General features: G+C 42.1%; 38 protein-coding genes. 16 read left to right on the forward strand and 22 right to left on the reverse strand.

All coding sequences use genetic code 11. The features are described 5' to 3' along the window. Together ACYU87_RS26100 and ACYU87_RS26105 are read left to right on the forward strand one after the other, a co-directional pair. Positions 1 to 935: hypothetical protein (locus ACYU87_RS26100; RefSeq protein WP_461136947.1), on the forward strand; the 935-nt coding region annotated here is incomplete at its 5' end. A 923-nt stretch (positions 936 to 1,858) separates the two neighbouring features. Beyond that, the gene (locus tag ACYU87_RS26105; RefSeq protein ID WP_461136948.1) at positions 1,859 to 2,287 is read left to right on the forward strand and encodes a hypothetical protein; all 429 of its coding nucleotides are present in this window, start codon (positions 1,859 to 1,861) and stop codon (positions 2,285 to 2,287) included. A 250-nt stretch (positions 2,288 to 2,537) separates the two neighbouring features. Here the strand turns inward: ACYU87_RS26105 and ACYU87_RS26110 are convergent, their stop codons facing one another. After that, positions 2,538 to 3,239 (reverse strand): hypothetical protein, encoded by a 702-nt coding sequence (locus tag ACYU87_RS26110; RefSeq protein ID WP_461136949.1) that lies wholly within the window; start codon positions 3,237 to 3,239, stop codon positions 2,538 to 2,540. Positions 3,240 to 4,674: 1,435 nt separating this feature from the next. On the opposite strand from ACYU87_RS26110, the gene ACYU87_RS26115 reads away from it, so the two are divergent. From ACYU87_RS26115 to ACYU87_RS26125, 3 genes are read left to right on the forward strand one after another with little or no spacing between them, the layout of a single operon-like run. Next, positions 4,675 to 5,028, forward strand: coding sequence for a BfmA/BtgA family mobilization protein (locus tag ACYU87_RS26115; protein ID WP_461136950.1), 354 nt, complete (start codon positions 4,675 to 4,677; stop codon positions 5,026 to 5,028). 2 nt (positions 5,029 to 5,030) lie between these two features. After that, positions 5,031 to 5,864, forward strand: a complete 834-nt coding sequence (locus tag ACYU87_RS26120) for a DUF5712 family protein (RefSeq protein ID WP_461136951.1) — start codon at positions 5,031 to 5,033, stop codon at positions 5,862 to 5,864. 23 nt (positions 5,865 to 5,887) lie between these two features. Next, positions 5,888 to 7,636, forward strand: coding sequence for a type IV secretory system conjugative DNA transfer family protein (locus ACYU87_RS26125; protein ID WP_461136952.1), 1,749 nt, complete (start codon positions 5,888 to 5,890; stop codon positions 7,634 to 7,636). Positions 7,637 to 7,804: 168 nt separating this feature from the next. On the opposite strand, the gene ACYU87_RS26130 is transcribed toward ACYU87_RS26125, so the two are convergent. Together ACYU87_RS26130 and ACYU87_RS26135 are read right to left on the reverse strand one after the other, a co-directional pair. Next, positions 7,805 to 8,938: a radical SAM protein gene (locus ACYU87_RS26130; RefSeq protein WP_461136953.1), complete on the reverse strand. Its 1,134-nt coding sequence runs from the start codon at positions 8,936 to 8,938 to the stop codon at positions 7,805 to 7,807. Between the two features lie 122 nt (positions 8,939 to 9,060). After that, complete coding sequence (locus ACYU87_RS26135) at positions 9,061 to 10,416, reverse strand: radical SAM protein (protein ID WP_461136954.1); 1,356 nt, start codon at positions 10,414 to 10,416, stop codon at positions 9,061 to 9,063. A gap of 747 nt (positions 10,417 to 11,163) precedes the next feature. On the opposite strand from ACYU87_RS26135, the gene ACYU87_RS26140 reads away from it, so the two are divergent. The 3 genes from ACYU87_RS26140 to ACYU87_RS26150 all read left to right on the forward strand — a co-directional run bounded on the left by ACYU87_RS26140 (position 11,164) and on the right by ACYU87_RS26150 (position 17,890). Further along, a complete protein-coding gene (locus ACYU87_RS26140; RefSeq protein WP_461136955.1) occupies positions 11,164 to 12,609 on the forward strand; it encodes a hypothetical protein in 1,446 nt (481 codons plus the stop codon). Positions 12,610 to 12,852: 243 nt separating this feature from the next. Continuing rightward, a complete protein-coding gene (locus ACYU87_RS26145) occupies positions 12,853 to 16,626 on the forward strand; it encodes a hypothetical protein (protein ID WP_461136956.1) in 3,774 nt (1,257 codons plus the stop codon). Between the two features lie 88 nt (positions 16,627 to 16,714). Beyond that, the gene (locus ACYU87_RS26150; protein WP_461136957.1) at positions 16,715 to 17,890 is read left to right on the forward strand and encodes a DUF3800 domain-containing protein; all 1,176 of its coding nucleotides are present in this window, start codon (positions 16,715 to 16,717) and stop codon (positions 17,888 to 17,890) included. A 68-nt stretch (positions 17,891 to 17,958) separates the two neighbouring features. Here ACYU87_RS26150 and ACYU87_RS26155 read toward each other — a convergent pair whose 3' ends face one another. From ACYU87_RS26155 to ACYU87_RS26220, 14 genes are all read right to left on the reverse strand, one after another. Continuing rightward, positions 17,959 to 19,122 carry a hypothetical protein gene (locus ACYU87_RS26155; protein ID WP_461136958.1) on the reverse strand — a complete coding sequence of 388 codons (1,164 nt, stop codon included), beginning with the start codon at positions 19,120 to 19,122 and terminating at the stop codon, positions 17,959 to 17,961. After that, positions 19,119 to 19,502, reverse strand: coding sequence for a hypothetical protein (locus ACYU87_RS26160; protein WP_461136959.1), 384 nt, complete (start codon positions 19,500 to 19,502; stop codon positions 19,119 to 19,121). Before ACYU87_RS26160 ends, ACYU87_RS26155 begins: the two co-directional genes overlap by 4 nt. Before the next feature lie 32 nt (positions 19,503 to 19,534). Then, a complete protein-coding gene (locus tag ACYU87_RS26165; RefSeq protein ID WP_461136960.1) occupies positions 19,535 to 20,320 on the reverse strand; it encodes a TerC family protein in 786 nt (261 codons plus the stop codon). 37 nt (positions 20,321 to 20,357) lie between these two features. Next, positions 20,358 to 21,854, reverse strand: a complete 1,497-nt coding sequence (locus tag ACYU87_RS26170) for a protein kinase domain-containing protein (RefSeq protein ID WP_461136961.1) — start codon at positions 21,852 to 21,854, stop codon at positions 20,358 to 20,360. After that, a complete protein-coding gene (locus ACYU87_RS26175) occupies positions 21,832 to 23,475 on the reverse strand; it encodes a PP2C family serine/threonine-protein phosphatase (RefSeq protein ID WP_461136962.1) in 1,644 nt (547 codons plus the stop codon). The genes ACYU87_RS26170 and ACYU87_RS26175 overlap by 23 nt, the downstream gene beginning before the upstream one ends. Continuing rightward, complete coding sequence (locus ACYU87_RS26180) at positions 23,472 to 24,530, reverse strand: TerY-C metal binding domain-containing protein (RefSeq protein ID WP_461136963.1); 1,059 nt, start codon at positions 24,528 to 24,530, stop codon at positions 23,472 to 23,474. Before ACYU87_RS26180 ends, ACYU87_RS26175 begins: the two co-directional genes overlap by 4 nt. 25 nt (positions 24,531 to 24,555) lie before the next feature. Continuing rightward, positions 24,556 to 25,194: a vWA domain-containing protein gene (locus tag ACYU87_RS26185; protein ID WP_461136964.1), complete on the reverse strand. Its 639-nt coding sequence runs from the start codon at positions 25,192 to 25,194 to the stop codon at positions 24,556 to 24,558. Next, the gene (locus tag ACYU87_RS26190; protein ID WP_461136965.1) at positions 25,191 to 26,027 is read right to left on the reverse strand and encodes a phosphoribosyltransferase family protein; all 837 of its coding nucleotides are present in this window, start codon (positions 26,025 to 26,027) and stop codon (positions 25,191 to 25,193) included. Before ACYU87_RS26190 ends, ACYU87_RS26185 begins: the two co-directional genes overlap by 4 nt. Continuing rightward, positions 26,024 to 26,722 (reverse strand): HAD family hydrolase, encoded by a 699-nt coding sequence (locus tag ACYU87_RS26195; protein ID WP_461136966.1) that lies wholly within the window; start codon positions 26,720 to 26,722, stop codon positions 26,024 to 26,026. Before ACYU87_RS26195 ends, ACYU87_RS26190 begins: the two co-directional genes overlap by 4 nt. A 280-nt stretch (positions 26,723 to 27,002) precedes the next feature. Beyond that, a complete protein-coding gene (locus ACYU87_RS26200; RefSeq protein ID WP_461136967.1) occupies positions 27,003 to 27,557 on the reverse strand; it encodes a TerD family protein in 555 nt (184 codons plus the stop codon). A 23-nt stretch (positions 27,558 to 27,580) separates the two neighbouring features. Continuing rightward, positions 27,581 to 28,216 carry a vWA domain-containing protein gene (locus tag ACYU87_RS26205; protein ID WP_461136968.1) on the reverse strand — a complete coding sequence of 212 codons (636 nt, stop codon included), beginning with the start codon at positions 28,214 to 28,216 and terminating at the stop codon, positions 27,581 to 27,583. Next, a complete protein-coding gene (locus tag ACYU87_RS26210) occupies positions 28,213 to 28,848 on the reverse strand; it encodes a TerD family protein (protein ID WP_461136969.1) in 636 nt (211 codons plus the stop codon). The genes ACYU87_RS26205 and ACYU87_RS26210 overlap by 4 nt, the downstream gene beginning before the upstream one ends. 51 nt (positions 28,849 to 28,899) lie before the next feature. Next, positions 28,900 to 29,508, reverse strand: a complete 609-nt coding sequence (locus tag ACYU87_RS26215; protein WP_461136970.1) for a TerD family protein — start codon at positions 29,506 to 29,508, stop codon at positions 28,900 to 28,902. 17 nt (positions 29,509 to 29,525) lie between these two features. Further along, complete coding sequence (locus ACYU87_RS26220) at positions 29,526 to 30,080, reverse strand: TerD family protein (RefSeq protein WP_461136971.1); 555 nt, start codon at positions 30,078 to 30,080, stop codon at positions 29,526 to 29,528. A gap of 706 nt (positions 30,081 to 30,786) precedes the next feature. On the opposite strand from ACYU87_RS26220, the gene ACYU87_RS26225 reads away from it, so the two are divergent. Next, the gene (locus tag ACYU87_RS26225; protein ID WP_461136972.1) at positions 30,787 to 31,944 is read left to right on the forward strand and encodes a DUF4236 domain-containing protein; all 1,158 of its coding nucleotides are present in this window, start codon (positions 30,787 to 30,789) and stop codon (positions 31,942 to 31,944) included. A 192-nt stretch (positions 31,945 to 32,136) separates the two neighbouring features. On the opposite strand, the gene ACYU87_RS26230 is transcribed toward ACYU87_RS26225, so the two are convergent. Then, positions 32,137 to 32,502, reverse strand: coding sequence for a hypothetical protein (locus tag ACYU87_RS26230; protein WP_461136973.1), 366 nt, complete (start codon positions 32,500 to 32,502; stop codon positions 32,137 to 32,139). Positions 32,503 to 33,110: 608 nt separating this feature from the next. Here ACYU87_RS26230 and ACYU87_RS26235 point away from each other — a divergent pair. From ACYU87_RS26235 to ACYU87_RS26250, 4 genes are all read left to right on the forward strand, one after another. Then, entirely contained in the window at positions 33,111 to 33,536 is a 426-nt protein-coding gene (locus ACYU87_RS26235) for a hypothetical protein (RefSeq protein ID WP_461136974.1), read from the forward strand. 206 nt (positions 33,537 to 33,742) lie between these two features. Next, a complete protein-coding gene (locus ACYU87_RS26240; protein ID WP_461136975.1) occupies positions 33,743 to 33,889 on the forward strand; it encodes a hypothetical protein in 147 nt (48 codons plus the stop codon). 186 nt (positions 33,890 to 34,075) lie between these two features. Further along, on the forward strand, positions 34,076 to 34,747 hold the full coding sequence (locus tag ACYU87_RS26245) for a recombinase family protein (protein ID WP_461136976.1): 672 nt from the start codon (positions 34,076 to 34,078) through the stop codon (positions 34,745 to 34,747). 59 nt (positions 34,748 to 34,806) lie between these two features. Further along, entirely contained in the window at positions 34,807 to 35,529 is a 723-nt protein-coding gene (locus ACYU87_RS26250) for a hypothetical protein (RefSeq protein ID WP_461136977.1), read from the forward strand. A gap of 56 nt (positions 35,530 to 35,585) precedes the next feature. On the opposite strand, the gene ACYU87_RS26255 is transcribed toward ACYU87_RS26250, so the two are convergent. The 3 genes from ACYU87_RS26255 to ACYU87_RS26265 all read right to left on the reverse strand — a co-directional run bounded on the left by ACYU87_RS26255 (position 35,586) and on the right by ACYU87_RS26265 (position 38,333). Continuing rightward, positions 35,586 to 36,428: a hypothetical protein gene (locus tag ACYU87_RS26255; RefSeq protein WP_461136978.1), complete on the reverse strand. Its 843-nt coding sequence runs from the start codon at positions 36,426 to 36,428 to the stop codon at positions 35,586 to 35,588. Positions 36,429 to 37,113: 685 nt separating this feature from the next. Next, on the reverse strand, positions 37,114 to 37,632 hold the full coding sequence (locus tag ACYU87_RS26260; RefSeq protein ID WP_461136979.1) for a hypothetical protein: 519 nt from the start codon (positions 37,630 to 37,632) through the stop codon (positions 37,114 to 37,116). A 359-nt stretch (positions 37,633 to 37,991) separates the two neighbouring features. After that, positions 37,992 to 38,333 (reverse strand): hypothetical protein, encoded by a 342-nt coding sequence (locus ACYU87_RS26265; protein WP_461136980.1) that lies wholly within the window; start codon positions 38,331 to 38,333, stop codon positions 37,992 to 37,994. Positions 38,334 to 39,137: 804 nt separating this feature from the next. Between ACYU87_RS26265 and ACYU87_RS26270 the strand changes: the two genes are divergently transcribed. From ACYU87_RS26270 to ACYU87_RS26280, 3 genes are read left to right on the forward strand one after another with little or no spacing between them, the layout of a single operon-like run. Next, complete coding sequence (locus ACYU87_RS26270; RefSeq protein ID WP_461136981.1) at positions 39,138 to 39,806, forward strand: AAA family ATPase; 669 nt, start codon at positions 39,138 to 39,140, stop codon at positions 39,804 to 39,806. Continuing rightward, the gene (locus tag ACYU87_RS26275; protein WP_461136982.1) at positions 39,775 to 40,071 is read left to right on the forward strand and encodes a hypothetical protein; all 297 of its coding nucleotides are present in this window, start codon (positions 39,775 to 39,777) and stop codon (positions 40,069 to 40,071) included. Before ACYU87_RS26270 ends, ACYU87_RS26275 begins: the two co-directional genes overlap by 32 nt. Beyond that, positions 40,068 to 41,000, forward strand: a complete 933-nt coding sequence (locus tag ACYU87_RS26280) for a replication protein RepA (protein ID WP_461136983.1) — start codon at positions 40,068 to 40,070, stop codon at positions 40,998 to 41,000. Before ACYU87_RS26275 ends, ACYU87_RS26280 begins: the two co-directional genes overlap by 4 nt. 416 nt (positions 41,001 to 41,416) lie before the next feature. Here the strand turns inward: ACYU87_RS26280 and ACYU87_RS26285 are convergent, their stop codons facing one another. Further along, the gene (locus ACYU87_RS26285; RefSeq protein ID WP_461136984.1) at positions 41,417 to 41,590 is read right to left on the reverse strand and encodes a hypothetical protein; all 174 of its coding nucleotides are present in this window, start codon (positions 41,588 to 41,590) and stop codon (positions 41,417 to 41,419) included. Positions 41,591 to 41,817 lie beyond the last annotated feature (227 nt).

A 41,817-nucleotide genomic window follows, 5' to 3' on the forward strand; every position in this document is an offset into this window, starting at 1 on the left:
AACGCCTTGGTTACGAGGTCGCCAAACAACAGGGCGGCCGGAAGTGGTATCGTTACCGGAATGAGAAAACGGCGTCTTTCGTCCTGTCCAAAGATGGCCTGGCCTGGTTCGACCACGGGACTGGAAAAGGTGGCAATATCATCGACCTGGCTATGATGGAGGCCGGCACCGATAGCGTGCATGATGCTTTGCAATTCATCGAAAAAACGGTAGGCTTTATGTCTTATGCCATCCCGCCGATCCGCCAGAGGTTGCCCGTCGTGACAGAAACCGCTTATACCGTTGAAGCCATCCGTATCATGACCGATCGACGCGGTGAAAACTGGTGCCGCAGCCGTGGACTGGATATTGACGCGTGTCGACCTTATCTGTCTGACATCTATTTCAACCGAGCCACTAAACCACTTTCAAAGCCCCTTTATGCGGTGGGCGTGCCAAACATTTTTGACCAGCCTGACAAGCGCTGTTTAGAGATGCGCACCCAGCTAAATGGTGGTCCGTGGATCAAATCGAGCATCGGCCAAAAGACCATCACTGTGTTTCAATCAGGACGCGAAATCACCCCGTGGTATCTGTTCGAGGGTCTGCCCGATTTTTGCACTTTTCTAACACACCGCCGACCCACTATTAACGAGATGAGTTTCCTGATCCTGAACGGGGTCGGCATGACCAGCCACGCCATTGATTATTTGAAACAGCAGCCGACCGGGTCTCTAACGTTGTGTCCGCAGCATGGCAGTCAGGGCAGTTTAAAGAGTTGCGAAGTGTTACGAGACTTTGTTGCCAATAATGGCTGGAACGGTGGCAATATCGATTATCCAGCAGACAGCTACGATTATAATGCGTGGCACATGAGCAAGAAAGGCTTGAAGCCGATAGCTGCTCCATCTGCGTCAGGACCGAGATTAAAGTCAACACTCAATCTAAAGCTTTAAATCAATGGGGTGCATTTGCCGTTTCGTATAAATGCGGGTGACTCTCCATTATAAATTGACTTAATAAAATCGCTTACAAGCCACGTTTTTGCGTCGTATTAATGGAACATACATGAACTCCGATACGCAAACCCTAATTTCCGAAATGGAACAAGCTATTAGCCGACTTAAACGCCTTTCGGCAGCTCATAGCCAGATCCCCCTTAGTATGGAAAACAGTACGGCTCGAAAACGGCTGTATGACCGGTTTAAACAGGAGAGAGCCCAGTTCTTTATGGTCTTCGGGCAAGACAAATCCTTTCGCTTAGAAGCCTTAAATCCAAACCTGTTTCTCGAATTTAATCAATATCTAATCGACCATGTGTGCGGCATTGATGACATTCATCGATCTCCCACCTTTATAGAATACCTATTCAGAGGTAGCTGACACATTTAGGGTATATCCGCCACGTGGAGCCCATAGTAATCTGGCAGTCAACCAGTTATACGGATTAAACTGTTCAGCACAAGGGCTGTTTCGGCAAGTAGAATATATACCCGGAATACGCGTGAATTTGGGTTGCTAACCGCTGTATTTCGAGCTTGGATAGTCTTAACGTGGTTTAAAGGCATAAAAGCATCAAAAATGACTGTTTTTACACGTACCTTAACCGCATGATTTTTCACTGATATAATCGAACGTTAAAAGCATACATTTTTTGGCAAGCTCCTACTTTATAGCCTGTTAAATGTCTTTGGTGGCGTATATACCCCAACTGTGTCAGCTACCCCTTAGGTGGAGGATATACAACAGCTGTGTCAGCTGCTCCGCGTTTATTAAGAAAGGGAAAGGGCGAATAACTAAAAACATAGTTATTCGCAGTCATTTTACGAATTACTGTTCCTTTGTTATATTAGTAACATATAACAAAGATATCATACATATGAACGAGTTATCCAAGTTCACTAACCCAGCTAATATACATGTAGCTGCACCTGATCCAACTATTGATTTTATCCTGTACTTAACCGGGGTCCTATTCGGCTATTATCTTTTCAAAACTTCTCTAGTGTTTAGCGCGCTATACATTGAGCGCATGGGAATTCCTATCTACCGCCGAATTACTAAAATAGGGGAGTATGGCTGTATGCTTGCTAGTGGTTACTTAATCCTTGGGGCTGTAACTACTTATCAAAGTCTAATCTACTATTGTTTAGATGTTATTTTAGTTATTCTACTGGCGCATACTTTTATCAAGGGAGATCAGGCGTTACGCGGTGAATACTTACATGCTCACCAGTCTAGTAAGCAGAAAACAGTTAATCGGCTAATCGTTAACTTAGGTAACAGTATGTTTGGACAGGACAACTAGTTGTTTGCCATTAGCCACCCATACCCAACGGATAGCTAGAAAGAATAATTTTTTGTGGATTAGTACATCTAGCTAAAAAGTCTTACAAGCTTATTCTAGCCTCTCTAATTTAAGAACTTACCAATAGCCTTATCATATAATATAAATGTACGAAAGTCACTGAGAAGTGATTTCTGAGCGTTCGTCACTCTTCTAAGAATAGTATAATCAAGAATGACAATTAGAGATATAATGTCACACTTGGCTTTCCTTATAAGTCACTAATCATTTGTTTAATCAAGCTATCAAACTCTTTTATCTTTTGTTGACCTTCATTAAGCCAATCAGTTACCAGTTCGATATATTCAGGAAATAAAAGTTCTTTGTATACTAAGCCTCTACCTTTACAGCGATCAAGTGCATCCAATTCAAATTTTTGAAAGCGTTCGTAAAGAATACTGGCACTTGGAATGTCTTTTCTTTCGTGAGTAGGCGCTCTGTATAGAAGCCAGTCACGCACACAACGGACGGCCTCCTGCGGCATATTCTTGTGAATAGAAGGATCCTCTCCTCCTAAATCAGTAATATGCTCCTTGTAGCGGTGGGGTACACTATCGAGTACCAAATATTCTTTATCGTAATCATAGGGCGTGCCAAAATGACGACAGCCGATAAATACGCCTAATTCAAGAGGCATATTATTTCTCGGCATTATACCAGCCTCTAAATTGATTCGAGACAGATCATGGATTCCATACCGACTCTCCCCAATCATGTCAAGAATTCGTGAAAAACGAATATTTTGGGTACTGCTTTCCTGTGCACAGCGTGCAATGAAACCACAAGCTTGTATGGTGAATATGATTGCCTGAAAAAGAGGCTTATAGTCATCATCAAAAGGACAGTTAATGAAGACGTTGAAATCATAATCGGAAGGCTTTATACGTCGAGGCCGAGACGGTCGTTTATGCATTTCCTTGCTACTTTCCGCTTTTGCGATTTGATTTGGCTTTATTGGTATTAGGAGACTTAGCTGTCTTTGTAGACGCAGCTTTTTTGTTGGTCGTAACGGCTTTCTTCGGTAATCCTGTCTTCGGACTAGAAGGCGGACTAGCTTTTCTGACGGGCGGTCCCCCATACATTCGCTCATACTCGCCTCTCAACGTCCCCAATTTCTTATCACTGCGAGCATCGGTTCCATCCGGATTGCGAATGGCTCCTTTCTCCAGACCCAACTTTTTTTCCAAGTTGCCTATCTTAATATCCGACCTAACCTTACGTGCCATTTTAGATTAACTGTAAAAATGAGGGCTGCTAATAGAAACCGCATTCGTTCACGAAAACGACTTGACTAGATATGTATCAACGTAAAAGTAGGTATCTTGACAAGCTGAAATCATATCAATCAGGTGTGAACTGTGATTACGTAAAACAGTAAAGGCGTCATCTCCAAGTACACTACCTGTGATACGAATTATTGCGTTAGGATTAATGGATGGTAGCGTATACTCAAGGCCATCAAATCCACTTGAGGGTACATCGTAGCTCACAGATGAGGCCGTCATTGGACAATGCTCAAAGCGAAAAATATCGTAACCGTTATACAAACCCATAGTAAATAGCCTTAGTTGATAGCAATATCTAACAAATATACTTATTTGCCAATTGAAATATTTATGCTACAGACCAGATAGAAAATCTATTTATTAGTATTTTTATGCATCAAAATGTAAATTTTCGATTTGGATCATAACAAATATGGATTTATTTCTCACCCCAATATCATAATACCTTAAAAAAGAAATCGACAAAAAAAGCTTCTTGTTCTATATAAAAAAATGAAATTTAAACTGCCTTTTATATCAATGAAATAGCTCTTTACAAAAGAGCTTTAGAGTGGCAAATCTACACACCTGCTGAACGAGAAGAGTTTATAAATAAAAGCGTTTTGTTAGTGTTCAAAAGCCATCCAGGATTTAGATAATCTAGTATGTGATTTAGAACTCGATGATCGCTATGAAGCCCACCCCTATATGGAACAATATAAGCAACACAGCAAGCTGGTTTACACTAAACCGAGAATGCCCTATTTTGAACTAAACTACAACTGAGCTATGGACTCTACCCTCAACGAACGAACAGAAATGCATCAGTTGTGTAAGCCATGCCTGACGGGTGATTCCTCGCCTTCGCCCTGTGGGCATCGGCGTAAAGTAATAATCATAGATTATTAGCAAGAGGGAACGGGGCTACGCCACCGTTCACCCCTTGCCCCTTCGGGGTTTTTTCTGATAATCAAGCAGTTGCATATTTTTGTCTGAAAAATGAGTAGCTATTTTATAGCTGTTATTACTGTAAGTATCTGATTATCAATTTGTAAAGTAACAATAAACATAACTACAAGTCTTGTGTCCAGATACAAAACGATTAATGCCAACGAGCATGACTTCGCCGAGTTTGAGCGGCTTGCTACCGCGCACGGTCTAACGAATACGGCCCTGTTTTCGGCGATGGTCAACTATTTCAAGGTGACTAAAGCGGACCCCCGCGACCCAAAAGCCGATAATCCAACCGACGCCATTAAAGCGTTAGATAAACGGCTTGTTTCGTTTATCAAAGAACAGGAAAAAAAGACACTGCATCCGATGAAAGAAGCCTTGTTTGAATTAGCTAGTTCGGAGGGTGCTACGCGAAAACACGAGCTTAGAATTGTGAATAACAATGTGAAAAAAATTATTGCACATCTTAAAATTGATGGCTGATTATGCAGACTAAATTTACTTCTCCGGTGAAAGGGAATAATAAAGGCAGTTGTATTCAGCTAGCGACCTATTTAGAGAAAGAAAACGATAAAAAAATAGAAATAGAGCGTAGCTATTTTTTCTCCGTGGACCGCGATCGCTGCAATAAATGGGAAGTTGTTCAGCAGATCGATAACAATGGAAAAGGACAGGGCCTTGAGCGGAAAGATGATCGCTTTTATTCGCTGGTGATTAGTCCGTCTCAAGCTGAACTAGCGCACATCGGCGATAACTCGCAACTGCTGAAAGATTATACACGCCAGGTTATGGAAAACTACGCGGCTAATTTTGGAAAGGGAATTGAAAGTCGGGATCTAGTGTGGTACGCCAAGATCGAGCACGAACGTAAATACGGTTTTGATAGCCCCGAAGTGAAGGCCGGACTCGCCCAGGCGAACGAGCTGAAAATGGGCGATCAGCGCCATATTCATATCATCGTTTCGCGCTGTGCGGCCCGTGAAAACGGGCACGTATTACAAGCTGAGCGAGTGATGACGAATAATGACCGAACGATGAGTCTATCCCCGATGACTAACCAACGGGGCATGAATGGGGGAGCGGTAAAATCAGGCTTTGACCGGGAGGCCTTCTTTCGGGCCAATGAGCGCAGCTTCGATGAGCAGTTTGGCTATGGGCGGAGCTTGACCGAAGGCTATGACTATTGCAACGCCTTAAAGAATGGTAGCCATTACCAATATGAACATTCACTGAGTCAATCGAAAGGCATCGAGATGAACAATGAACCTACGTTACAACGGTCGATTGACCGGTCCGCTGAACTGTCAGTAGGCTTTTAAATAACACCTAATTAAACATGAACATGCAACAGCCATATGAGGGGCGAGAATTTGGGAAAGTGATTGGCAAACTGGTTGTGTTCACCCTGATTGCGGCCCTAGGCGGCTTTCTAATTCACATGGTATTAGAGGCTATGTTTCACACTATCGGCATGGGTCGGTGGCCTACAGTACAGAAAATTGAGAAATGGGCCGGTTGGGGATTCGGCCTCTATTTCTTTGTTCAACTGGCGGCTCCGGGCACGAAGAAGCCCAGCCTGAGTAAAGCTAGCGTGACGACCCGCACCGGCTTACGGGTAAAGACCGGGGTGTATAGTCTGGCCACCCAGGAGGGGGACATTCGCACCATCAAAATTACTAAGCCCACGCACCATACGCTAATTGCCGGTTCGCCTGGCAGTGGTAAAAGCTTTAGTCTGTTAGAGCCTATTCTGATGCAGGCCATGCAACAGGGTAAAGCCGGTCTAGTCTATGATTACAAGTTCCCCTCCCTAGCTCCGCTGGTGGCGGCTACCGTACCTGAAGGGACCAAAGATTACTACATCAATTTTGATGATTTGCGCTATTCCCACCGGGTCAACCCGATCCATCCCCAGGTGATGACGGAGATGGCCTACGCCAAACAGTTTGCCACCACGATTGTGAAAAACTTGGCGGGCAACGGGGGCGATAGCCACGCTTTTTTCACCAACTCGGCCATTGGCTACCTAAGTCTGATCTTGTGGTATCTGCGTACCGAGCAATCCCAGTTCTGCACCTTGCCTCATGCCATTTTACTAGCTTTCCAAGAGACGGAGAAAGTCGTTGAGCTGTTGGAAATGAGTCGGGATAGTGTGATCCGCACCGCCGTTAAACCCATCCGCACGGCGCTCAAATCCAGCAATCAGCTCGCGGCCATTGAAGGCACTCTACAGCAGGGACTACAAACGCTGATTTCGGCCAAGCTATTTTGGGTGCTGTCAGGCAATGACTTTCAGTTGGATTTGAATAACCCCAAAGACCCCAAAGTACTGGTGCTCGGCAATACTGCCAAGTTGGATGAAGTATACGGACCGATATTAGCGCTGCTGGCCACAGTCGCTTTAAAAGAGATGAATCAGCCGGGCAGAGCCGAGAGTATTTTTATGGTTGATGAATTTCCCACCATTTATATTCCCCGCTTTGAGACGTATCCGGCTACGTGCCGCAGCAACGGGGTCGAAGTCATTATTGGTATCCAGGATTTTGCCCAGATGGAAGACCGCTACGGTAAGACTATGAAGAATGCGATCCTAGGTACGCTTTCCAATCAGTTCTTTGGGATGCAGGCCAATTTAGAATCGGCCAAGTATGTCTCCGAACTATGGGGCAAAGAAGAAGTGCAGACGACTTCGACTAGTCAAGGCGAATCCAGTAACGGGCACCGGCAAGGCAGCAACGTTGGCCAGTCGTTCAGTTTGACCCAGCGGCAGCGTATCCAGGTGCAGGACGTATCGAACTTGAAACAGGGCGAATTCTACGGCAAGCTATTTCAAAGTGATTACAGCACGTTCAAAGCGCAGATACGGCCCGTTGAGCGGCCTGCTTCACCGAGATGGAAGCCGTTTACTGAGGTGACCGAGGCCAAGCTAGAAGCTAATTTCAGCCGAATTGAGCGGGAGATTGCGACGCTAATGCAGGGCTTACCACCCAAGCCCCTAGAACCACTACCACCCGTTCCAGCTCCTAAGCCAACGCCACCACCCACGCCTAAACTGAACCGACCAGAAGCAGACTTAGCCGACGACTTTTAGGCGATTCTATTGCCTTCGGCGACCCCTTGGCGGGGAGCAGGCGTAACAGAGCGGCCAGGCCAGCCGAAGCAGACAGGTAGAACCTGTCTGCTTCGGCTGGCCTGGCCGCTCTGTTACGCTTTTATCAAAACTAATTTCTCAGATAGTGTTTTATATTTCTTATGTCTACTATTTATTTTCGTTTGGATTGCAGTTGCCCATTTGAGGAACACAAGTGCCTCCATTTTGAGGATTGCAAGAGTTACCTGCAACAAACTGTGCAGTGTCTATATAGCTGCTTTGTGTTGGATTACAATTGCCAAATTGAGGTACACAGTGTGGAGCGCATGGGTCGTCAACGCTAACTGATAGGGGTTCAACACTGCCACTGCTGGTTGTCTGGGTCGGGTTGCAGTTGCCATATTGAGGTACGCAATGCGGAGCGCATGGGTCGTCAACGCTGGCCGACTGAACGTTGATCTGATTAAGGTAAGCTAACTGAGCTGTAACGAATGCTTTACGCGGTTCGCCATAAATTATATCTTGTAAGCTTTGCGAACGGACATTTCCGAGCAAATCAGCGCGAGCCATAATACAGGGGAATACATCACCTGAGGACGTAACACAGGCTCGTCCGTTATGGCACGCACCGCAAAGTTCGTGTAGACGATTCTGCAATGTGGTTTCTAAGGGAGATGTACTCTGCTGTTGCGCTCTACCTACTTTCCTAACTCTGTCAAAATTGATATTCTTAACACCCAGCGATCTTAAAAAGTGTTTAGTTTCTTCTATTTCAGCATCAGTTTGATCAATCTGTATAATACCAACTCTCAATTCAAGCCCTGCTTGAACCGCTTTCTTAATAAAACCCAAAGTACGGTAATAGCTGCCTTGCCGTTCTGTTATTGAGTCGTGTACATCAGGATTAGTAGAGTAGAAAGACAAAGCCACATTTATATTCCACTCTTTGTATCGCGCGATACGTTCCGAAGAAATAGCCACACCGTTTGTGAAAACTTCAATCGACTCAAAGCCGAGAGATGATGCTTCCTGTAGCAAAAAATCAAGATACGGGTGTATTGTTGGTTCACCTCCAATAAACTGAACACTTTTGCACCCCATTTCTCTTGAGGTATGAAGTACGTTGAGCCAGTCATCAACTTCCATTCCACGAGATAATGGAAGATGAGGGCTAGACTCTGAATAACAGTGAACGCAGGAAAGATTACATTTCTCCGTTATCTCAAGCCAGACATGTTTTAGAGCAGATGTTTTCTGTTGCCGAGAATTTAAAGAGTTAACAACGTTTGTAGCCGCATTCATATAGTAAGGGGTTAAATAATGAGTTGTTTCGTACAGTAGATTAACAATACATTAGAGAGCCAAACAAGTTTTAGGTTTTATACGCCAAATATTGTTTGGTACTAGTTTTATGGCGTTCCACTTTATACGGCTTCTTTAGGGCCGTAATACATAGTATTTATTTCTTCAAATGTTAGCGATTCGTTGATAAGAGGGCAATAATCCGGCGACTCAAGAAACGTATTATTTTTGAGTTTACGACTCATGTATCCCCCCTTACATACATCCTTAAATTCACACTCATTGCAAGCTTTAGGAGTAGCTGATGACAATGCGTACATTTTATTGAAGAAATTGGTATTCCACAGTTCATGGGCAGACCGTTCTAATAAATTCCCCAACCTATATTCAGACAGACCGAAAAATTCATGATTCGGATACGTGTCCCCATTAGGCATAACGTCTATTCTTGAGTTAAAAGCCTTATCACCATATAGATAAGTTGCCAATGGATTGGAACTGTCAAAATCAAGTAGATTCTCTTTTAATAAAAAATCAAAATGACAGTTTGAATCAACTTTTAGGCCGTAGAATTTACCCCGCTGTTTGGCTTTTTTTAGAGTGGTTACAAAATCTACAAAACTAAAAGCCATACCATTATTGATTGTATATTCAGAATGCTCAGGAAAAAACAGAGTCACATCAGAAGCGTCAACAGATGCACACCAATCAATATACTCCTCTATGTAAGCATAGTTTTTAGAGTTAATGACTATTGAAACTAAAAACGTTTTGCCAGCGTCTTTCAAAAGTTTAATAAATGCGTTCGCTTTAGAAAAGGAGTTGTTGCTTTTGACGACGCTATTATGTATTTCCTCATTATGGCCTTGAACAGAAATGTTAATATCAACATTGCAATCTATTATTTTCTGAATAATAGATTCTTTGCAATTTGTTCCATTTGTGGCTAAACTTAAATGTACTTTACTCTGATACAGCGTACTTATTAGCTGTTCAATGTATTTGTACAGTAAAGGTTCACCACCTAAAATACCGACATGAAAAACCCCTGAACTAGAGATAGAATTTACTATTTTTTCTATGTTATCCTCCGTCAAGATGCTTTTACCTGGATTCTCAACCCAGTTGCCAACGAAGCAAAAACCACAACGGTAATTGCAATGAAAAGCAGGATAAATATCTACAGATGCGGGCGATGATAATCTGTGTTCTGAACCTATAGAACTGTTGACATACTTTTGTACAGGATTCTTACTTGTAGATTCATAAACAAGCCCCGACTTTATAAATCCTTCTACGTACTCTCCAAGGCCAGGTTGTTCGTTGAAGTCTTCTATAAGCAAAGCGTTTGAATCAATCAAATCCAAAATCGCGTAAGCAGATTCGTTTAGATATATATATCCGCCACGTGTACTGAATCTATTATAGGCCATTCCGCCAAAAGATTCTTTTCTAAAAGGAAAACGGACCTGTAACATATACTCCGCTTGTTTAAAAAGTAGGTAGGTTATAGACTTTGCTTTAGTGGAATCGATGGATACCGACTAAAGCAAAGTCTAAGCATCGCTTGCAGGGTGGGTCACGGATGCGCCAACCAATAATATCTAGTTTAGGCATCTGGCTCGAAAACGCTTCCTCTGGCACTACTCAGGTGCGCCAGTCCAGTACTTCGACCCACCCAAACGTCCTGAGTTGGGTATCTCAGACGCGATAGGTAAGCAATCCACGAGTAGCTTGCCTATCGCAGCTATTCGTGACTTAATACCCTTGTTGGGGCTTGCGCTAATTTCTGAGTAGCGCGTTTGGCGTGTTGATGGAGTTGCTTCCATTTGTCTGTAAAGTTTAAGAGAAAAAAGGATAACTAGACTTCGACCGAAATCCACTTAAACCTACAAAATTTGTTTTATTTACGGTACTAATGTTCTATAAATCAGTATACTGGGAAATCACTGAAATTATTGATCTGTTTTAGTGATTCATATAAAAGTTGTATATTCAGCCAGATTTGAAGAATCAACAGCCATATGAATGATGACCTCGAGTATCGGCTATTGAAAGTTGACGAAAACTCCTTTTTTGGTTCTGATTTAGTTTTAGTGATTTAGTGATTTTTAGTAGTTCGTTTAGTTCACGTTGAATAAAGTAACCTAAATAACTTAAATATATAAAAAATTATGAGCGGGGGTAGACCTAGAAACGTCGAGATTAAGGCTAGTGATTCCGAAATGATCGCTTTGCTTGAGCACATTAATCAGAAGTTATTAAAAGGAAAAAATGAAATCAAAGATAAAGCTAGGCACTTAAGACTTTTAGCTGAAGAAAGGGGATTTGATTTCGATGAAATTGAACTTAGGAATAAATTCTTTGGTCCTCTCAAAAGAGGTAAATCTATCTTTCTATCAAAAAAACGTATTAAAGAAATTGATTCTTTTCTGCGAAGTATTAAGGTGGATTATAAGATTGATATTGAAATAGTTTCCAGTTTCAAAGAACGATACGCTCCTGATGAGTTAGAAGAAGTTAAATTGCGGAATACAAGAGAAGATGTTATAACACTATTATTTAAAAATAAGGCCCGATTAAAATATTTGGAAGATACTGAATGGGTTCTTTTTGAGCGTGTAGGTTATGAACCTATTAAAAACTCTGAATGGGGAATTGCCGTAGGTAGAATACATTTTACTGTATTTAGAGATTACTTGCATGTGACAATGAATACAATTTATAAGACGATAAACCGTACTTATAGAGGTATTGCTACCCATGATGCACAGAAGTGTTTATTTCTTGATTTGTTGAAAATTGAAGATAGTACACGCTCTAATTTTATTTTACAATTAGCTGATAGCGACGTACATTCCCAATCTTTATTAATAGGTCACTATAGCTTTTACTCCCCTTCCAATGCTTTTGATCATATTTTGAGTAAAACTGTAGTTTTGCTCAAAGTGATGAAGAACGTAGATGCTAACACGCAAAAAAATTATTTGTCTATAGGAAATTATGATTACAATACTGATGAATACAAAACAATACCTCAAGATATAAGAAGTTTCCTTTATACGCGTGAAATGAATCGAATGAGTATGCCGAAGGGAAAGATTGGTGATTTAACTGACCTTGAAGTTTTTCTTAGAGATCATAGACATAATAAGATAAATCCTATTCTAAAAAAACATTTTCTCGGTGATTATAAAATCTATTACAAACGTACAGATAGTGCCGTCACAGAAGACGACTTGTTAATTTATTTTGATGAAGATGCTATTAAGTTAATGGCAAAGTATACACATAAACCCGATGTAGACAAAAAACATAATAAAATTTGGTTAGGTCAGATATATCTTAACGATTCCAAAAGCGGAATTTCATTAGAGCTTAGTAATGAAAAAAGTAAAGAACGGCAAGATCAAGAAGACCCTATATTATTGACTTTTTGGATTCCAGATAAAACAGTTAATTTCTCTGAAAGTCAATGCTTTCCCGGTGTTATATCAGGATTAGAGGATTCGTCTGATGGCCCCATCAGTTTTGTGTGTTTAGCTGTTAGGAACAATGTTGCGGATTTTAGGGGTGCAGAAGATGATAGGGTGAAGAAGTATTTTGCGAAACAGGGATCATGGGTGCTTCAACCAATAGAGGTCAAACACAAGCTGGATGAATACCATTAATATAGTGCTATTAGAAAAGTACAACGCTCAGCTACTTGCGAGAAATAAGCTGGGCGTTGTACTTTTCCATTATTGTTATGTAAAAAATCTTATGTAATGAGAGTAAACTTAGATGCATATATTATAAAAACGCTTGGTAGATATAATATATCCAACTTATGCAGATTGCAGTTTTTAGGAAAAGTAAATGAGATAACGACAGTTTTTATCTTTTATATGTTGTAATAACTATCCACGTATACTATGAACTGGGTTGATACTACTGATTTACGGGCTTGGGCAAACAGAAGAGATTGCCAAGAAACCTTACCACAACTGATAAGAAAACTGATTCGAGCGACTTCCAACTCAATTAAAAGCATAAAATTTCCATCCGGAGAAAATGTGCTTGTTGGTGGTTGGGATGGTATTCTCGTAGTTAGTGAGGAAACAGATTATCTGCCATTGGGCACCTCCCTATGGGAATTTGGTGCTAACTCAGACCCAAAAGGAAAAGCTGACGACGACTATCAAAAAAGGACCGATAATCCTTTGGGTTTTGATCCGGCTGAAAGCACTTTTGTTTTTGTAACCCCGAGGTTGTGGACGAAAGGTGAAGAGTGGATAAAAGAAAAGAAGAAAGATGGTATCTGGAAAGATATTCGAGTTATCAATGCCGAGAGGCTTGAAGAATGGCTTGAGGCCGCACCTACTGTAGCTGCTTGGTTAGCTATTAAGCATTTAGGCAAATATCCAAATGAGGGTATTCGACCGGCAGATGATTTCTGGGATGAATGGTCAAGCGGCCCAAAGATCAGCCTTCAGCCTCAAATACTGTTAGGTGGAAGAAGGCCGCAAGTTAATGAACTACTCTCAAGTATAGAGAATCCGGCTTTGACTGCTATTCAGGGTACATCCAGAGATGAAGCACTAGCTTTTGTTATTTCGGCGTTCAAAGACAATCCTGATAAGGAAGAAGACTTCTTTGCTAGAAGTTTGATCGTAGACACGCCAGAAGCCTTCAGACAACTTTCCGTTCTGAAGACACCACTAATTTTTATAGTTAGGTTCGAAGATGAAGGGATATTCAACCGAGCAATTAAGAACGGTCATAATGTTATTGTACCACTAGGTGCAGATGCTGCTGAAAACTGGAGTGACAAAATCATCCTACCCAAAATAGATCGAGATTCATTTATTAAATCACTAGTTGAATCAGGTATCTCAGAAGAGTTAGCCGAAAAATATTCTCGAGAATCCCTCAGAAACATTACTGTTTTACGGAGAACGCTGGAGTTTGTTAGAAACACGCCTGATTGGGCTAAGTCAGAAAATGTGTCTGATATAATTCCTGCTTTATTAGTTGGTAAGTGGGATGAAAACTACGAAAGTGATAAAGAAATTGTTGCTCGGCTTGCTAATAGCAGTTATGAAGAATATACCAAAAAACTTACCCGTTGGTTACATACGGCAGATTCACCAATTATAAAAATCGGTAATACATGGCGGCTAGCTTCGCCTTTAGATGTCTGGACTAATGCGTCAAAATATCTAATAAGAGATGACTTTGCGAAACTTCAGGATTGTTTTCTCGAAGTAATGAATGAGGTGAATCCAGCCTTTGAACTAGACCCTCAGCAAAGGCATATGGCGACAATTTATGGCAAAACAAGACAATATTCCGGATGGATTAGAGAAGGGATAACTCAATCATTAATTTTAGTTTCTGTGTTTGGTAATCAGTTACGATTTGATTTGCCTGGATCAGCAGAAAGCCTTGTGAATCATACCGTTGCTCATTTGCTGGCAAATACTGATCCGCTTCTGTGGAAATCATTTGAGCATTATTTGCCACTGATTGCTGAAGCTGCTCCAAGTGAATTTCTAAATCAAGTTGACAATCATTTGAAATCCGATGGTTCATCAATACTAGATCTATTCCAGGAGGAGCCTGGCTTCTTGACAGCAAACAGCTACCATACAGGGTTACTTTGGGCACTTGAAGGTGTTGCTTGGCTTCCTGAATATCTATCCCGCTCGTCTTTGATATTAGCAAAGCTATCAGCTGCTGATCCAGGGGGGAGACTGTCCAATCGACCAATTAATAGCTTATCAGGCGTTTTCAAACCCTGGTATTATCAAACTTTAGCATCGTTCACCGAGCGAGTGGATGTATTGAAATTGATTGCCGCTAAAGAACCAGAAGTAGGTTGGACTTTACTCATAAGGATGCTACCAGAAGGGGGGAGAGAAGTAGGGCACCCTAACCATAAAATGCGCTGGAGAAGGTTTGATGAAATATCGAACAAGCCTGTATCCTACAGAGAAATGTGGGAAATGCACTCAGTCGTCGTAGACATCTTGGTATCTATTTTTGATTATTCAGAATTAAAACTTACGAAGCTGATCAAGCAATCAGTGAGCATGAGTTGGCCTGATCGAGACAAAGTGTTGTCATTTATCAAGTTAAATTTCGACAAAGTCAATCAAACAACATACCAGGCATGGCACGCTGTTCGAGGAGTTCTATCTCATCATCGTTCATTTCCAGATGCGGAATGGGCTCTGCACACAGACGATTTAGCGCGTTACGAGGAATTATTTAACTTATTAGAACCTACAGATGAAGTTATCAAAGTGCAGTGGATGTTTGATGAACAATGGCCAAGCTTTCCAGAGGGCATTGAGCGATTGAAATTGTCACATGAAGAACAACAACAGTTTATTGATGACAAAAGAGTTGCGGGTTTGAAGAGTATATATAATGAATATGGGATTGAGAAAATAAAAGAGTTAAGCGCAATTGTTAAAGAACCTATAATTTTAGGAGATACAGCGGGTCGAATAGTGGACGATGAACAAGATATATTGGCTGCTGCTGAACTGCTAAACAGTGATGATACTTCAGGCTTCTTTCGTGGATTTATATTTAGAAAGTCTGTTGTCAATGGTACAGAATGGGCCATTCAACTATATAGGCAGTTAGAACAGACTGGTTATACTAATGCTAGATTAGCTTTTGTTCTCCTCCCCTTGAATCAATCCGGAAATGTCTGGAATTTTATTGATAGCTTAGATGAAGAAGTTGGGAAAGCATACTGGTTAAAAGTTCAGCCTCATTTCTACCACATTTCCATTGAAGAAAAGATCAGAGGATTAAATTATTTGCTTGATCACAAGAGGTATGTAAGTGCAATTCATGCTTGTACCTCCTTTGTAGAAGAGATACCGACTGAATTGTTGGTAAAAATTCTAGTCAAACTGGCCACTGAAAGAGCAGAAGAAAACGGTCAGCTTCAAGGGTATGAAGTACAGCGTTCTTTCGAAGTATTGAACAACCGAGATGATGTCGAACGCCAGACCCTTATCCAGTTAGAATGGTTTTATCTTTCCATTTTAGAAAATTATGGAAGGGGTAGAAATACAAAACATCTTCATGATGAATTAAGTCAAAATCCTGAATTCTTTATTGAAGTATTTAAATGGGTTCATAAGCCGGGTGAAGGATCTAGTGAAGTAGAATCAGAAAACTTAAACAGTGAACAACTTCAAAATAGAGGATTACACGCATATGAATTATTAGAGTCTTGGAAAAAAATTCCTGGTGTTGATAAGGATGGGCATATTGATAAAGAATTTCTCAATGGTTGGATAAGCAGGGTGCGAGAATTAGCCGATCAGTATGGTCGCCTCGAAGCAGCAGATAGTTATATAGGTCGGTCACTTGCTCAGTATAGGGAAGATGTTGATCACTGGCCACCAGACGAAATATGTAGTGTTATTGAGCAAATTAACACTGATAGTATAAAAGCTGGCTTTTCTTCTGCAACTTATAATAAACGGGGTTTTTCTTCACGAGGTCCTTTTGATGGTGGTGTTAGAGAAAGAGAGTTAGTAGCTTATTTTAATAGATTAGCCGAGTATCACAGAAATAGATTCCCGATTGTTACTACCATTCTAGAGAGATTGGCGAAAGGCTACGAGCAAGAAGCAAAAAGAGAGGATGATGATGCAGAGCGTAGCAGCTTAGACTATTAAAATCACCTACCAAGTTCTTAAACTAAATCTCAATCTGTATAAGGTTAGCGACATTCAGTAACTTGCTGGCTAGCTTACTAATTGCCCAATGAATGACCATATTGCCTTCCTAGACGAATGGGGAAATAATGGCCTTGACTTTACCAAGCAGGGTGTTTCCACCCATTTCATCGTCACCGCTATCACCTTACGCAAAGAACAGCTTAGTGAGGCTGAAACTCAATTAGAAACTGTGCGTAAGCGCTTCTTTCAAACCGGGCCTATCAAATCGGCCAAAGTAGGCAGCGATGATAAGCGCCGGATCTTGATCCTAAAACAACTGCTAACGGTTCCCTTTCAACTATTTGCCCTCGTCGTCGATAAACGAGAATTACGCGGGGAGGGATTTTATTACAAAGGGTCCTTTTACAAGTTTCTGCATGGACTAGCCGACCGAGAACTCTACCGGAGCTTCCCCAATCTGGAATTAGTAGCGGATCGACACGGTGACGAGAGTTTTATGCAGGGATTCACCCAGTACATCTATAATCGACATGTACCCACCCTATTTAACCAAGCTAGTTTTCGCTTTGTGAACAGCCAAGCAAGTCTTCTCATCCAGGCGGCTGATTTCGTAGCGGGCACCCTAGCCCGGTGTTATGATGAAACGGTACTATCATCCGAAAGAGCAAGCTTTGTACAACTCTTGAAACCTAAGCTGCTTACCCTGAAATACTGGCCAGACGTATTTGCGCCCGTGGTAGCCCAGAGCGTTCCCGATCAAGCCAATTACAATGCTGGTTTAGCGGAACTATGTGTAGGCTTGGGTCAAGACTTTTTGCATCGTAAACTGACCAGTCGTTCTCCACAAGAAATTGACCAGGTTACGTGCTTAAATTATTTGTTGTTTCACTTCCGTCATGTTGATCCCACACGCTACATCTCGAGCCGGGAATTGATAGCTCACATTGAGGAACGGCGCGGTAGTTTACCTACTCTGCACTATTTTCAAACGCGTGTGATTGCTCCACTTCGGGATGCGGGTGTCATCATTGCCAGCAGTACCAAAGGCTACAAAATTCCCTCGTGTGAAGGAGACCTCTACGATTTCATTAATCACAGCAATACGATCATTCAGCCGCTGTTATCTCGCATTAGCAAATGCCGGGATCGAATCCGGTTAGCCACAGGGGGAGCTATTGACCTTTTGGAGCGAGAGGAATATGCAAACCTGAAACAGTTGTTAACTGATCCTGTGATGACTGAATCTGATCGCAATGGGTAGGGGGTAACAAACCAGGAACGACCGTTACAGGTTTGTTACCCCGGCAAATACCTATTCACTTTCCAATATCAATATAGTTTTTCTGCAATTATATCCTGTAGTATAAACTGAGATCTTTTAATAGCACGATTGATTAGATCTATCATAAGACCTAAAACAAATAGATATATCGAAAAGAATAGCACAGTCAAATTAGAAGGAACTGTATTGTTGAAAAAGCCTAGAATAAACATACATAATACAGTTGTGTATGGCCAGACTCGACTGTATTGTGGTTTTGTAAAACTTCTCATGTCGACACTTGCTGTGACATACCTTTGTAAGCTTTGTAACCTATTTCTTTTTTGAATAATATCACGTGAATTGGTTGATGTATTTATATCACGTTCCCATTGTAGTATCAAATCTTCACTAACGACCATTAATTCTGTGTCATCCAGTTGGCTATATGAGTAGTGGTCAGCTCTACATTCATTCACCAAATCAAATATTCCTCGCTGAAAATGTAAAAGATCCTTGGATAATATGAGAGATATTAAAACAATTATCCAAATGCTTTTACCGAATAATACTATTACTATAAAGCAAACGATTGTGGAGGATATACCATGTAGCCAAACAGCAGAATCATGTCTTTGATTTATTGGAAGAACGTGAGCAATTTCATGATACAGTTTAAATTTTGTGAGCGGATCTCTTAAATCCTCTTCCGAATATGGTAGTAATATGATAGAAGAACCCGGCTCATAGCCAATGGAGTAAGCTGTAGGAACTATAAAATCTATTTTACTTCTTTTGATTTCATTCTTGTATGGAACAGGAGTATATAAATAAATTTTTATAGGTTTGTATTCTATTCCAAATTGATTGTAAAATCTTATAAGAGATAGTCGAAATTTACTAGGTAAAAAACTATTAATGTCTTCTAAAATTTTTTTGCTTATTATATATTCTTCTATTCTAGGGATTTCTCTTAAAAGAAACTTTTTGTCTTTCAGAAGATCATAAAAATTTGATATTGAGCTTATAGACTTAATTATAACGCATAAGTGCATAAGTAAAATTTCCGATACAAAAGCTACAAAGATGATAAGTATCCAACGGATATTATGATTTGTGACAAATGATGAAATGCAATAAAATGTTACTGGAATTGTTATGGGAAGATTTCGGAGTGTATCTTTTAAAGACAGCGTAAAAGGATTTGCTACCCAGTCTTTAAACAATTTCATTTTTTATTGATCGATTTTATTAGTTCTCTTATAATTAGATTAGTTGTTTTAGAATCTAGCCTATTTTTGTCATATTGCAACATTTTCTCCGAAACAATTCTTTCTATTTCTTCCTCTGTTTTTTTTGTTGCATTTTTGTCTTTGTAAAATTTGTAAACTTCTATTGTAATCTGAAGCACTGATAATATTATACCAAAATCAATTCCGATGTCAAATTTTTCACCGCCACCACTATCAAATGAAATATCAGAATTAGCTTCATCTATAAAGTCATTCTTAATTATACTGTAATTTTGACGCCCTATGTTTCTAATTTCTCGTTGAAATCTGGTTTCAATAACTTCTTCAATTAAATCTTCAATAGAGATTAAGTTTTCCATACATTTTATGTTTTTAATTAATAAGATACCAGTCATCTTATTGGTGTAGCTGTACGCTTGCCTCTTTTTCGTGTAACTAGTTGACGCAACATTGGCCAGAGGAACATAATGAGGATTAAAAACGAGAACGCCATATCTGTTTCATGGCTCTCCAATATAGTACGAAACGTACTAACTGGGAAGAAATCCAGAATACCTGTTAGCGTAATTTTTACACCTAGTAGTCCTACTACCCATAAGGCAATGCGGCTTACAGATGGAAATTTATCGAGCAGTCGTGAAAAAATAGAAGAAGCAAAGCGCATTCCTAGCATGCCTATTACTGTACCAAAGGCGGCAATCCAGAAACCGGAATGCTCAATTAGTTTGGTAATATCATCACCGAAAGTAGCTAAGCTAGGCGTAATTACCGGCAGCTTGGCCATGGAAGCAATAGCTAATACATTGTCCAGCGAAAAAACTAGATCCAAGTATTCAACGATGAGCACTGTCATCCAAAAGCCTGGACCTGTTTTTATCCCTTCCCCCTCATTATCTTCCTCTTCGGTCAGACCTTTATAGGCAATGTATAGTAGGTATAGACCACCTAAAATTTTTAGCCAGAATAGTTGTAAGATAAAGCCGGCCATAAACAGCAATAGGCCCCGGAATACAATGCCCCCAACCACACCGTAATAGGTGGCCCGCTGACGTGGACCGTCAGGCAGGTGTTGTACTCGTAAGGCAATTACGGCTGCATTATCGAAGCTTAGCATGACTTCGAGCAGGGCTATATTAAATAGCATAACCACAAGGGTTAATAGTTCACTTGTATTCATAGTTTTATAATCAATGTTTGGTTTGAAAGTCAGTTAACTAATTAGATATTAGCTGAACTACGGCCAGTCTCCCGCCGTTTTGCTTGGATAATAAAATCTGTTGCCCGTCGCGAATTTCTAGCATCTGCCCAATGGGAATAGTCTTCTGTTCACTAACATCCGTTAAGTCAGCTAACGTCTGATTGACGAGTACCCATCGCCCTTGATGAAACACAAAATAGCCAACGGGTTGACGCTCGCTATCAGTTAATCGTTCGTTAGGGAAAATATGATTGCTGGCATGCCAGGGATAAATATACTGGTTACTGTATACCATAAGTCGGTGATTGTCCGGCTTAAAATTACCCGGTGTACGGGCTGAGTACAAGTTCAAAACGGGCAATTGGCCACGAAAGGGCGTTCCACAAAAGGGGCAAACTGGCTTGGTCGAATTATCAAACACAAACCATTTCTGCTCACAATCAGGGTTCTGGCAGGGCTGCATCAAATCGATTGTTTTCACCAAAGCTTGCTCCCACTCATCGGCTGTTGGGCGAAGGCCCGGATTGTGCAAGCCATCAACAAATGCTTTATCAAACAAAGTTTTTAGATACGGTCCTGTAATTGTGTAGGGTCGTTTCATAATGTCGGCCCAGGGCAGATAGCTGGGTCTAACATCATTTAGATTAGGTCGATTCGATTTATTCGTGGGATGTTCAACAAACAATGCTTTTGAACCCATTGATAGTTCTTCGTCCTTCTGAGGATCTTTTGCATGCACTTTCCCACCCCGTAACGGATGGCGATAGAGAAGATACATATATACTAAGACCGCCAACGCATGTAAGTCAGTTGTTCGAGATGGTAATTTCCGATTCGGATCGCCTTTGGGCAGGTGATTCGTAGCCATCACTTCGGGTGCGATAAAATCAGGCGTACCAACTACATCCGGTGGATACTTGCCCGGTACGACCAATCCATCAATGTCAATAATGGCCGCTCCACCCGTTACTGGATCGACTAACACATTTTTATAAGACAGATCAGAGTGGGCTAAACCGGCCGCGTGCATTCGACGGACTGACCGGCTCAACAGAATTCCGATGCGGAAGTACTGTACCCAGTTGCCCCGTTCACGGGTATCTAGAAATTTGTTCTGATTATTCGCCGAAGCAAACCATTTGCCTTCTTTTTCCTTCCCCCTGATGCCTAAAAAATCATCGTTCTTCGAGCCAAACTGAAAAAAAAATTGCTTAGGATACACCGGAGCTACTAAACCCAGCCGCCCCTCGTACTCAACCACTTTGGTAGGCCAGCAGAATTTGTCTTTCCAATACTCTCCACCAACCTGGTTATAAATACGATCCCGGTAAGGCCCAGCTATGTTCAATAAGCGGTCTTTAGCGTTAAAATCCTGCTTATCGCGAAAAAACGCGACAACATATGTCCGGTCAGGGCTGAAGTACACATCTTTCATCCCTCCTGAACCAATAATTTCATCGACAAACTCAACGTCCGTGCCGTCGAGGGCTTTAATTTTTCGGGTAACCGGCATAGGTGTAGAGTAGTGCAATTGTGCGATCGTCGTGATTGCCTGGCGACCAGAAGCTTAGCCAGTCTTGAAGTTGCTTGGGCGCGTCTTGATCGTCGGCGAATGAAACAGCTTGTTGAAGCTCATCCCATAACTCATCCCACTTTTCTTTTCGCATTAAATTATTATCCGTTTGAAATTTAGGATCGGTAATGCCGTCGGTCATGAGCATAACCACTGTAAAATCGTCAACGAAGGCAAAGCGAAAGCGGTCAAAGAAATTAGTTGCGATGGTTTCAGGCATCGTGAGAAAGCGAGTTTGGCCAGCGTATTCACCGCCGTCCGGCACGCCCAGCAGCAGGGGTTCCCCTTCCGCTTGGTATATACCCACTCCACCATCACCTACCCAGAACCCCCCTACGAACCAGCCACTCGTTACTGGTTTAGCTAAGACCGTAATAAGTGTGGTCGCATAATCTTTAAGTGAAGCATTGTTCTTTTGTGCTTCGCTCTCAATCGATTTATAGGCTGCAAAGACGGCTTTGCCTAGTACATCGTATAGACTGCGCTTAACCGTGCCGGCAAGTGCTTCTTGTTGATTCTGAGCGTATTGCTGAATGTCTGTTTCCAAGCGCTCCCAGCTTTCGGGATCAACATTCGTTTTCAGATACTCAGTAACCGTCTGACAGGCTAGCTGCGCGCCCCGGCGTGAGTAGCGGGCCGAACCCGCCCCGTCTGCAACAGATAGCAAATACCAGCCGGTTTCTGTTAAGTGCTCAATACTAAAATCGTCGTCGCGAAATTTACCTTCATGTGCATGAGAACGTCCTCGAACACTAGCCGCAACCATCCGAATATTACCATCTGAAACCAATCCTTGATCCAAATCCGGCTTGTAATATGGGTCCTGTGCGTCTGATGGTAACTCTTTCCACAATGATCGCGGGTCTGGATTTACTAATAGCTTCACTAACTGAGTCAGCGTTGGCCGATCCGGCTCACTGGTTACCGGGCGATACGTTAATTCGAAATTGAACTCTCCGGCCTTTAAAGGGGTGCCGCTGACTGTTTGCGTAGCCGATTCATAACTTAAACCTGTGGCGGTGTCAACCTCTAATGCGTGATCGAATAGATCAGGCAAACCTATCGCTTTAAAGTCAAGAGTATAGATATAAGGCTTACCAACTGTCGCGTTGGCCATTGAAATTGCTCTATGAGCCCTAACGGTGGATGGCTGAGATTCAGAAGTGGGAGCAAAACGCATAGACGCAGTTGTTTCTTCAGAGTGAGTAGTAGAGTGAGTTGGGTTCACCGAACTTATAATCTGCACATCTTGGGGTAATGTAGCACCCTCGATCAGGTTAGCATCGGGATCGTCAGTAAAATCTATCGACTCAGGTCTGTTTCCTTGATCATTTACAGAATCGTCTGATTTAGGAGGGTCCGTATTAATTGGTCCAAAAGTTGGAGGAGTCTCCGAAAATGCTTCTTGTTGCCACTGGGCGGTTAACTGGTTCACCAAGCCTTCAAGGTGGCTGATTATTTCCGCTGTATCAGGTTGCGCCAGAAAGGAAGATAGCCGTTCGCTTTCTACAGGTTCTTTTAAACAGCTGGCTAAATAGTCTTGTAAAGTTACTGTGATCATCCAGCCGTTCGGTTTATAGTCGTGTTTCTATCTCCCGCGCTCATCTGCATTTGGTTCTCACACCAAGGGCAACGAGCAATGGACTCTTCCCCGCTACAAAATAGCTTGCCGCAGATGCAAAGACTAAATCCATACGGATTAGCGCAGTGGGGACAGTGAGGAAAACCAACTAATTCGTTGGTATCAACAGATGCCGCAGATTCCTGATCATTAGATAACTCAAAATAATCCTGATCTACTCCGTAGGCACCGAGTAGCCGGTACTCCCGCGTTTGCAGATTTAATTCACCAAGCCAAGCGTCCGGTGAACGATGCGTTTGCTCATACTTTACTAGGTATGGCTTTTGCGTAGTTTGGCATTTTGCGAGTAAAACAGCATACCGATCATCTACTGATGCTCGGGGTTGAATGGTTTTGACATCTACTTTCTGTAGCAACTCGTCGCTAGCTTTGGCGAGATTTATCCCATCGCCTTGGCCTTGGTCAATCGCAATACTTGAGGATTTAACGGATTGGGAGATCCAGCGAAAAAACTGGGCGTAGGCTGCTGGATCCGTGTCCTCGAAGCGATATACATGTTCAGTCAGTTCCTGGAGTACATTCGTATCAGCGCTGTTGCCAAAACTAACTGCGATTAGATTCACCCTCGCCTTGAAACGTGCTTTCCACTCGTCCAAGGCCGATGAGTAATTATCCGTTGGTACACCGTCTGTTAACAGAAAAACCAAAGGTTTCCAGTCTCCTTTCGTCTGAGCCGAGGTTCGAACAGTTTGTTTATCCAGTTCATCCATAAGCAAATACAGGGCAGCCCCTAGCGAGGTGCCAGAGCCAATTGGAAGTCGGGGTGGGTAGAACTGTGAGATCTCGATCAGGGGAACGAGGCGACGGGCTTTATTCGCAAAGATGAGCATGGAAACGTATACTGTTTCAAGTGCGTAGGGATCGGTGCGTAGATCGCGTATAATTGTCGCAATGCCGTCTTGGACCCGATCAATAGGATCACCTACCATCGATTCGGAGACATCTAGTAGAAAATAAAGGGGTAAACGGCGCATGTGAATCGATGTGGTGAAAATTGCCTTACAAAACGACGTGTACTTCTGGGGGCGGGGGGGGCAGTACTGCCTCGGACGTGGCACCCACACTGCGATTCCCCGCGCTAACTGAAGCAGAAACCCATTTGAAAAACTGCATGAATGTTGCCCGATCCGTAGTGTCTAAGTGATATACGTTAGGAGTCAATTCCTGTAAGTAGTTATCTTTCGCTTTAGGACCAGCGGCACAAGCCACAATATTGCCGAAATGTCGGCGCTGCACTTGTGGGATCATCTCGCGGTATTTCATCAAATCGGATGGGCTACCATCGGTCATGATAAATAACAAAGGCATCCAATCGCCTTTGACCTCGGCGGTGGACTGACGTACTTCTACGTCTACGCTCTGGCAAAGTAGTTCCAGCGCTTCACCCAGATGAGTCGGGCCAGACTCTGGTGTTTGAATATCAGGTAGCTGAAGGGATTCTAGTTCGGTTAAGGGTAACAACTGCTTGACGGCCCGGTCAAACGTAATGAGACTTAGGTGGACTGATTCGAGGGCAAAAGGGTCTTGACGTAGGGTTGCTAGTAATGTTTGTATTCCTACTTTTACCGACTCAATGGGTTCACCCCGCATAGAACCCGATGTATCAATCAATAAATAGACAGGTAATCGACGGCTCATAATTCTTGAAAGTTAGTTACATCTAACAGTTGGGCTACTAGTGTCAACGTTGGCTCGTACTCGCCAATTAAGTGGTATTCATTCCCAAGAGCCATATCGTACAATTCGTTTAAAAATGCCCCCGATTGTTGTTCTAAGAACGAGTGTGCATCGGCTGGTGAGTGATTTAAAATATATTTTACCAACCGAGTATTGATTCGAAACTGGGATGACTGGATAATTGGCGTTAGATCAGCGAGAGACCTAATGGCGTAGTAGTTGAAATAGTTTTCAATGTTGGGATGTACGTTAGGGTCAGTCAATTGACCATAATATACAAAGATGCAGGGATTTTTTAAGCCATACTGAGCCATCATACGCTCAACGACATGTTGATGGCTGCCCGTAATTCGGATGTCGTCGATAAAGATTAAGGTTTTACCCAGCAGAGCAGCTGAATCAACTTGAAATGAGTCATTGCCAATTAGCCGTATTCGCTCCTCAAGTGTCAGATTACCATAGTCGTCGCGGTACGTGATCGTTCGGCTAATCTTAACCTCGTGAGCCACGGGACGAGCTTGGTCAACTAGCGAGCGGTTCAACTCGCGCAGAAAGGCTTGTGCCATCCAATACGAAGCGGTTGGTATGAATGCGTATGGACTGGGTAAAACTACAAGCCGCGTTTCGGCTGGGATGTAGGGTAATTTCTGGCCAATGAAGCCTTGTGCTAATGTCCTGCCAAACTGACGAGCTGCCTCACCGTCACCAAATTTAAACCTACTGTAGTCAGCGGGGCTAAAACCGGATGTAGTGCGGTCTGTGAACGGATGAAGTGCGTATATATCGTTTCTCAAAGTAATAGTTTTCTAAATTTGGGCTTATCAGGATGGATTAAAAAAGTACTTAATTGAGCGGCCCTTGCTCCTGCTTCATCGGCCACCGGATTGTCACCAATGTGAATAATACTCTTGGATTGCAACGAGTCGAACTGGTACTCTGATAATTGGCGAGCCTTTTGATACAACATGGCGTAGAAGGCCGGATTAGGCTTTGATAATCCTACTTCATCTGAATAAAGTTGGAACGAGAATAGCTCACCAATACCTAGCTTATCCCAATACTGTCGAAGTGAAGCGCCCCGGATTAGTCCTGTATTACTGAGTAGTGATAAAGTAATACCCTTTGCGCGCAAAGTTGATAACACCAATGGTATTTCTTTGTCAATTAACTGCGGCGGGTACTCTTGGAATAATTGGCTTAAGTCCTGTTGTACACCTATAAGGCGCTCACGTGTCAGTTGATTCAAGTCGGTGCCTAACCGTTGGGCCATTAGCAGGACTAACTCAAGCGAATCGATATTCTTACCCACCAGTTCGTTAATACGTGTACAGGTTAAATCTACCTCACGAATTAATTCGTCCACTTGGTTAAGCGATCGTCCCAAAGGATTAAAATAATGGTCGAAATAAGCGGTTCGTTCGCGTCGGAAATTTGGATTTGACCGGATCAAGGTCAGCCAGACGTCAAATGAATAATGTCTATAGTCCATTGATTGTTATGAGCACTCAGCCCTGTATTAGTCGTCGCAAGCTTTCGGCCAATAAGCAATGCATATCAGTTTCCCCAATTTTTCCTAGCTACGTCTAGCACTTTGCAGTAGCAAGATTTGGTTAAAACTCATTCAACGGTCCACATAGTGAGAATGGCGGAAGAGATTGAGCTCTTAATAATCACAAAAGTGCTTTACGAACAAATCATGAGGCCTTTTCTAAAAGAATTAATAGCCCATTGATCAATTGTTGTAAAAGTTACTTTTCAAAACTAATAGATCAATTGTACTTATTAAGAAAAAACTCCAAACCACCTTTAAAACCTGACCCTGTAGCTTCGAACTTCCAATCTGTTCCTCGTTTGTACAGACGGCCAAATTCAACGGCAGTCTCAACGGAGAAGTCTTCATCTAAATCATACTTCATTAATTCGGCACCCGAAGCTGGATCGAAGATCCGAATAAAGGCATTACGGACTTGGCCAAAGTTCTGTTTTCGTTGTTCACCTTCATGAATAGTTACCACGAAACTGATCTCCTGAGCGGCTGGCTCAATACGAGTTAAATCGATATTGATTACTTCGTCATCACCATCACCCGCCCCCGTTAGATTGTCTCCTGAGTGAATAACGGCATCCGTCGGTGTAGTCAGGTTATTATAAAATACGAAGTGTTGATCCGAGAGAATTTTGCCGCTCTCGCCCAGAATAAAGGCGGAGGCATCCAAGTCAAAGGCTCCACCTGTGTCAAATGCATTGGTGTCCCAGCCTAAACCAATTGAAAACTTTTGTTGGCTCAGCGACTCACGCTGGCCTTTCTGTAAACTGATTGCCATTAAGATGTTGATAAGAAGATTAATTACACAACTACATTGATCTCTGGGGGTGGAGGTGGGAGTTCGTTCAAGCCACCAACCTCTTTATTGGTCTCTACTTTCTGACTACCCATACTAATTGAGGCAGAGACCCATTTGAAAAACGCTTTAATCGTGCTAGAATCAGCTGTATCTAATTGCACAACAATTTCGGTAATTTGTTTCAGTACAGTAGTATCAATGCTTTGCCCAGCAGCACAGGCTACTACTAGCCCGATCTTTCGCTTCTTAAACTCAGCCAGTCCCCTTTTCCAGTCGTCCGTGGGCATTCCGTCCGTCATTAAGAAGACCAGAGGCTTCCAATCTCCTTTTACTTCAGCTGTGCTTTTCTGCACCTCTTTATCCATTTGGGTAGCTACCAATGACAACGCTGCGCCTAAGGATGTTGTACCAGTTGCCTGAATAGCTGGCATTTGAAAAGCTGTCAACTCAGATAATGGCACTGCCTGCTTAGCGGTGCTATCAAATGTTATAACGCTCAAATAAGCTGTCTCTAAAGCATAGGGATCTTGCCGTAAGGTGGAAACCAGTACCTGAACGCCATTTCGAACCGCTTCAATGGGTTCGCCCGTCATTGAGCCTGACGTGTCTAGAAGTAAGTAAACCGGTAATCGTCTCATGAGTGAGTAGGTAAATAGTTTTTGAGCAGGTGTGCAAACGTATCAGTTTGATAAGGATTCCCAATGGCTCTGAATTTCCACCCACCCGCGTGTCGGTATACCTCAGCGAAAAGCATGGAACACATGCCGTTGAAAGAAGCGTCTGTGGAAAGACTAAAGCGCGCCATCTCAACGCCTCTTCCGTCTACGGCCCGGATAAATGCGTTCTCTACCTGTCCAAAATGCTGGTTGTTCTGACGCCCCTGATAAATAGTGACCAAAAAAACAATCTTCTGATAACGGGTGTCGAGTGAATTCAACTTAACAATAATCTGTTCATCATCGCCATCGCCCGCCCCCGTGCGATTATCACCCGTTAACCAAATCTGACGGGTCGGATGGGTCATGTTATTAAAAAAAATAACATCACCGCCCTTTAGCTTCTCGTCACCTAAGACCGCAACCTGATCATTGGCGTCTAACAAAAATGCAATGGCGTCTAAATCATAATCCTTCTGTGCCTTTCCAAATAGACTACTGAGTAGTCCACCAGACTTTTTAATGTCCCATCCTAACCCCATAGTGACTGAGGAAAGATCAAACTGATTTTTCTCCAGATTAATAGTCTGTCCTTTCTGTAAATTAATTGCCATGCGTGTGGGATTGATATCAGGTAAGTTTAAAAATAAGCAAGCCGTAGAAGGCTAAAGAAACCGTTGGGCGACCGTATTCATCGTCTCTCGCAATCCTTTGTCAGTCGTTGGCTGCCCAATAGCATTAAATTTCCATTCCCCATTTCGTTTATAGAAAACGCCTAATATCATGGCCACGTGACCGCTGAAGGAAGGTTCTTTAGCAATATTATACTTAGCAAATTCTTGATCGACTCGACTGGGCGTTCCCTCATAAATTCGGATGGAGGCAAAAGGAATCGTCGCAAAATCCTGCCCTTTGAAACTGTTGACGACAAAGGCAACGTACGTAGCCGTAGAACTTAGTTTAGAGAAGTCCATCGTAATAACTTCGTTATCTAAGCCGTCATCGCCAGCCATATCACCTGTTAGATCATCGCCGGAGTGTTTAATTGAGCCATCCTTTGATTTCAAATTACCAAAATACACCAAGTCGAGCTGTTTTTTCTGTTCATCGAATATGGCGCAACTAGCGTCCAAATCAACAGCTTCTTTACTGGATCCAAATAGTCCTTTTTTTTCGATAGCCCCCCAGTTCATACCAACGCATACATTAGAGAGCTTAGCGCCGCTTTCCTTAATCAGACTAATCTTTTGACCTTTTTGTAATGAAATTGCCATATTGTGCAGATTCGTGCTTATTGATATTTATCTACTAAAGTTTGCAGACCACCCGAATAGCCTTGGCCAATAGCGGCAAACTTCCAAGTGGTCCCTCGCCGGTAAAGTCGGCCAAACTCAACGGCGGATTCGATGGAAAAATCTTCCCCTAATTCATACTTGGCAATTTCCTGATTAGTTAATGCGTCGTATATGCGAATAAATGAATTACGAACCTGGCCAAAGTTCTGCCGTCGAGTAGCGTAATCGTAGATTGAGACGGCAAATATTATTTCCTGAATAGCTGGTTCGACTAGCGTCAGGTCAATAGTCAGGGTTTCATCATCTCCATCGCTACTACCACCTGTACGATCGTCACCGGAGCTTTCAACAGCTTTATCAGGTGATTGAGGATTGTTATAAAAAACGAAGTGCTGATCAGATGGCAGCTTACCATCGCTGCCCAGTAGAAAACAAGATGCATCTAAATCAAAATCGTGTCCTGTTGTCGGATTAGGGTCCCAGCCTAGGCCAACGCCGACTCGAGACAAACCAATTTCAATATTCTGCCCTTTAACAAGATTGATTGCCATGTATGCGCTTATGATGTGAACAAGTTCATCCGTGCAAATTAAGGGATGATTAATTAAGCGGACGCCAATTTTATTAAACGTATATTAAAGTCAAATGACCAGCATTTATACTATTGTAGATATACTTAACTACTGATTATGGCATTTAAGCAAGTAGATAGTATACCTTTAGATAGTTTTGCCAATATACATGTATATTCGTCGTTTGGAGAATCAATCATCCGGACTACTCAGATTACGGTCGGTTTTCTGTTAGACCCTATTCAATGTGGCTGCTTATCGGCTCTGAAAAGTAGCTTAGAAAGGATCTCAGACCAGTATTCTACAACCAAATAATAAAATCAGTATATACACGTGGCCTTTGCTGAGTTGCCTATACGTATTGTTATTTCCTCGCGAAACAGAAGATAACTTATCTTTTAAAGCTTACTTTAAGGGGTAAGATACTGTAAATTAGATATTTAAATATGAACTTAGAGCGTATTGTAATAGACTACGTATGCTTGAAACAAGTGGTGCGTTCACAGGCCTCGGACAACAGGGCGAACGATGCTCGGTGTATCTTTGAAATTGCGCATGGCAGAGAAAATGCTCTGCCAAGGTGGGTCTTATGCTTCCGTCTTGGGGGCTCAGCTGACAAGTCAAGCGTCTTAATTAGGCTACCATAATAGGTCAAAGTCAGTTCGCATCTGACCGATTCAAATTTGTGAATTTAGATAACTTCTCTAGTACTGCAATGGCTTGGTCTTACCGCAAAAGGATTAAAATAATACCGGGTGTCCACCTAAACCTAAGTAAAAGAGGTATTAGCACTTCGATAGGTGTAAAAGGGGCAAATGTCACCTTTAATGGATCTGGTGCGTATTTGAATACAAGTGTTCCAGGCTTAGGCCTGTACAACAGACATAAACTCTCTGGTTCAGATTCATCCTTAAACCCGGCTCCTCATCCTTATAATCATTCGCCAATCGATTTAGAAGACAATATATTTAGTGCTGATATTCAAGAGATCACCAGTCAGAACATGCAGGGTGTAAAGGAAACAATTTTGTTAGCCCAGCAGCAGAGAAAAGAACTCAAAAATGACCTTTTGAAAACCAAAGCGATTTTGGGAGTATCTAAGTTGAGATTAGTGGCAAGTTATGTACTTCTGTATGGATTGGTAAAGAAGTCTATATCAGAAAATATCAAAAGTGATATTGGAGCGCAAAAAGAAGCGATTAATCGAATACAGCAAGAAGTTGAAAATAGCTACGTAAATCTTGACATCGAATTTGACCCGGAGATTAAAAAGCTTTACGAAACTCTTACTGCAGCATTCAGACAATTGACAAGGTGTGCTAAAATTTGGGATGTTACTAGTGCACATCATCAGGATAGGAGAGTAACACGTTCTTCAGCCGGGACCGTGGTAAAAAAGCGCGAAGTAAGCTTCAGTATGAAATCATTGCTTGGAATAAAGTCAGATTTTGAAGCTCTTTGTTTTAACAACGCAAATGGAGCTGACTTATACTTTTATCCCTGTTTCGTGGTAATGTACTCCTCAAAAACAGACTTTGCTATTATTGGATTGGATGAAATATCATTGCAACAAAGCTCTGTGAGGTTCACCGAGACGGGTACAATCCCAAAAGACTCAAAAATTATTGATAAAACTTGGGCAAAAGTGAACAAGAACGGCACACCAGATAAACGATTCAAGGGAAACTATCAGATTCCTGTCGTAAGGTATGGTGAAATAAGTCTAAGCACTGCTACTGGTCTTAATGAAGAATATGAATTCAGTAACTATGAATTCACTGAGGAATTTGGTAAGGCATTTCGAGCATATCAAGCAACGATCCGAGGATTGAAACACCTATAATAAAATGCTTTGAGCGAGTGGTTCATCGAATAACAGGCAGTGAAGCAATGCCATCCAAGATGTAAAGTGCCTTTGAGTTCCAATAAATTGATTCTCACTCCAATTCAGTAAGAAGCAACAAGCTTTATGTGTGATTTAGTAACATGATACCATGATGCACAAAACCTAGATACTTCAGCTGGGATTTGTGCATTATGCTATAGCTCTTGTGGCTGATCTATTAGAAAGTGGTGCTTCACAGTATCCATAAAACTGTTCATCGAAATTACATTTAGCGTGCCTTTCAAACTCTTGAGAAGAATCATAGACGCGAACTCTATCAATTTGGGCTCTTTGTTCAGCAGGAAATTTAGAGAAAAGCAAATCAATAATTGTATCAGCTTTGTCACCACAATCATAATTAGCGGCTAGTGAGGGGGCGCTAACCGCCAGGATATAAGAATTTCCTACCATCCCATCATACGCTAAGGCCAGGCCAACTCGATCGACGATTAGCCCTGATTCGCGTTCGCCACGAAAAAGATTCGAAAGGGAATTTAATAATGTGTCAGTGTCCATTCCATTATGATTTTAACAGATCTAACAAATGTTATTACGGTTTGCCTGTCACATGTTAAAGGATCATACCTTCTTTGCTCAGACCATTGGGATACTTTATTCCAAGCTTTGAAAAACTCAACATCCTGATTGCACCTTGTCTTACAGTCTGTATATAGCCCTGAGAAGAGCATTAGTGCAGGTAGATTGTGAATTTGAACGGCCTTTGAAACGATAGAAGCCCCTTCTATACCTGTGGTTGAAAACACCTGAACATTAAGGCGCTTGCAAATCAATGCTTTGAACGCAAATTCAGCTGCATAACCAGAAATGTAATAAGCACCTTGAAAGAGGTTGTTCGCAACCATAAGCTCAGCCTCCTGAAGTCGTTCTCTGGCCAAATCTCTCAACTCATCACTCTGAACCAACGCTTACACTTGTTATGATTTTGTAACAAAGTAACACATTTTTTGTGTTTTAATTTGTGTTTTGACAACCAATTGAACCTGCAATCTTTCACTGGCATTAAAGTACGCGTGATTCTGCTGTCCAGTAGAAGGTGGCAAGTCCAATTATTAATTTAATGTATTTTCGCTCACTCTATACCCTTTTCCTATCTGTCTCACTCTATGAAGTTACCATTTGCAATTTACCCCTTAGTATTTGTCTTAGGTTGTTCAGGAAATAGCCAACAACAAAAAATTGATCAACTCGAACAGGCTGTTCGAGATTTGAAAGCGCAAAAGCAGCCGGTGTCTCAACTTCAATCTAATGCCAGCCATCCCTCTCTCGTTAGTGATGCTACATGTCAGGCGGCTAAAAAGGGTGGATTTTATCTTTTTGTTGATGCCGTGCCTATCCGAAAATATAATCTGGTTGGAGTTATTAGCAGCGAGGAACTCGGCCTCAATTCACTAGGTAGTCAACAGTATACCGACCTGCGAGATAAGTTTATTGATAAGGCAGTGCAACAGTATAGCGGTCAGGCGGACGGGTTAATCTTCAACTTTTGTGCGGGTTGCATCGATAAAGTAAACGTGATTAAGTTCGAGTAGTTGATCGTATCACTCTACCCCGAAAGCGTTAGGACGTTAAAGAATATAGTCTTCCTCAATTAGAAGGGTAACTTTACGATAGACTGCCACGAATCACGAACGTGCGTTTATAATTTGTGGCACTTCTGATCAACAACAAAAACCACTGTCTGGGGAACAAACGGTTCTCTAAACCGTTCTAAAGGCTCAATCTAAACTAGCCTCGTATGCCCAGTACAGAACAAACAAAGCAGATCGATCACGATTCGACCACCCAAGAAACCAAGACAACCGTAACCCAAACGAATGACACGCCAAACGGAGAGGAGAAAACCACCAAGACGGTTACCACGGACGAAAAACCAACTGAATAAGGCGTCAGTAGAATGCCTAAAAATGCATTAGCATCCTACCCCCGAGAAAGGCCTAACGGATCTAGATCTAGTTAGGCCTTTTTGCTTTCACAAAGAATTAGGTGTTGTTACAAATGTTGAACGGACGTTTAACATTTGTAACAAATAAAACTTTTCCCATATATTAGGGGTCTAATTCACCTCTTGATGGAAAGCCAGCCACTACACCACGTTGCCTATTACCGGGTATCCACCAAACAGCAAGGCCAGAGCGGGCTGGGACTGGAGGCCCAGCGTACCCAGGTCATGGGTTTCATAGGTAGCCAGGCTCAGCTAGTGCGAGAATTTATCGAAGTCGAGAGCGGTAAGCGCAATAGTCGTCCTCAGCTCCTGGAAGCGCTGGCTTATGCGAAGCAACATAAAGCTCGATTAGTGATTGCCAAGCTGGACCGTCTGAGTCGCAACGCTGGCTTCATCTTTGCCTTAAAAGATTCAGGAGTTGATTTTGTCTGTGCCGATATGCCCGATGCCAACACGTTGACGATTGGTATTTTTGCCACTTTAGCTCAGCATGAACGCGAACTCATCGGCGATCGTACCAAGAAGGCATTAGCGGCTAAAAAACAGCAAGGCTTTTCGTTAGGCACGCCTCAGAATCTGACTCTACAAGCTCAGCGAAAGGGGGTTGCTGCTATTAAAGAGAAAGCGGCAACCAACGAAAATAACCGACGGGCTTTATTGACCATCAAAGGTTACATCCGCCAAGAGAAGACGCTGCAGCAAATTGCGGACGAACTTAATGCATCCGGTTTTCGAACAGCAAAGGGGTGTCTTTTCCAGCGGGTTCACATTCACCGCTTCCTAGCTAAACTTAACTAAGCTAGTAGAAAAGCAAATAAATAAATTATCCCATCATTTTTTCAATCCGTTCTGGAAGTATGGATGCATCAAGTCTTAATCAGCAATTGCAGGCTGTTTACCAACCTTATCTTAATACGCTATATAATCAAACTTGGCCAGCCGGTGTTTCGGCCCCTTTGCTGATGCATGTATTTGAAGACTACTGCAGAATGGATAAGAAGATTCTCTTTGTAGGTCAAGAAACCCATTATTGGGAGAATATGTATGAACATCTGAGTGTAGAGCTCTTACAAAATAAGTATACTACCTTTGATTTGGGGAAGTGTGCTGACTATAAAGATGGGAAACCATCTCGTTATTTAAGAAGCCCATTTTGGAATTTTTCTCGCTCCTTCTTTCAGGTGATGAATAGTCATAGAAATGGGACTACTCGAAAAACAAACGGATTCCTATGGACTAATGTGTCTAAATTCGACTATCATGGTCAAACCCCTCCGATTGACTTACAACAAAGGAATGAGGCTGGATTTGCCTTACTTAAAGACGAATTAGCGATTCTACAACCTGACATTGTTGTCTTTTTAACTGGTCATAAGTATGATGGTTGGATCAAACAGCTTTTTTCACCTAAGCAAGAGTCATTGCTTGGCGATTACTTGTACTTACTACAAGATCCAAATCACGACTTACCTCGTCTTACTTTTCAGACTCATCATCCTCACACATTGAGTAGAGGAAAGATATATCGTGCTGTGCTAGATAAAATGGCTCAACAGCTCGCTACTGAGTATACTTTATAAAAATTTATAGACTATAAAACGTTTAATACCTATTGTGACGATCTTGTAAATGCACTCTACTTCAGAATATCTAACGCTAAGGATATTCCCCACCAACCTTTATCTTGAAAGACCCAGTTTTTCCCCAAGTCTCCTGTGAGATGGTCCACACCTCGGACGATACCAAAATTAAAATTGTTAACACCAATCATTAAGAACACTCCACCCGACACGTATGCCGCTGAGCGCGTAATATAATTTCCAGGTAGTTCTCTTGCATTACTTGAACTGATACTTACAGCCCCGCCACCTACCAAAACACCGGGCGTTGCAGAAATTTGCAACGTTTGTTTTCCTAGAAATCCTGCGGTTTTTCGAAAAACATTATAATTGAACTTAGGGCCAAAAGCTAATCCAAAATCCACGCCTGCTTCCGTCTGTCTGGGAAATGAATCAATTGCGGATTGCATATTAGTTAGGCTTGTTAGTTTATCCAGATGCTTTAATGTAGGTTGCGGTCTGAACTTTAGCGTCACATTAACTGCTTGTAATACCCATGACTGGCTTGTAAACCGAAGCGTTTTCTTCGTGTTATCATCTGATACGTTGCCAAAAAAGGAAAAGGATTGTGGGATAGCTGCTCGATAATTTGAATAGTCGCGAAGAGTCGTAGTTAGCGTAATTGGGTTGGGATCAGCAACGTAGCCTGCTGAGCCACTTATATTACCCAAGCTCAAATAATCATCTTTATCGGTAATATTAGCCACGACTGGTTTCGTAAGTTGATCGACATGCAGATTGGTTGATGCGCCATTGTTGTCTAATCGATATACAACTGAACCTGGCCTTAACATAGTTTTACAGGAATTGAGACATAGAGGTAATACAATTGCCAGTAATAAAGGTAGATTCAATTTCATATTACTGAAAAGTGGGGTTAGCTGTAGGGGTAAAGATGAAGCTACCGAGCAACTCTTGGCTGGCTGTATTGTAGTGAGGATTTGACAATCGAAGAATAGTTAGCCAAGCGGCAATGTCGTGTGCGTTGCCATTCATAACAACCTCTTCTTGTAATCCAGACAGCATAAGACCTATCGTACCCGTAGAATCGAGCTCATTTGTAATCCGTACTCTATACCGGACAACTGGTAGTATCATATAGCTAAAAGTAAAGTGACTGCAAATTCATCAAAAATCATTGTCAATTACTAGGGTGTTTTTCCCCTATTTAATGATGCTTTTCTTACATTAAACATCCACCTGCTTAGCATACTAAGCAGGTGGATGTTTAATGTAAGAAAAGCAATGCTGAATCGTACATAAATCCTCTTCACTTCATCGTTTTGTTAAGATGAGCTATGAGAATTTATGTAGGATTCCAAAGCCGTGTTCGTCTGGAAGAACCAATCAGTTCTACACGTGAATTAATCGTCAGTCAGACGTTAAGCAGAAAAATTTAAACTAATTTCGACTTTTGCAACAGCTGCGATAGTTAAACAAAAGAGCTAATTAAAGTACGAATTGCTAACGTTGGATACAATCGACAGTATTTATGCTATATTATATGTCAAATTGGAAGAATATTTTGAGGGTGAAGCAAGTGTATTATCTTAAATCCTCCATTGGACGAAGAAGTGCCTGATCAATAACCTGAGAGGTAGGAATAGTGTTTAATTCAAAAAGTCCAATTGAATCCGCTTCAATAATTCTCCACAAGCCTCTTTTTTTAATTAAAGTCAATATGATTGAATCGAATGTATACCATTCTCGCCAAGTTTGTTTTTCAATTCCCGAATCATAAGAGCTTGACCAACTTAAGTTACGTGTTGCCCTAGCTTGAATGTTAATCATTCCTTTCCATTCATAACCGTTTAGAGATTCAATTTCACTAAATGGAAGTTTAACCAAGTTTGAAGATAAACCTTTAACCTGGTAAAGTACAAAATATTCTGAATTATCCATGCTAATTTTTTGATCTTTAAAAATATAAGTATCTCCTTTGTACATAAATAATCGCTGATTAATAAAAGATCTATATTGTTCATTGGCTTGTTTATCTATTTCTTGAGATAAGCAACCACTATAAAAAAATAGCATAGCTATTATGAACAGATAAAATTTCATATCTTAAGTAAGATACATTATATTTATACAGTACATAAACTATGATAAACTTCCATCCTGCGCAGGATGGAAGTTTATCATAGTTTATGTACTGTATATTATTTAGTCGCAATAATTATCAGTTGTAAAAAGTTGGCATTCATCGCTAGTGATGTGAAAACATCTCATCCAACGATGAGCGTAATGATCACAAAAATCTGCAGATCCACAGGTACACCTACCATTATCATTAAGTATTAGACCTTCCTCATGTAAACGTTTAAGGTCTTCCTTAGAAGTAGGCCAGGCTTTGATTTTTTTTCCATTACTTATAAAAGTAATTTCGACTATTTCGACTTCCATAATTTTAGAATTTACTTTTAACAACAATTGTCACATATCCAGCCACATGGGGTATTAGTACAGCCATTAGTAATACAATATCTATTGCCGTTACAACTGATACAATTAGTTAATATATTTACAGGAAAATTTGCTAACTCAATTCGCTCTATATTTACAATATTTAAACCTGAATTAATTGCTGTACTAGTAGAATAAATTGTTTTTTGCGTAATATTAATATCGCCTTTTTCGGAGTAAAGATTAAATAGATATTTTACAGAATCGTTTATAGATAACTCACATTCTTTATCAGAACTAAATAATAGCTCTATTTTATTGCCATCTTGAAATTCAATACTTAATGCAGGATTATTCATGATTGTAAAATTGTTTAGTTTATGAAAATACGATTTAGAAACGCTAAAATTCTCTTGCTATGTCTTTCTTCATTTTCCTTAACTCACCATTAGGGTTAAAATAGTAAACATACATACCATCGCATCCAAGTCCGATAGAACTCTGCAATTGGACAAAGTGGTTCTGCCTTGGCGAAGCAGAAACATTTTGCACAGAATACATTAGCAAACTTATGCTAACCAATACTAGAGATAGTGATATAGCTATAGTTAGTATAGTTATATTTTTGGCTCCTAAGCTTTCCGAAAAGTATTTCATATAGTATGTTAGTAATAAGTGGCATATTTAATTTTTTTCTATTTATACATAAAGGGTATTTCTCCCGTTTTTTATTACAAAAAATATACAATCACATAGATATAAACAATTATTGATACATGGGTAAGTCTGTTATGTAAGCGACTTTCGCTTTCTATGGCCAACTACAAACAATCTGATGACGAAGCACTTCGCCGACGCTGTATCGCACTTAGTCAGGCCGGTTGGCTGTAGGCAGCAATTGTTGACGACTTTGGGTCAACTCAACCTTGGGTTCTCAAACTTTAAAGAAATATAACCAGCAAGGACTAACCGCTTTGCAATGGGCTGCTTCACAGATCGAAATCACCAAGGCGCGGGACGAGTTCATCTCGCCGACTGAGCCAGCGTTTCTGAAATTCAGGCAGAATTAGCGGCACGAATTCCAGCACTAAAAACCGCACGATAAACAGTGTTGCATTTCTGCTGAATCCTGCACAATTTGCCGCACGATAAACAGCACTGATATGGCGATTTACACAACGGCAGGGCAAAAGGGCGGGAGTGGCCGCAGCACTATAGCCGAAAACCTCACCGTCTGGCTGGCAAGGCAAGGCGCAGACGTGCTATTGGTCGATGCCGACGATCAAGGCACAGTGGCAGACTTCACTGCATGGCGGGAAAGCACCAAAGGCGACACCGGTTACACGTTCGTCCAGCTGACCGGCCCCAATGTGCGAAAGAACGTCGAAGCTATGCGTTCGAAATACGATCATATCGTAATCGACACGGGCGGACGTGACACCACCAGCCAGCGGGCCGCACTCTTCGTCGCAGACGTGGCACTAATTCCTGTACAGCCGCGCTCGCATGATGTCTGGACGCTGGCGGCCCTGACGGCCATGCTCAGCGAGATACAGGCCACACGCGCCACAGAATTGATCGTGCACACCTTCCTGAACCGCGCCGACATCACCAGTCAGGAAAATCGGGACAGCGCCGCCGCCCTTGCCGCCATGCCGGAGCTTGGATTTATCGACACGCCGATCCGCAACCGGAAGGCGTTCGCCAACGCCGGATCTGTCGGATTGACCGTTTTCGAGATGGAGACACCCGACCGCAAGGCCATCGCTGAATTAGACGCACTCTTTAACATTATCGCACATGCCGGTATCCACAGCGCCACCACGGCGTAAAATTCCGACCGAGGCCGAGATCGAGGCCGTTATTTCCAAAGGGGGAGAGGTCGCCAAGATTGCGGCCACCGAACCCGACGAAACGCCGAAACACATCAACACCCGCTTGACAGTCGGGATCGTTCGCCAGATCGACGCGCTCCGAGCGTCGCGCCCACGCAAGCCGGGTTCGCCCAAGTTGGGCATATCCCTGCATGACTGGATTGTGGAGGCCGTTGTCGAGAAACTGGAGCGAGATTCAGCACTGAAACCAGCACGCAAATGAGCACGAAAAAACAAGACCTGACGCCGATTGCCAAACGCCGGACCAAGCTGATCTATGAGGCCAAGCAGGAAGAGCCGGACGACCGCGAAATCCTGTTTCAATCGTCCGTCCTTTGCCATTGCTATTTGCCAAGGCGGGAGCCGGATCAGGCACCGAATGAAATCTGGCAGACCGAAAGCGGAAAATTCAGCCTGTACGTCATGCCGATGCCAATCCGCAACCCGGCCACGCACGAAATGCAATATCTGGGCTTGCCGTATGGCGTCAAGGCGCGGATCATTCTGGCAACGCTTAACACCATCGCACTGAAGACGCAAAACCGCGTCATTGACATGCCTGCCGGCAGCGTGACCGAGTTCAACAGCCTGATGGGTTTCAGCGAAGGAGGCAGCCAAGTGAGCGCCGTGCGCGACCAGATCAGCCGCATGGCGTCGTGTGTAATCCGTATGACCTATGACGGGCAGGATGGGCAGCAGAATATCAACATGCCGCTTGTTAGTGGCTTTACGCTGTTTCCCGACAAACACCCCGACCAGCTGATGCTGTGGCCGTCAGAAATTGAGCTGTCAGAGCTTTATTTCAACAACCTGATGGAACATGCCGTCCCGCTGGCAAAGAGTCACCTGACGGCCCTCAGCAACAACGCCACGGCCATCGACTGGTATACGTTCCTTGCACACCGCCTGCACCGCATACCGGCCAACAAGCCGCAATTCCTTGGCTGGCAGACGATTAAGGAGCAGTTCGGAGGGGATTATACGCGCATGGTCGATTTCAGAGCCAATTTCAAGAAGGTGCATCGACTGGTGAAAAGCCTGTACACCGATGCGCGTGTCGAGGAAAAAGGCACACGCGGATTGACGCTGCATTTTAGTCAAACACCAATACCTAAAAGATTGATTGTTAGCGGTTTAGATGAAAAATTGTGACAAAATCACATTTATGTCGTTTTTTAGCAAAACTATCTCTATAACAGGTTGATAATCAATATTATATTTTAGTAATTGTGATAAAATCACAGTCTACATGAATTGTTATCCACAAGACAGACCTTAAACAGCTGATATTTAGTACTTATCCACTGTTATTTTGTCACCACTATCCACTGCTAATTTATCGTAAACGTTACTGCTAAATTGTCACACAAACCTTTAACAAAACACCTTTAACAAAAGAAACCCACTATGATTACTAAAAAACTGTTGAAAAGAGAGTGGCCGATTTAATAAATTAACATATGTTACTAAAATCATATATAATGCTAATTTTATTTATTGGCTGTTTCAATAAGATCAAAGAGCAATTTTGCGAAGAGTCTAGATACAACGTCTTTGCTAATGCTGTATCACATAAAATATTGCTCATCGGTCTGGTCTTCATTTAGGGTTTTCAGCAAAAAATCAAATGCTTCGGCGTATGCTTTTTTATTAGTTTGACCTTGACGCAATAGTTTAATTGCAAGTAACAACTTTAATTTAACGTGGCGCGGATCGGGTGATAGCTTTGTTTGGAAGGTCATGGCTCTGTGTATTTTATGCTCAAATATCAGGATGGAACCCGAAAAATCGCGGAGACTGTTCAAATGTTGATGCTATTAGCTCCAGATCGTATCTTGCCCCTATGAACATTGCCGAGGCCAAATCCATCCCGATAGACGACCTGTTGCAACGCCTTGGTTACGAGGTCGCCAAACAACAGGGCGGCCGGAAGTGGTATCGTTACCGGAATGAGAAAACGGCGTCTTTC

It is taken from the genome of Spirosoma lituiforme (genome assembly GCF_054776635.1).

Bases quoted from the DNA above. Each gene is read 5' to 3' on its own strand.
- ACYU87_RS26260 (WP_461136979.1), bottom strand. From the start codon at position 37,632: ATGAAATTTTATCTGTTCATAATAGCTATGCTATTTTTTTATAGTGGT.
- ACYU87_RS26160 (WP_461136959.1), bottom strand. From the start codon at position 19,502: ATGGAAAACTTAATCTCTATTGAAGATTTAATTGAAGAAGTTATTGAA.
- ACYU87_RS26195 (WP_461136966.1), bottom strand. From the start codon at position 26,722: ATGGACTATAGACATTATTCATTTGACGTCTGGCTGACCTTGATCCGG.
- ACYU87_RS26125 (WP_461136952.1), top strand. From the start codon at position 5,888: ATGCAACAGCCATATGAGGGGCGAGAATTTGGGAAAGTGATTGGCAAA.
- ACYU87_RS26185 (WP_461136964.1), bottom strand. From the start codon at position 25,194: ATGAGCCGTCGATTACCTGTCTATTTATTGATTGATACATCGGGTTCT.
- ACYU87_RS26175 (WP_461136962.1), bottom strand. From the start codon at position 23,475: ATGATCACAGTAACTTTACAAGACTATTTAGCCAGCTGTTTAAAAGAA.
- ACYU87_RS26210 (WP_461136969.1), bottom strand. From the start codon at position 28,848: ATGGCAATTAATTTACAGAAAGGACAGACTATTAATCTGGAGAAAAAT.
- ACYU87_RS26275 (WP_461136982.1), top strand. From the start codon at position 39,775: ATGCCGGTATCCACAGCGCCACCACGGCGTAAAATTCCGACCGAGGCC.
- ACYU87_RS26155 (WP_461136958.1), bottom strand. From the start codon at position 19,122: ATGAAATTGTTTAAAGACTGGGTAGCAAATCCTTTTACGCTGTCTTTA.
- ACYU87_RS26280 (WP_461136983.1), top strand. From the start codon at position 40,068: ATGAGCACGAAAAAACAAGACCTGACGCCGATTGCCAAACGCCGGACC.
- ACYU87_RS26150 (WP_461136957.1), top strand. From the start codon at position 16,715: ATGAATGACCATATTGCCTTCCTAGACGAATGGGGAAATAATGGCCTT.
- ACYU87_RS26180 (WP_461136963.1), bottom strand. From the start codon at position 24,530: ATGCGCCGTTTACCCCTTTATTTTCTACTAGATGTCTCCGAATCGATG.
- ACYU87_RS26270 (WP_461136981.1), top strand. From the start codon at position 39,138: ATGGCGATTTACACAACGGCAGGGCAAAAGGGCGGGAGTGGCCGCAGC.
- ACYU87_RS26170 (WP_461136961.1), bottom strand. From the start codon at position 21,854: ATGCCGGTTACCCGAAAAATTAAAGCCCTCGACGGCACGGACGTTGAG.
- ACYU87_RS26130 (WP_461136953.1), bottom strand. From the start codon at position 8,938: ATGAATGCGGCTACAAACGTTGTTAACTCTTTAAATTCTCGGCAACAG.
- ACYU87_RS26220 (WP_461136971.1), bottom strand. From the start codon at position 30,080: ATGGCAATCAATCTTGTTAAAGGGCAGAATATTGAAATTGGTTTGTCT.
- ACYU87_RS26110 (WP_461136949.1), bottom strand. From the start codon at position 3,239: ATGCATAAACGACCGTCTCGGCCTCGACGTATAAAGCCTTCCGATTAT.
- ACYU87_RS26235 (WP_461136974.1), top strand. From the start codon at position 33,111: ATGAAGTTACCATTTGCAATTTACCCCTTAGTATTTGTCTTAGGTTGT.
- ACYU87_RS26120 (WP_461136951.1), top strand. From the start codon at position 5,031: ATGCAGACTAAATTTACTTCTCCGGTGAAAGGGAATAATAAAGGCAGT.
- ACYU87_RS26205 (WP_461136968.1), bottom strand. From the start codon at position 28,216: ATGAGACGATTACCGGTTTACTTACTTCTAGACACGTCAGGCTCAATG.
- ACYU87_RS26265 (WP_461136980.1), bottom strand. From the start codon at position 38,333: ATGAATAATCCTGCATTAAGTATTGAATTTCAAGATGGCAATAAAATA.
- ACYU87_RS26215 (WP_461136970.1), bottom strand. From the start codon at position 29,508: ATGGCAATTTCATTACAAAAAGGTCAAAAGATTAGTCTGATTAAGGAA.
- ACYU87_RS26250 (WP_461136977.1), top strand. From the start codon at position 34,807: ATGGATGCATCAAGTCTTAATCAGCAATTGCAGGCTGTTTACCAACCT.
- ACYU87_RS26145 (WP_461136956.1), top strand. From the start codon at position 12,853: ATGAACTGGGTTGATACTACTGATTTACGGGCTTGGGCAAACAGAAGA.
- ACYU87_RS26140 (WP_461136955.1), top strand. From the start codon at position 11,164: ATGATCGCTTTGCTTGAGCACATTAATCAGAAGTTATTAAAAGGAAAA.
- ACYU87_RS26255 (WP_461136978.1), bottom strand. From the start codon at position 36,428: ATGAAATTGAATCTACCTTTATTACTGGCAATTGTATTACCTCTATGT.
- ACYU87_RS26285 (WP_461136984.1), bottom strand. From the start codon at position 41,590: ATGACCTTCCAAACAAAGCTATCACCCGATCCGCGCCACGTTAAATTA.
- ACYU87_RS26200 (WP_461136967.1), bottom strand. From the start codon at position 27,557: ATGGCAATCAGTTTACAGAAAGGCCAGCGTGAGTCGCTGAGCCAACAA.
- ACYU87_RS26105 (WP_461136948.1), top strand. From the start codon at position 1,859: ATGAACGAGTTATCCAAGTTCACTAACCCAGCTAATATACATGTAGCT.
- ACYU87_RS26135 (WP_461136954.1), bottom strand. From the start codon at position 10,416: ATGTTACAGGTCCGTTTTCCTTTTAGAAAAGAATCTTTTGGCGGAATG.
- ACYU87_RS26165 (WP_461136960.1), bottom strand. From the start codon at position 20,320: ATGAATACAAGTGAACTATTAACCCTTGTGGTTATGCTATTTAATATA.
- ACYU87_RS26240 (WP_461136975.1), top strand. From the start codon at position 33,743: ATGCCCAGTACAGAACAAACAAAGCAGATCGATCACGATTCGACCACC.
- ACYU87_RS26230 (WP_461136973.1), bottom strand. From the start codon at position 32,502: ATGGACACTGACACATTATTAAATTCCCTTTCGAATCTTTTTCGTGGC.
- ACYU87_RS26245 (WP_461136976.1), top strand. From the start codon at position 34,076: ATGGAAAGCCAGCCACTACACCACGTTGCCTATTACCGGGTATCCACC.